Annotated in this window: 50 protein-coding genes and 5 pseudogenes (1 of these 55 cut by a window edge); 28 read left to right on the forward strand and 27 right to left on the reverse strand. The window is 66.5% G+C overall.

Annotation, left to right across the window (positions count from 1 at the left end):
• Positions 1-199 precede the first annotated feature (199 nt).
• From JOD31_RS12855 to JOD31_RS12890, 8 genes and pseudogenes are all read right to left on the reverse strand, one after another.
• A complete protein-coding gene (locus JOD31_RS12855; RefSeq protein ID WP_246482493.1) occupies positions 200-1051 on the reverse strand; it encodes a recombinase family protein in 852 nt (283 codons plus the stop codon).
• Between the two features lie 61 nt (positions 1052-1112).
• Positions 1113-2077, reverse strand: a pseudogene (locus tag JOD31_RS12860) (IS3 family transposase); the annotation flags it as partial.
• 50 nt (positions 2078-2127) lie between these two features.
• Positions 2128-2388 (reverse strand): hypothetical protein, encoded by a 261-nt coding sequence (locus JOD31_RS12865; protein WP_204950745.1) that lies wholly within the window; start codon positions 2386-2388, stop codon positions 2128-2130.
• Positions 2389-2481: 93 nt separating this feature from the next.
• Entirely contained in the window at positions 2482-3213 is a 732-nt protein-coding gene (locus tag JOD31_RS12870) for an anti-sigma factor family protein (RefSeq protein ID WP_309299051.1), read from the reverse strand.
• Positions 3214-3251: 38 nt separating this feature from the next.
• Complete coding sequence (locus JOD31_RS12875) at positions 3252-3776, reverse strand: RNA polymerase sigma factor (RefSeq protein ID WP_204950747.1); 525 nt, start codon at positions 3774-3776, stop codon at positions 3252-3254.
• 24 nt (positions 3777-3800) lie between these two features.
• A complete protein-coding gene (locus JOD31_RS12880) occupies positions 3801-5258 on the reverse strand; it encodes a YncE family protein (RefSeq protein ID WP_204950748.1) in 1458 nt (485 codons plus the stop codon).
• An 8-nt stretch (positions 5259-5266) separates the two neighbouring features.
• Positions 5267-5773 (reverse strand): DUF305 domain-containing protein, encoded by a 507-nt coding sequence (locus JOD31_RS12885; protein WP_204950749.1) that lies wholly within the window; start codon positions 5771-5773, stop codon positions 5267-5269.
• A gap of 67 nt (positions 5774-5840) precedes the next feature.
• A pseudogene (locus tag JOD31_RS12890) lies at positions 5841-6538 on the reverse strand (transposase); the annotation flags it as partial.
• Between the two features lie 229 nt (positions 6539-6767).
• Between JOD31_RS12890 and JOD31_RS12895 the strand changes: the two are divergent.
• From JOD31_RS12895 to JOD31_RS12905, 3 genes are all read left to right on the forward strand, one after another.
• Positions 6768-7358, forward strand: a complete 591-nt coding sequence (locus JOD31_RS12895) for a HupE/UreJ family protein (protein WP_204950750.1) — start codon at positions 6768-6770, stop codon at positions 7356-7358.
• Between the two features lie 117 nt (positions 7359-7475).
• Positions 7476-7787 (forward strand): urease subunit gamma, encoded by a 312-nt coding sequence (locus JOD31_RS12900; protein ID WP_020188327.1) that lies wholly within the window; start codon positions 7476-7478, stop codon positions 7785-7787.
• Positions 7788-7949: 162 nt separating this feature from the next.
• A complete protein-coding gene (locus JOD31_RS12905) occupies positions 7950-8705 on the forward strand; it encodes a helix-turn-helix transcriptional regulator (protein ID WP_204950751.1) in 756 nt (251 codons plus the stop codon).
• Positions 8706-8802: 97 nt separating this feature from the next.
• Here JOD31_RS12905 and JOD31_RS12910 read toward each other — a convergent pair whose 3' ends face one another.
• The 5 genes from JOD31_RS12910 to JOD31_RS12930 form a co-directional block, all read right to left on the reverse strand.
• Entirely contained in the window at positions 8803-9516 is a 714-nt protein-coding gene (locus JOD31_RS12910; protein ID WP_204950752.1) for an ABC transporter ATP-binding protein, read from the reverse strand.
• Positions 9516-10232, reverse strand: coding sequence for an ABC transporter ATP-binding protein (locus tag JOD31_RS12915; RefSeq protein ID WP_204950753.1), 717 nt, complete (start codon positions 10230-10232; stop codon positions 9516-9518). The genes JOD31_RS12910 and JOD31_RS12915 overlap by 1 nt, the downstream gene beginning before the upstream one ends.
• Positions 10229-11368: a branched-chain amino acid ABC transporter permease gene (locus JOD31_RS12920; RefSeq protein ID WP_204950754.1), complete on the reverse strand. Its 1140-nt coding sequence runs from the start codon at positions 11366-11368 to the stop codon at positions 10229-10231. The genes JOD31_RS12915 and JOD31_RS12920 overlap by 4 nt, the downstream gene beginning before the upstream one ends.
• Entirely contained in the window at positions 11365-12255 is an 891-nt protein-coding gene (locus tag JOD31_RS12925) for an ABC transporter permease subunit (RefSeq protein WP_204950755.1), read from the reverse strand. Before JOD31_RS12925 ends, JOD31_RS12920 begins: the two co-directional genes overlap by 4 nt.
• Positions 12256-12429: 174 nt before the next feature.
• Positions 12430-13635 carry an ABC transporter substrate-binding protein gene (locus tag JOD31_RS12930; protein ID WP_204950756.1) on the reverse strand — a complete coding sequence of 402 codons (1206 nt, stop codon included), beginning with the start codon at positions 13633-13635 and terminating at the stop codon, positions 12430-12432.
• Between the two features lie 262 nt (positions 13636-13897).
• Here JOD31_RS12930 and JOD31_RS12935 point away from each other — a divergent pair, with 262 nt between their 5' ends.
• Genes JOD31_RS12935 through JOD31_RS12960 form a run of 6 tightly spaced genes read left to right on the forward strand, consistent with a single transcriptional unit; the run spans position 13898 to position 18934 of the window.
• The gene (locus tag JOD31_RS12935) at positions 13898-14431 is read left to right on the forward strand and encodes an urease subunit beta (RefSeq protein ID WP_204950757.1); all 534 of its coding nucleotides are present in this window, start codon (positions 13898-13900) and stop codon (positions 14429-14431) included.
• Between the two features lie 34 nt (positions 14432-14465).
• Positions 14466-16178, forward strand: a complete 1713-nt coding sequence (gene ureC / locus JOD31_RS12940) for an urease subunit alpha (protein WP_204950758.1) — start codon at positions 14466-14468, stop codon at positions 16176-16178.
• Positions 16175-16696 carry an urease accessory protein UreE gene (locus tag JOD31_RS12945; protein ID WP_204950759.1) on the forward strand — a complete coding sequence of 174 codons (522 nt, stop codon included), beginning with the start codon at positions 16175-16177 and terminating at the stop codon, positions 16694-16696. Before ureC ends, JOD31_RS12945 begins: the two co-directional genes overlap by 4 nt.
• On the forward strand, positions 16689-17417 hold the full coding sequence (locus JOD31_RS12950) for an urease accessory protein UreF (protein ID WP_204950760.1): 729 nt from the start codon (positions 16689-16691) through the stop codon (positions 17415-17417). The genes JOD31_RS12945 and JOD31_RS12950 overlap by 8 nt, the downstream gene beginning before the upstream one ends.
• Positions 17418-17456: 39 nt before the next feature.
• Complete coding sequence (ureG, locus tag JOD31_RS12955) at positions 17457-18074, forward strand: urease accessory protein UreG (RefSeq protein ID WP_204950761.1); 618 nt, start codon at positions 17457-17459, stop codon at positions 18072-18074.
• Positions 18074-18934 carry an urease accessory protein UreD gene (locus JOD31_RS12960; RefSeq protein WP_204950762.1) on the forward strand — a complete coding sequence of 287 codons (861 nt, stop codon included), beginning with the start codon at positions 18074-18076 and terminating at the stop codon, positions 18932-18934. Before ureG ends, JOD31_RS12960 begins: the two co-directional genes overlap by 1 nt.
• Before the next feature lie 232 nt (positions 18935-19166).
• Here the strand turns inward: JOD31_RS12960 and JOD31_RS12965 are convergent, their stop codons facing one another.
• From JOD31_RS12965 to JOD31_RS12990, 6 genes are all read right to left on the reverse strand, one after another.
• Complete coding sequence (locus tag JOD31_RS12965) at positions 19167-20054, reverse strand: FecR family protein (RefSeq protein ID WP_271206182.1); 888 nt, start codon at positions 20052-20054, stop codon at positions 19167-19169.
• 113 nt (positions 20055-20167) lie between these two features.
• On the reverse strand, positions 20168-20845 hold the full coding sequence (locus JOD31_RS12970; protein ID WP_338100615.1) for an RNA polymerase sigma factor: 678 nt from the start codon (positions 20843-20845) through the stop codon (positions 20168-20170).
• A gap of 200 nt (positions 20846-21045) precedes the next feature.
• A complete protein-coding gene (locus tag JOD31_RS12975) occupies positions 21046-22032 on the reverse strand; it encodes a FecCD family ABC transporter permease (protein WP_204950764.1) in 987 nt (328 codons plus the stop codon).
• Positions 22029-23057, reverse strand: a complete 1029-nt coding sequence (locus JOD31_RS12980) for a FecCD family ABC transporter permease (protein WP_271206183.1) — start codon at positions 23055-23057, stop codon at positions 22029-22031. Before JOD31_RS12980 ends, JOD31_RS12975 begins: the two co-directional genes overlap by 4 nt.
• The gene (locus JOD31_RS12985; protein ID WP_204950765.1) at positions 23054-23977 is read right to left on the reverse strand and encodes an iron-siderophore ABC transporter substrate-binding protein; all 924 of its coding nucleotides are present in this window, start codon (positions 23975-23977) and stop codon (positions 23054-23056) included. Before JOD31_RS12985 ends, JOD31_RS12980 begins: the two co-directional genes overlap by 4 nt.
• The gene (locus JOD31_RS12990) at positions 23977-26352 is read right to left on the reverse strand and encodes a TonB-dependent receptor (RefSeq protein WP_246482494.1); all 2376 of its coding nucleotides are present in this window, start codon (positions 26350-26352) and stop codon (positions 23977-23979) included. The genes JOD31_RS12985 and JOD31_RS12990 overlap by 1 nt, the downstream gene beginning before the upstream one ends.
• Before the next feature lie 271 nt (positions 26353-26623).
• On the opposite strand from JOD31_RS12990, the gene fhuF reads away from it, so the two are divergent.
• The 7 genes from fhuF (at position 26624) to JOD31_RS13025 (ending at position 33493) form a co-directional block, all read left to right on the forward strand.
• Positions 26624-27325: a siderophore-iron reductase FhuF gene (gene fhuF, locus JOD31_RS12995; protein ID WP_204950767.1), complete on the forward strand. Its 702-nt coding sequence runs from the start codon at positions 26624-26626 to the stop codon at positions 27323-27325.
• 576 nt (positions 27326-27901) lie between these two features.
• The gene (locus JOD31_RS13000) at positions 27902-28609 is read left to right on the forward strand and encodes a GntR family transcriptional regulator (RefSeq protein ID WP_204950768.1); all 708 of its coding nucleotides are present in this window, start codon (positions 27902-27904) and stop codon (positions 28607-28609) included.
• A 337-nt stretch (positions 28610-28946) separates the two neighbouring features.
• A complete protein-coding gene (locus JOD31_RS13005; protein ID WP_204950769.1) occupies positions 28947-29822 on the forward strand; it encodes a transporter substrate-binding domain-containing protein in 876 nt (291 codons plus the stop codon).
• A gap of 88 nt (positions 29823-29910) precedes the next feature.
• The gene (locus tag JOD31_RS13010; RefSeq protein WP_204950770.1) at positions 29911-30564 is read left to right on the forward strand and encodes an amino acid ABC transporter permease; all 654 of its coding nucleotides are present in this window, start codon (positions 29911-29913) and stop codon (positions 30562-30564) included.
• A 5-nt stretch (positions 30565-30569) separates the two neighbouring features.
• Positions 30570-31385, forward strand: coding sequence for an amino acid ABC transporter ATP-binding protein (locus JOD31_RS13015; RefSeq protein WP_271206184.1), 816 nt, complete (start codon positions 30570-30572; stop codon positions 31383-31385).
• A 4-nt stretch (positions 31386-31389) separates the two neighbouring features.
• Entirely contained in the window at positions 31390-32739 is a 1350-nt protein-coding gene (locus JOD31_RS13020) for an amidohydrolase family protein (protein WP_204950771.1), read from the forward strand.
• Positions 32740-32743: 4 nt separating this feature from the next.
• Positions 32744-33493: an aspartate/glutamate racemase family protein gene (locus JOD31_RS13025; RefSeq protein ID WP_204950772.1), complete on the forward strand. Its 750-nt coding sequence runs from the start codon at positions 32744-32746 to the stop codon at positions 33491-33493.
• Here JOD31_RS13025 and JOD31_RS13030 read toward each other — a convergent pair.
• The 3 genes and pseudogenes from JOD31_RS13030 to JOD31_RS13035 all read right to left on the reverse strand — a co-directional run.
• Positions 33388-33913 (reverse strand): annotated as a pseudogene (locus JOD31_RS13030) (DDE-type integrase/transposase/recombinase); the annotation flags it as partial. The gene JOD31_RS13025 and the pseudogene JOD31_RS13030 sit on opposite strands and share 106 nt — an antisense overlap.
• A gap of 60 nt (positions 33914-33973) precedes the next feature.
• A pseudogene (locus tag JOD31_RS19830) lies at positions 33974-34033 on the reverse strand (hypothetical protein); the annotation flags it as partial.
• 390 nt (positions 34034-34423) lie between these two features.
• Complete coding sequence (locus tag JOD31_RS13035; protein WP_204950773.1) at positions 34424-35080, reverse strand: hydrolase; 657 nt, start codon at positions 35078-35080, stop codon at positions 34424-34426.
• Positions 35081-35233: 153 nt separating this feature from the next.
• On the opposite strand from JOD31_RS13035, the pseudogene JOD31_RS19525 reads away from it, so the two are divergent.
• A pseudogene (locus JOD31_RS19525) lies at positions 35234-35542 on the forward strand (LysR family transcriptional regulator); the annotation flags it as partial.
• A 97-nt stretch (positions 35543-35639) separates the two neighbouring features.
• On the opposite strand, the gene JOD31_RS13045 reads toward JOD31_RS19525, so the two are convergent.
• Complete coding sequence (locus JOD31_RS13045) at positions 35640-36080, reverse strand: hypothetical protein (RefSeq protein WP_204950775.1); 441 nt, start codon at positions 36078-36080, stop codon at positions 35640-35642.
• 645 nt (positions 36081-36725) lie between these two features.
• Here JOD31_RS13045 and JOD31_RS13050 point away from each other — a divergent pair.
• Complete coding sequence (locus tag JOD31_RS13050; protein WP_204950776.1) at positions 36726-37784, forward strand: Atu2307/SP_0267 family LLM class monooxygenase; 1059 nt, start codon at positions 36726-36728, stop codon at positions 37782-37784.
• The gene (locus JOD31_RS13055; protein ID WP_204950777.1) at positions 37781-38674 is read left to right on the forward strand and encodes a pirin family protein; all 894 of its coding nucleotides are present in this window, start codon (positions 37781-37783) and stop codon (positions 38672-38674) included. The genes JOD31_RS13050 and JOD31_RS13055 overlap by 4 nt, the downstream gene beginning before the upstream one ends.
• Positions 38675-38995: 321 nt before the next feature.
• Here JOD31_RS13055 and JOD31_RS13060 read toward each other — a convergent pair whose 3' ends face one another.
• Positions 38996-39877: a LysR family transcriptional regulator gene (locus JOD31_RS13060; protein WP_204950778.1), complete on the reverse strand. Its 882-nt coding sequence runs from the start codon at positions 39875-39877 to the stop codon at positions 38996-38998.
• Positions 39878-40131: 254 nt separating this feature from the next.
• Between JOD31_RS13060 and JOD31_RS13065 the strand changes: the two genes are divergently transcribed.
• On the forward strand, positions 40132-40560 hold the full coding sequence (locus JOD31_RS13065) for a YybH family protein (RefSeq protein ID WP_204950779.1): 429 nt from the start codon (positions 40132-40134) through the stop codon (positions 40558-40560).
• A 329-nt stretch (positions 40561-40889) separates the two neighbouring features.
• Here JOD31_RS13065 and JOD31_RS13070 read toward each other — a convergent pair whose 3' ends face one another.
• Entirely contained in the window at positions 40890-41801 is a 912-nt protein-coding gene (locus JOD31_RS13070) for a LysR family transcriptional regulator (RefSeq protein WP_204950780.1), read from the reverse strand.
• A gap of 129 nt (positions 41802-41930) precedes the next feature.
• On the opposite strand from JOD31_RS13070, the gene JOD31_RS13075 reads away from it, so the two are divergent.
• The gene (locus tag JOD31_RS13075) at positions 41931-43547 is read left to right on the forward strand and encodes a xanthine dehydrogenase family protein molybdopterin-binding subunit (protein ID WP_204950781.1); all 1617 of its coding nucleotides are present in this window, start codon (positions 41931-41933) and stop codon (positions 43545-43547) included.
• A gap of 292 nt (positions 43548-43839) precedes the next feature.
• Positions 43840-44229 (forward strand): hypothetical protein, encoded by a 390-nt coding sequence (locus JOD31_RS19770; protein WP_309299052.1) that lies wholly within the window; start codon positions 43840-43842, stop codon positions 44227-44229.
• 56 nt (positions 44230-44285) lie between these two features.
• On the opposite strand, the gene JOD31_RS13085 is transcribed toward JOD31_RS19770, so the two are convergent.
• Both JOD31_RS13085 and JOD31_RS13090 read right to left on the reverse strand, forming a co-directional pair.
• Complete coding sequence (locus tag JOD31_RS13085; RefSeq protein ID WP_204950783.1) at positions 44286-44933, reverse strand: SDR family NAD(P)-dependent oxidoreductase; 648 nt, start codon at positions 44931-44933, stop codon at positions 44286-44288.
• A complete protein-coding gene (locus tag JOD31_RS13090) occupies positions 44930-45391 on the reverse strand; it encodes a VOC family protein (RefSeq protein WP_204950784.1) in 462 nt (153 codons plus the stop codon). Before JOD31_RS13090 ends, JOD31_RS13085 begins: the two co-directional genes overlap by 4 nt.
• A gap of 124 nt (positions 45392-45515) precedes the next feature.
• On the opposite strand from JOD31_RS13090, the gene JOD31_RS13095 reads away from it, so the two are divergent.
• The 6 genes from JOD31_RS13095 to JOD31_RS13120 all read left to right on the forward strand — a co-directional run.
• Positions 45516-46400 carry a LysR family transcriptional regulator gene (locus tag JOD31_RS13095; protein WP_204950785.1) on the forward strand — a complete coding sequence of 295 codons (885 nt, stop codon included), beginning with the start codon at positions 45516-45518 and terminating at the stop codon, positions 46398-46400.
• A 431-nt stretch (positions 46401-46831) separates the two neighbouring features.
• Entirely contained in the window at positions 46832-47422 is a 591-nt protein-coding gene (locus JOD31_RS13100) for a hypothetical protein (protein WP_204950786.1), read from the forward strand.
• Positions 47423-47541: 119 nt separating this feature from the next.
• Positions 47542-48213 carry a LuxR C-terminal-related transcriptional regulator gene (locus JOD31_RS13105; RefSeq protein WP_204950787.1) on the forward strand — a complete coding sequence of 224 codons (672 nt, stop codon included), beginning with the start codon at positions 47542-47544 and terminating at the stop codon, positions 48211-48213.
• A gap of 290 nt (positions 48214-48503) precedes the next feature.
• Positions 48504-54605 carry a peroxidase family protein gene (locus JOD31_RS13110; RefSeq protein ID WP_428980913.1) on the forward strand — a complete coding sequence of 2034 codons (6102 nt, stop codon included), beginning with the start codon at positions 48504-48506 and terminating at the stop codon, positions 54603-54605.
• A 221-nt stretch (positions 54606-54826) separates the two neighbouring features.
• Complete coding sequence (locus tag JOD31_RS13115; protein WP_246482495.1) at positions 54827-56533, forward strand: type I secretion system permease/ATPase; 1707 nt, start codon at positions 54827-54829, stop codon at positions 56531-56533.
• Between the two features lie 4 nt (positions 56534-56537).
• Positions 56538-57671: the 5' portion of an HlyD family type I secretion periplasmic adaptor subunit gene (locus JOD31_RS13120; protein WP_204950790.1), read on the forward strand. 180 nt of this gene lie beyond the right edge of the window; only the first 1134 of its 1314 coding nucleotides appear in the window; it begins with the start codon at positions 56538-56540; its stop codon lies beyond the right edge, outside the window.

Genomic DNA, 57671 nt, shown 5'->3' on the forward strand with positions numbered 1-57671 from the left:
CCTGTGCGCGTCTCTGCCCCGTGTGATTCGCGCCTCTGGGCCCTTTCGGCGCCCCCGTCTCTGCCGCCGTCGCGCCATGTCGTACGGGACGGTTGATGGCGCCATCGCCAAAAGCTTCTCAGCGGACGAGCAGACGCAAAAAAACGCCGGGATCGTCGACCGGCGGTCATATCGATTCGGAGTGGAGGCGGCCGCTGTTCTATCGCTCTAGCGGCTCGAGCCCGATCGCCCGCCACTGCTCGGACCAGAGCATCGGCGCGTCCGCAAGCACGCTCGCTGTGACGCCCCGAGGTAACCGGCCTTCCGCGATGGCCGTGACGATGTCCGGCGCGAGGAAAGCGTAGCCGATTATCCGATCCACGTGCCGCCGGGTGCAGCCCTGGCTCTGCGCCAGCTGGTCGAGGTCGAGCGCGGAGGTGCGGGTGAGCTCCCCGATCCATTTCCGGCCAAGCGCGATCCACCGCAGCAGCACCGCGCGCGCTTCCGCCTTCATTGGTCGGGCGGTCGCATCGGAGGTCGCGAGGATCTGCCGGCCGCTCGTGCGGCGGGGCGACGGCAAGCGAATCACGTCGCCATCGGCGAGCGTGAGTTCGATCGCGTCGATGGAGATCGTCGCGCGGCTGAGATGCTCCGCGACCAGCGCTCTGTCCTCGAGGCCAACGATGTCCCTCAGCCGCAGGGCGGCAAGGATCGCCTGCTCGATCTGCGGCGCGGAGATACGCTTCGCAGATCCCGCCTCGGCTCCCCTGCCTTGGGCGATCACCGATGAGACGTAGTAGCGGTAGACGACCCCCTTCCGGTTCGTCGCGCTCGGCGTCATCGGATGCCCGCGATCGTCGAACAGCCTTCCAAGCAACAGCGCGCCCGAGGCCGCTCGGCTGGTTCTCTGACCGCTGCGGTTGGCGGCGATTCTCGCCTGCACCGCCTCGAACAGTTTTGGGACCACGATCGGAGGATGCTCGCCGGGATAGCTGCGGCCTTTGTGGTTGATCTCGCCGAGGTAGACCCGGTTTGCAAGCAGATGCGCGAGAGGTCCGTTGGTCAGCGGCACGCCGCCGGCCGTGGCGCCGGATGCAAGTGGCCGGCCCCCATCAGGTGGTCCGGTTCCAATGTTAGTTTATGAGCGTCGCTGACGCGACGGTTGGGGTGGCCGGCGGAGCTGGTCGGGGTTGCGCAGCCGGCCATAACGCGACCTCTGGCGCGGGTGGCCTGTAGCCGAGAGCCGAGTGTGGCCGGACGCGTTGTAGTGCCGCCGCCAGCCTTCGATCACGGCCTTGGCCTCTGCGAGCGAGTAGAAGATCTCGTCGTTGAGCAACTCGTCCCGCAGGCGAGCGTTGAAGCTCTCGCAGTAGCCGTTCTCCCAAGGGTTGCCTAGCTCGATGAATGCGGTTCGGGAGCCGACTGCGGCGATCCAGTCACGGACGGCCTTCGCTGCGAACTCGGATCCGTTGTCCGACCGGATGTGGCCGGGCGAGCCGCGCAGGATGAAGAGGTCGGACAGCACGTCAATGACGTCGGTGGAGCTGAGCCTCCGACCGATCTGGATCGCCAGGCATTCCCGCGTGAACTCATCGATCACGTCGGCGCAAACGCGCAGCGTTTGTCGCCAGGCATCCTGAACTTGCGGCCGTCGTGGGTCCGGTCCTCGACGAAGTCGTAGGACCAGACGTGGTTAGGACGTTCCGGCCGCAGCCGCACGCACGAGCCGTCATTGAACCACAGCCGGCCGCGCTTGGGCTGCTTCGCGGGGACCTTCAGCCCCTCCCGTCGCCAGATCCGCTCGACCCGCTTCAGGTTCACGACCCAGCCAGCGGAGCGCAGAAAGGCCGCAATCCGCCGGTAGCCGTAGCGGCCGTATCGGGTCGCGAGCGCGACGATGTCAGCGGTCAACGCCGCCTCATCGTCGGCCTCGTCGGGACCTTGCGTTGCGTCGAGCGATGCTGTCCGAGAACCAGGCAGGCTCGGCGCTCCGTCACCCCGAGCTCGCTCACTACGCGATCCACGCAGTCGCGGCGGCGGGCGGGGCTGATCAGTTTCCCCGCGCCGCCTCCGCCAGGATCATCTTATCGAGCGTCACACACGCGTTGGCCGCGTATTGCGGATCAGCTCGACAGGAACGACTGAAACTTAACCCTCGTTCTCGTTGCCGTCCCAATGCATCCAAGCGTCCGATCGCGGCGCGAACGGCAGGAGGCTTCGGGTGGCGTGGGTCATCGCAGCCGGGGCGGAATCGGCCGCGCGAACTGTGGCCGAAGACTGCTGGTGCGTGCGTTCGAACCGGGCTTTCGTCGCCGACGGGTGCGGCGTCGGGCAGGCGAACGCCGCTCCGGGCGCGAGCACCGCAAGCGCGGCGGCGGCGAAAATGCTACGAAACGTGAAGGTGGTCATTTCAGTCTCCATAGATCTTGTTTGATCTATTGGTGAGACGCGCTGGATTATTCAAAATTCCGCCGCGGCCGTCTTTTTTTGCGTTTCAGAGACTTAGATTTTAGCGGTCTGCGCGCGGATAACGTCTGCAAGCGGGTAGATGTCTTTCGGCGCAGCGTCGCCCACAAGGCTGTACCCCATGCCGGCCCGAGCCCAGGCCACCCCGCCGATGCGTCCCATTTCATGCTCCGACATCGGCGCGTCGCCCGAAGACGCCATCCGCCGCATCAGCATGACAAGCCTTTGGCCGTGGTCGTCGTCGTACATGAACATGCCGGCCGGGCCGTGCGCCGTCGGGACGATCCGGCCGCCCATGAAACGATAGCCCGAGGCTGTTAGGTCGGGCGCCGTCACCTTGACGTTCAGTCTCTTCGACATCCAGGCCACCAGTTCTGCGCTGTCTGCGGCGCGAAGTTCGACCGGGCGGCCATGGTCGGACGCGTACGTCGTAAAGCTTTGGGACGCCTCCTGCGCGAGAGCCAAAACTCCCGTCGCCGGGAACTGGTTGACGCCGCGGCCGATCCAGCCCGCCCCGCCGCCAAGCGCGAGCAGCGCGACAGCCGCCGCCATGGAACGCCATGACGCGAAGCTTGGCCGCCGGCTCGCCTCGACGATCCTGCCGAGGTTCAACTCCGGCGGAACAGGCTCGCGCAGAATGGGCGCATAGGCCGCGCGAAGCTGATCGCGTTGCTCGCAAAGGCGACGCACCCGGTCGGCGACGTCTGGATTGGCCGAGAGATAGGCTGAGACGTGCCTGCGGCCGTCGTCGGAGAGGGCGTCGTCCACATAAGCCTGAAGATCGTCCTCCGAGATTGGGCGGGCGGTCATTTCACGCTCCTGAGGTGAGTGACGGAGTGCGCCGGTTCGTCTGCGCTGATCGAACGTAAGAGTCGTTCGCGTCCGCGCGACAGCCGAGACATCACGGTGCCGACCGGAATGTCGAGCACGCGCGCGGCTTCCGCATAGGACAGACCTTCGATCGTCACCAACAGGATGACGTCGCGCTGGTCGTCGGGAAGAGCGTCGAGCCTCGCCACGAGTTCGCGGTGGCGCATTCCGTCTTCCTGCGACGGCGCGCGGGCGACAGCATCCTCGCTCGCGTCTTCGATCGCGACATGTCCGCCGCGGCGCTTCGCTAGCCGGAACTGGCTGACGGCGAGGTTATGAAGGATCGTGAAGAGCCACGACTTCACGTCGCCGTCCGCTCGGCGCTGGCTCCAGCGGGAGACCACGCGTTCGAGACAATCCTGCACCAGATCGTCCGCTGAGGAGACATCCCCGGTCAGCGCGCGCGCGTAGCGCCTCAGACCAGGGATCTGCGGTTCGACAGAAGCCATCATGTCCTGCATTACGGACATCTTACCCACGGCCATTCATTCAATCTGCGTCTGAACCGGCGCGCCGATTTTGTCTGCCGAGCCCGACACGATTACGAGATAGCGGCGTTGCTCCCTCGCGTTCGGCGCGACGATCTGGCGGATCGGCCCGACGGCGTTGACGATGGCGGACCCCGCGGGGTTCGTCATGAAGTTCGCGAGCGGCTCCAAGGCGCCGCGGCCATCGGCCTTATCGGACAGCGCGAGCAGGTAAGGCGACTTCGGATCGAGGCCGGCCACCGCCGCCTGCAGCACCTGCGTCAGGCCCTGTTCGAACAGAGATACGCTGGTCGACGCGGCGTCGCCGGTCTTACCGATCGGGCGCATCGCGAGATGGACCGCGTCGCCCGCCGTCGATAGCGGCGCGAGGCCCGAAGCGCCGTCGCCGTTCGGAACGGCGTTCGAAACATATGCGACCGCCTGGGGCGCTTGGCCGATCGGAACATGCGCAACGACCTTGCGGGTCGCAGTGTCGATCGCGATCATCTCGTTCGCGTTCTCCAACCCGACATACATGCGGGCGCCATCGCCGGAGGGCCAGATCCCATGCGGGAGCGCGCCGACCGGGATCGTCGCGACCGGAGAAAAGTCGTCGGTCCGGAACACTTTGACCTCATTCAGCCCGCCGACCGTGACGTAGGCGAAGGTCCCTTCCGGGGTCCTTGCGAAATTGACGTGGTTGGTGATCGGCCCGGTATCTAGCGACTTGAGCACGGAGAACGGCGGGCGCGCGTCGAACACCATCGTGCGCCCGACGTCCTTCAATGTCAGCCACACCTGCGATCCATCGGGCGTCGCGGCGATGTTCGGACAGAACGGCGATTCCTGCTTCACTCGTCCGACGATCGCATGGTCCGCGACCGAGATGACGGCCGTCTCCGCGGTGAAGGACGAGCACACGTAGCCGTACTCGCCGTCGGGCGAGAAGATCGTCATCCCCGGCCCGGGCGCGACCTTGATGCGCGACTTTTCCTGGTAGGTCGCGGGGTCGAGCACGGAGACGTAATCCTCGCCGCGCACCGTCGCCCAGACTTCACGACCGTCAGGCGTGAAAAACGCCTCGTGCGGCGAGCGTCCGACATACGTCGTCGCCTTCACGGTATTGGTGGCGGTGTCGATGAACGTCACCGAGTTCGATCCGATCGAGACGACGACGAGCGTCTTATGATCGGGCGAAAAGCCCATCCCGTGAACCAGAACCTGTCCCCGGTAGAGCGGGCTCAGATTGCCGGGTTGTCGATCGCCCAGGCGGATGACGCCGACAAGCTTGTTGTCGACGGGATCGGTCACCGAAACGGTGTTGGAGAACTGCTCCGCCGCGTACACGCGATCGCGATGGCTGATCGGCGTGTCGGCGACGCCGGCCCCGCCCGGCGCTTGCCCCGCCAGGGCTGCGGACAGGGCGGACAGGCTCGAACCTGTCAGAACGGAGAGCATAAGAAGCGTATGACGCATCGGAGGGCTCACTTCATGGACATGGAATGATCGTGCGCCATCGGCGCGGCGGCCACCGGCTCGGTGGGCATTGGGCTTGAGGCGAACGGCGGCTCTCCGATCGCGATCCGCATCGCCGCGATCTCCTGCTGCTGGGTGACGATGATCTCCTGCGCGAGGCGTTTGAGCGTCGCGTTGCCGCCGTGGCGCAGCAGCGCCTTCGCCATGTCGATCGCGCCCTGATGGTGGGGCGTCATCATCGCGACAAAGTCGCGGTCGACGTCGCCGGTCGGCGTCGCCGCCATGTCCGCCATCATCCGGTCCATCGCCACGGTGTTCTCAGCGAGGAACGCGCCTTCGACGTCGTTGCGAGGCGTGGCGGCGACCGAGGCGGCAGAAAGCTCGGCATCCGCCTGCGCCGGATCTTGCGCGAGGGCGTCGACAGTCGGCAGGATTAGGGCGGCCAGCACCACGACGAAGCGGCCGAAGCCATGAGGGCAAAACGCCCGCGCGCTTAAAGCGTCGATCCGGATCATGCCAGGTCCCCTTGAGACGTGTGCGGTCTTGAGGGTGGGACGCCAGACCGGCCGCGAAATTCCCGTGGCGCGGAAAAATCTGCGCCATGCGGCTCTGCCTGCCGCGGCGGCGATCAGAGAAAGTGTCGGACACGAAGCCCATCGACCAGAGATCGTTCGGCGCGCCGGCCGGCGTCCTGGCCTCCCGCGTGGCCGCCGTGACGTGCCGGCGCGGCCGTTTGAGCCGGAGGCTCAGGCCGTACTCGCGGTACAGCCGATGCCCCCCTGTTCACGACCCAACCCTCCCGTCGCAGCAGGATGTAGATCCGGAAATAGCCGTACCGCACCCGGACCCGCGCGAGATCGCGGATGGGCATCAGAAGAGGAGTCTGATCGGCTTTGACCGAGCGGTAGCGCACCATCCGTCTGTGGGCGTTCAGGACGGCGCGGCTTCGCCGTTCGCTGACCCCGTGGGCGGATTGCACGTACCGGACGATCTCGCGCCGCCGGGCAGGCCTCAGACCTTTTTTGCCAGCACATGCCTCACAGGATGTGCTTATCCAGACTGGAGGTCGGCCACGAGCTGCTTCAGCTTGCGGCTCTCGTCCTCGAGCTGCTTCAGCCGCATCAGTTCGCCGACGCCCAGGCTGCCGTACTTACTCTCCAGCGTTAGAACATCTGCTCCGAGCCCCCCATCCTCCGGGTCGCCTCGGCCACAGGCGTGCCCGTCTCGGCTTGCTTCAACGCGTACGAGATCTGCTCTTCCGTAAACTTGGACTTCTTCATCGCCAGCTCCTTCCACTTCAGGGTCAGAAAGCCGGAAAACTCTCATTCAAAATGGAGAAGAATCTCGGGGGGAGGTCAAAGCACGAGGGCTAGTTAACGGCGCGGTGGGCGGGAGCCTCCGTTCTACCCAAAAGGGGAGGATGCGAGGGGACCGGATTCGGATGCTTAAATTTCACTCGGAAGCCCGAGACCGCGCATTGGCGCGTGCGGGACCCAATGGAGTTTCGCCATGAAAAAAGCTCTCCTGGGCGCCGCCCTCGCGCTGGCCCCAACCGCGGCGCTCGCCCATCCGGCCGCGTTCAACCACGTGCACGGCTTCAGCGAGGGCTTGGCGCACCCGCTTGGCGGCGCGGACCACGTTCTGGCCATGGTCGCCGTCGGCTTGCTCGCGGCTCGCTTCAAGGGCCCGGCGGCCTGGGCGATCCCGCTGTCCTTCATGGGCGCGATGCTGGTCGGCGGCGTGGTCGGGGCCGCGGGCGTCGCCGTGCCGGCGACCGAGATCGGAATCGCGTTCTCGGTCCTCGCGCTCGGACTTGGCGTCGGCTTCGCAGACCGGCTTTCCGCGCCCGCGGCCATGGCCCTCGCCGGCGTCTTCGCCCTGTTTCACGGCGTCGCGCACGGCGCCGAAGCGCCTGAGACCGCCTCGGGCCTGCTCTACGGCCTCGGCTTCGTCGCCGCGACCGGCGCTCTTCACCTCGCGGGCTTCGGCCTCGGCCGGGCGATCGCCCACGTCGGTGCGACGGGCGGCGGAGCGGTCTTCCGCATCGCGGGCGCCGGCTTCGCCGCGGCCGGCGCGGCGCTACTTGCCGGCGTGGTCTGACGACGACCACCCCGGACACGTCGCTGCCCGGGGCGACGTCTCCGCGGCCCAATCTTCCGCGTTGGCCCTGACCGCGGTCAGGGCAGCCCGCACAGCCTCTGGCGCAGGACCTGACCCATGCATCTCACCGTTCGCGAAGAAGAACGCATCCAGCTCTGGGCCGCGGCCGAAATGGCGCGTCGCCGGCTCGAGAAGGGCGTGAAGCTCAACTACCCCGAGGCGATCGCCGTCATCAGCGACGAAATCCTCGAGCGGGCGCGCGAGGGCGTGATCCCGATGCTGACCGACATGATGGAGTACGGCGCCACGATCCTGAAGCGGGAGCACGTCATGGTCGGCGTGCCGGACATGCTCACGATCCTGCAGGTCGAGGCTCTGTTTCCCGACGGCACCAAGCTGGTGACGGTGATGAACCCGATCCGGGATTAGCGCCGTGTCGAAGCTTAGGCCGCCGATCGACGCCGCGCGCAAGCGCGGCGTTTCTTTGTGCCTCCAGCGCAACGTCTAGACTTTGGCACGGAAAGTGCATGCGTTTCGTCTAGAGACGCACTTTGGCAAAAGCGAAGGCGGGCTCCTTCAGGACGGACCGCCATGCGCGCCCCCTCTCCCGACAGCGTTCGAGACCATTTCGCCGGGCGCGCGCCGCTCATCCAGAATTTTGGGTCCGCGCTCGACGTGCTGTCGGAGATCACCAGCGATCTCGGCTTCACCCAGGTTCTGTACGGCTACCTCCCGACCTCGGCCCGCCTGCCGAACGGCGAGTGGCTGCCGCTGAAGCTCAACGTTCGCAATTTCCCCCACGACTGGGAAGACGAGTGGACGCAGTTCATGTCCGTCGACCCGTACTACCGGGCTTGTTTTGACGGCATCATGCCGCTGGAATGGGCGGAGGTTCAGGCGCGGCCGGACCTGACGGCGAAGCAGCGCGCGGCGTGCGACTATCTCGGCGATTTCGGGCTGTCGCACGGCATCACCGTGCCGGTGCACCTGCCGTTCGGACGCTTCGCCGTGGTGAGCGCGATCGCGGACCGCTCCTGCGCCAACTGGACCGGCGTGCGCGAGCGCGCCCGCGAGCCGCTGCACTGGCTAACCCACGATTTCACCCAGTTCGTGCTCGATCGCGGCTACGAGGATCAGATCGAGACCATCGGGCCCGTGCGGCTGACGCCGCGCGAGATCGAATGCCTGAAATGGGCCTCGGCCGGCAAGACCTCGTCGGAGACGGCGATCATCATCGGCCGCTCGGTCGAAACGGTGCGGCTCCACCTGAAGAACGCGATACGAAAGCTCGACGCCTGCAACCGCGCCCAGGCGGTCGCGGGCGCCGTGCAGATGGGGTTGATCTGAGGGTCATTTTTGAGGTCGGGCGCGGCGCGGTGCGATCATCGTGACGCAGGCGCCGGGGCTCAGACTGTACCGACCAGAAGCCGCGGAAGGCGGGAGCTCAGATCGACAGATACCGCGCGGCGGTCTCGGGATCGTCGAGCGCCTCCGGCGCGATCTCGCCGACGACGGCGCCCTTATCCATGATCACGCAGCGATCGGCGACGGCGCGGATCAGGGACAGGTTCTGCTCCACGATCAGCACGGTCAGCCGCTCCTCGTCGCGCAGGCGGCGGATGATGCGGCCGATCTCCTGCACGATGTTCGGCTGCACGCCCTCGGACGGCTCGTCGAGCAGGATGATGTCGGGCCGGCCGGCGAGGATGCGGCCGATGGCGAGTTGCTGCTGCTCGCCGCCGCTCATGGAGCCGGCAGGCTGCGCCAGCCGCTTCTCCAGAATGGGAAAGAAGCCGAACACCCGCTCGAGGTTCGCCGCCGGCGCGCCGCCCACGCGCCGGCCGAGCGCAAGGTTCTCGCCGACGGTCATGCGCGCGAAGACGTCGCGGCCCTGCGGCACGTAGCCGACGCCGAGCCGGGCGCGGCGGGCGGCGTCCAAGCGCGTCACGTCCAGCCCGCGAAAGCTCACGGCCCCGGACATCGGCGCGATCTCGCCGATGATCGTCTTCATCAGCGTCGACTTGCCCACGCCGTTGCGGCCGATCACGGCGACGATCTCGCCGGTCGCGACCTCGAGCGACACGTTCTGCACCACCTTCACCCGGCCGTAGCCGGACTGGACGGCGGCGAGCGAAAGCTGGGAGGCGGACGAGGCCATCACGCGGCTCCCAGATAGATGCGGCGCACGTCCTCGTTGGTGGCGATTTCGTCGAACCCGCCTTGGGCGAACAGCCGGCCGTAATGCAGCACGCTGGTGCGCGCTCGCAGGCTGCGGATGAAGCCCATGTCGTGCTCGATCACGACCACGGTCATGCCCGAGCGATTGAGCTCGCGGATCAGCTCGGCCGTGCGCGCCGTCTCCTCCGACGATAGGCCCGCGGCGGGTTCGTCGAGCAGGAGCAGATCGGGTTCGGCCGCAATCGACAGGCCGATCGAGAGCCACTGCTGCTGGCCGTGCGAAAGCTGGCGCACGGGCGTGTCTTCCACGCCGGCGAGGCCGACCCTGGCGAGCACGGCGGAAGCGCGCGCGGGAATGTCCGCCTTCCGGTGGTTGCGGCGGAGCGGCACGAACAGGTTCTGCAGCGCCGTCAGCTCGCCGAAGGCGCTGATGTTCTGGAACTTCACCGAAAGGCCGAGCCGAGCGCGGCGGAACGCGGGCAGCTTGGTCACCTCCTGGCCCTTGTAGAACACCTGCCCCGTGGTCGGCCGCTCGACGCCGATCAGCGTCTTGAAGAAGGTGCTCTTGCCGGCGCCGTTCGGGCCGACCACGCAATGGATCTCGCCAGCCGCGACCGAGAGCGAGAGGCCGTTCAGGGCGCGGACGCCGCCGTAGACCTTGTGGACGTCCCGGACCTCAAGGATGGGCGCGCTCATCGTGCGGCTCCGAGTTTCGCCGCCGCCGTCGGGGGCGGCGCGGGACGCCTGCGGCTCCGGACCATGAGCCGCCCGAACCAGGCGCCGAGGGTGGCGAACACGCCCTCCGGCGCGACCAGCATCGCGGCCACCAGGATGACGCCCAGCACCAGAAGCGAGATCTCACCCCAGGTCGCGAGTTCGATCGAGATCCAGCTCAGGCTGAGCGTCGCGACCACCACCGAGGTGAGGTCCTTCCGGCCGCCGACCGCGACCCAGATGACGACGAGGATGTTCGGCCCGACGCTGAAGCCGTCGGGGTGAATGTAAGTCCCCCATGCGGTGTAGAGCGCTCCCGCGAGCCCCGCGAGCGCCGCGGAAATGCAAAAGGCGCCGAGCTGGATGAGCCGCACGTCGTAGCCGAAGGTCTCCGTCCGGCGCTCGTCCTCGCGCACCGCGACCAGCAGGTAGCCGAAGCTCGAGTTCACCAGCCACCGCAGGCCGAGGTAGACCGCGACCAGCGCGCCGAGCGCGAGCCAGTAGAACGACCGTCCGCGGCCGTCGAACTCCGCGACGAGCTCGCCGAAGCCGAGCGTCAGGTTGGGGATCGACGGGTCGCTGGCGGTCGCCGGGCCGAGGCCGTTCATGCCGCCAAGATAGGCCCCGCCGATCGCGTAGGCCGGGTCGGCCGTCTGGCGCATGAAAAGGCCGAGCAGCAGCGACACCACCAGCATCAGGATCGCGACATAGACGCCCTTGAGCCGGCTGTAGAACATGAGCGCGCCGACCGCCGCCGCGAGCAGCGCGGGCGCGAGCGCGCCGACGACCAGCGCCGCGCCGCTCTCGCCGGTGGCCTCGATCAGGTTGATGCCGACGATCCCGTAGGCGTAGCCGCCGACGCCGAAGAAGGCGGCCTGCCCGAGGCTGAGGATCCCGGCGAAGCCCCAGATCAGGCACAGGCTGAGCGCGAGGATCGCCGAGATGAAGAAGTTGCTGGCGGTGAGCACCTGGTAGCGCGAGGCGACACACGGCAGCAGCGCGAAGGCCGCGACGCCTGCGAGCCACAGGACCCAGAAAAGTCGCGAGTTGCCGAGCGTCTGCGGCCCGTTCAAGCCGGCGAGCAGGGCGGGGATCCGGGAACGCGTCACGCCGGTCATCGCGCCATCCGGCGGGCGCGCCGCTTCTGCACGAAGTCCGAGATGCCGGACGGCATGACGAGCAGGCCGATGAACGCCGCCGCCATGATCGAGACGTAGCCGACGTACTGGTTGAACACGTTGGAGGCGATGGTCTGGACGCCGGCGAGGTAGAGCGCCGCGTAGACCAGCCCGAGGATGGCGCTGGCGCCGCCGCCCATGACGACGGTGATGAAGGCCATCGGGGTGTAGTTCTGGCCGAAGAACGGCGAGATCGCCGCCGTCTGCGCGAACAGCGCGCCGGCGATCCCGCCGAGCGCCGAACCGATGGCGAAGGTCGCGGTGTAGACGCGCTTGGTGTCGACGCCGAGCGCCGAAGCCATCCGCGGGTTCTCCATCGCGGCGCGCGCGGCGACGCCGAAGGACGAGAACCGGAACAGCGCCCAGACGCCCGCGATCAGCCCGATCGCGGTGGCGAACAGCACCATGCGGTAGACGCCGAAGGAAAAGCCGCCGACGCTGAAGCTGCCGAACGGCGTCGGCATGTTCATGGTCGACGGCCCGAGCGCCAGCAGCACCCCCTGGCTCAGGATCAGGCTGAGGCCCCAGGTGACGACGAGCGACGACAGCAGCTGGTTGTAGAAGTGGCGGATGACGAGGCGCTCCATGGCGATACCCACGAGACCCGCGACAAGGCCCGCGGCGACGATCGCGACCGGCGCCGGCGCTCCGACGTAGAACGCAGCCGACGCGACGTAGGCGCCGATCATCATCAGCTCGCCGTGCGCCATGTTGATCACGCCCATCATCCCGTAGATCAGGATGAGGCCGGATGCGGCGAGCAGCAGGAAGGCCATGTTGTCGAAGTACTGATAGATCCAGCTGAAGACCTGGCCTGACCATTCCATGATCGTCTCTCCGCGTTGAGCCGCCGGACCCAAGGGGCCGTCAGAGGCCGCGCCGCATCGCGCAGGAGCCGGGACCGCGTGACGTCGAAGCGCGCGCGGCGACCTGCGGCGAAAAAGTACGCCCTGCGCCGAGGGGGGCCCCAGCGCAGGACGCCGTCGTGGGTGTTCCGCAGCTTACGGCGCGAGATACTTTTTCCACTCCGGGTTGTCCGGCGGGAGGAACTGCCGGTTCGGGGCTTTCTTGGTCATGTCGACGCCAATGCTCGTGAGGAACTGCGGCTCGGTCATGCCGAGATCGGAGACCAACGCGAGCGTGTGGTCCTCCTTCACCTTGAACAGGTAGGTGTGCATGGCGGCGTGATGCTGCTTGCCGCGCATGATCCAGGGGCCGCCCGGCGCGTCGGGCAGCGAGATGTCGCTCTCGAGCGCGGCGATCGTCTTCTCGGTGTCGGTGCTTCCGGCCTTCTTCCAGGCCTCGCCCATCGCCTTCACGGCCACATAGCCGAAGGCGGCGTGTTCGTTCACGTAGGGCGTGCTCGGGAACATCGCCCGGATCTTGGCGACGAACGCCTTGCTCGCCTCGCCCGGCACGTCCTCGATGTACCCCGGCGGCACGTAGAGGTTCGCGAGCGACGGCGGCGCGAAGCGCTTGTGCTCGTAGCCGTCGGAGATCGTGACGTTCGACCACACCGGCGTCTTCAGGCCCGCGGCCTGGGCCTGCGGGTAGAACTGCACCTGATCGGCGCCCACAAGGCAATGCACCTGGAAGTCGGGCTTCGCGCCCTTGATCTTGTCGATCGTGGCCTGCCACTGCGAGACGCCGAAGGGGAAGTACTCCTCCATCTCGATCTTACCGCCGGCCAGGCCGGCCGCGACGCGCACCCACTGGCCGATGGCGCGGCAGAAGTTGTAGTCGGCGCCGATGAAGGTCATCCGCGGACCGATCTTCTCGACCATGTACTTGATCGCGGGCAGCACCTGCTGCTCCGGCGTCGGGCCGGCGAAGAACGAGTAGTGGTCGGCGATGCCGCCTTCCCCCTGGTTGTTGTGCCAGTAGATCGTCTTGTTGCGGACGACCTCCTTGCGCGCGGCCTCGCGCTCGGCGCCGGTATAGCCGGCCATGACGACGTCGGCCTCGTTCTCGAACACACAGCGCTGCGCCATCTCCTGGTAGCGCTTCACGTCCGACTGGCCGTCGTAGGAGATCAGGTCGATCAGCTTCTTCTTGCCGTCGACCTCGATGCCGCCGGCGTCGTTGATCTCCTTGACCGCGAGCTTGTAGCCGTAGGTTTTCGGCGTCGACATGATCGAGAAGTCGCCGGACAGATCGTCGATCGTGCAGACCGTGATCTTGTCCTTTGCAGAGGCGGGCGTCGCCACAGCAGCCCCGCCCACGACCGACAGCACAAACAAAGACGAAGCAAGACTGCTTCTAACGGGGGCTCTCACCGGTGGGGCTCCTTCTGCTCCGAAAGGCGCGATGACTTTCGCCGGGAGCCTAGGCGCGGCCCCTAGCCGCCGGCAGCTACCCGAAAAGGGAAGATGCGCGGCCGCAGGGGGCGACGCTTAATCGGCCGAGACGCGGGGCGGCGGCGGTTGGACCCCCCACCCCGAACCGACCCCTCGCTCCCGGAGATGACCCATGTCCGCCAAGTGGGCGCCGCCGCCGCTTCCGAAGTCCATCGTCCCGTCCGAAGCCTTCGACGTGGGCGAGCCGGAGAAGGTCGGCGCGATCGATTTCGCGGACGACGAGATCGAGATCAACGTCGGGCGGCCGACGATCGAGCTGGTGCTGGTCAACACCGGCGACCGGCCGATCCAGATCGGCGCGCACTATCACATCGCCGAGTGCAACAAGGCGATGGCCTTCGACCGCGAGGCCGCCTTCGGGATGCGGCTCGATATTCCGAGCGGAACGGCTGTTCGCTTCGAGCCGGGCCAGAGCCGCAAGGTGCAGCTCACTGGCTACGCCGGCCGGCAGGTCGCCTACGGCATGAACAACATGACGAACGGCACTCTGCGCTCAGAGATCATCAAGGATCTCACGATCCAGAAGCTCAAGGCGCACGGCTACTGCTTCGAGGGCGAGCGCTACAAGGTCCGCGAGCGGCCCGATGGGCGCTTCGCGCCGAAGAGCGCGGCCAAGGCCGGCGGCAAGACCTCGAAAACGTCCTGACCCATCTGCGGCCCCGCGAGCTGGATAGAGCCCCATGAGCATGAAGATCTCGCGCCCGGACTACGCGGCGCAATACGGGCCCACCACGGGCGACAAGATCCACCTCGCCGACACCGGCCTCGTGGCCGAGATCGAGCACGACTACACCACCTACGGCGACGAGATGGTGTTCGGCGGCGGCAAGACCATCCGCGACGGCATGGGCCAGGCGTCGAAGTGGAAGGCGAGCGACGGCGCGCTCGATCTCGTCGTCACCAACGCGGTGATCATCGACCCGATCCTCGGCGTGGTGAAGGGCGACATCGGCATCAAGGACGGCCTGATCGTCGGCGTCGGCAAGTCCGGCAATCCCGACACCATGAACGTGACGCCCGGCCTGATCGTCTCGCCCAACACCGACATCCTGTCGGTCGAGGGCATGATCGTGACCCCCGGCTTCGTCGACATCCATCCGCACTTCGACAGTGTGCAGCAGCTCTACGAGTACCAGAACTCCGGCTTCACCACGGTGATCGGCGGCGGCTCGGGCCCGAAGACCGTCGGCATCGAGTGCCCCGGCGTGTTCAACCTGCACCGCATGTTGGAGGCGATGGCGGACATCCCGCTCAACTTCGGCAACTTCGGCAAGGGCAACGCCTCGACCAAGGGCGCGCTCGAGGAGCAGATCGTCATCGGCGGCGCCACGGGCCTCAAGATCCACGAGGACTGGTCGTCGTCGCCGGCGTCGATCGAGACCTGCATGGACCTCGCCGACGAGCTCGACTTCCAGGTGCAGGTGCACGCCGACACTCTGAACGAGACCGGCTACTACGAGGACACCCTCGCCGCCATCAACGGCCGCGTCATGCACATCTACCACGCCGAGGGCGCCGGCGGCGGCAACGCACCGGACATCATGCGCTGTGTGATGGAGCCGAACTGCCTGCCGAGCTCGACGAACCCGACCAATCCGTTCTCGATCAACACCTACGACGAAGAAATCGACATGCTGATCACATGTCACAACCTCAACAAGAGCGTTCCGACCGACATGGCCTTCATCCAGGGCCGGGCGCGCGCCGAGACCATGCGCGCAGAGGACGTGCTGCACGACCTCGGCGCGATCAGCATGATCGGCTCGGACAGCCAGGGCGTCGGCCGCGCCGCGGAAAGCGCCCAGCGCGCGTTTCAGCTCGCCGCGGTCAACAAGGTGCGTTTCGGCCGCCTGCCGGAGGACGGCGCGGGCAACGACAACTTCCGCATCCGCCGCTACCTATCCAAGGTCACCATCAACCCGGCGATCACTTTCGGCGTCGACTCCTACGTCGGGTCGATCGCGCCGGGGAAGCTCGCGGATTTGGTGCTCTGGCGGCCGAAGATGTTCATCGCCAAGCCCGAGACCACCGTGAAGGGCGGCTTCATCACCCATGCGGTGATGGGCGATCCGGCCGGCTCGCTGATGACCTGCCAGCCGCTGAAATACCGGCCGCAGTACGGCTCGCTCGGCGCCAATCCGGCCCGCCTCAGCTACTCCTTCGTGACGCGGGCGGCGCTCGACGCCGGCCTCGACAAGCGGCTGCGCACGCACCAGACGCTGATGCCGGTCAAACGCACCCGCACGATCTCCAAGCGCGACATGCACCTCAACAACATGATGCCGAACATCGAGATCGATCCGGAGACCTACAACGTCTATGTGGACGGCCGACGCATCACAGTGAAGCCGGCGAAGACCCTGCCGCTCACTCAGCTCTATTACTTCCGATGAGCGCGGCCGTCGGGATCGTCACCACCATCCTCGGCCGCCTGGGCGAACTACCGCGCGCGACCGTGGTGGACCCGCTCGATCTCACCTCTGAGGACCGGGCGAGCGCGCATTTCAGCGCGGTGACCGAGGGCGGCCGCACGTTGCGCGTGTCGCTGCCGCGCGGGACCGAGCTGCAGGACGGCGACGTGCTGCTGCGCGAGGGCGACCTAGCCGTCGCGGTGCGCGCGGCGCCCGAGGATCTGCTCTGGCTGCGGCCGGCCGGCAGCGCGCTGGTGTGGTGGGCCGCCTGCTACCAGCTCGGCAACCTGCACCGGCCGGCCCGCTTCCTGCGCGACGGCGTGCTGACCCCGCGCGACCCGATGGTCCGCCAGATCCTCGCCGGCATGGACGTCCGGATCGAGGAGGTGACGCAGCCCTTCGTCGGCCGCCGCTTCGGGGCCGCCGGCGCGCATCACCATCACGACCACGACGATCACAGTTATAGCCATGAGAACGGCCACGATCATTCCCATGGCTGAGCGCCGGAGCGCCGACTTCCGCCCGCAGGGCAACGGCGGCGACCGGCTGCTGGCGCTGCTGCAGCTCGCCAACGCCTCGTTTCCGACCGGGGCCTTCACCCACTCCTACGGCTTCGAGACCTGGATCTCGGAAGACGCGGTGGCCAACGCCGCCGAGGCCGAGCGCCGCTGCCGGGACTGGCTGCGCTTCGGCGTCGCGACCGGCGACGCGATCGCGGTCGTCCAGGCCTACCGGGCGGCGCTCGACGGCGACGCCGAAAAGCTCGCGGAACTCGACGGCCTGTGCGGCGCGCTGAAGCTTGGCCGCGAGACCAAGGCCGCCTCCACCATGACCGGGCGCGCGCTGCTCGCCGCCTGCCGCGACGTGTTCGAGCTGGAGGGCATGCGCCGCTACGGCGCTATGATGGCGGAGGGCTCCTGCGAGGGCCACCACGCGGTCGTCTACGGAATTGCGGGGGCGGGTCTCGCGCTGGGCGAAGCCGAGACCGTCACGAGCTATCTCTGGAGCGCGCTGTCGAACCTCGTCGCCGTCAACCAGCGCCTCGTGCCGCTCGGCCAGGTGGACGCCCAGCGGATCGTGGCGGGCGCAGGACCGCTGATAGACGCCTGCGCCGAGATCGCCCGTTCCCGCCCGCTCGAGGCGATGTGCTCGACCTACGCCGCGCTCGACGTCGCCGCGATGCGCCACGAACGGCTGCCGTCGCGGCTCTGCATCTCCTGATCCCAAGATCTCCTGATCCCACGCCGAAGGAGCGCCTCCATGAGAAAACCCGTCCGGATCGGCATCGGAGGCCCCGTGGGGTCCGGCAAGACCGCGCTGCTGGTGCAGCTCTGTCGCGCCATGGGCCCTAAGCGCTCGATCGCCGTCATCACCAACGACATCTTCACCCGCGAGGACGCGGAGTTCGTCGTCCGCTCGGGCGCGATCGACCCTGCGCGCGTGGTCGGCGTCGAGACCGGCGGCTGCCCGCACACCGCGATCCGCGAGGACGTCTCCATGAACATGGTGGCGGTCGAGGACCTCACCCGGCGCTTCCGCGACCTCGAGATCATCTTCATCGAAAGCGGCGGCGACAACCTCGCCGCGACCTTCAGCCCGGAGCTCGCCGACAGCCACATCTATGTGATCGACGTCGGCGAGGGCGAGAAGATCCCGCGCAAGGGCGGCCCCGGCGTCACCCGTTCGCCGCTGCTGATCATCAACAAGATCGACATCGCGCAATATGTCGACGCCGACCTCGGCGTGATGGAGCGCGACGCGAAGAAGCAGCGCGGGGCCAAGCCCTTCCTCTTCACGGACATGAAGCGCGGAAAGGGCCTCGACGAGGTCGTCGCCTGGATCGAGACCGACGTGCTGTTCGAAGAGGAGGCCGCCTGATGGCCGCCGTCGTCCTTCCGCACGAGGACTGGATCGTCGGCAAGCATGCGCTCATGAACCTGCGCGCCGTGCGACGCCGCGGCCGCACCGAGATCGACCCGCGTTCCTGGCGCATTCCCTACCAGTGGCAGGGCTGCCACTACCAGGACCACGACGACCAGCCGTTCCTGCTGCTCATCAACGCCGGCGGCGGCTTCGTCGAAGGCGACGTGGCGGAGCTCCACGGCACGCTCGAGCCCGAGACGCGGGCGCTGATCACCACGACCGCCGCGAGCAAGTTCTACAAATGCCCGGACGGCGCGACCTCGCGCGAGCTGGTCGCGATCGAGGTCGGCGACGGCGCGACGCTGGAATACTGCCCCGACGAGTCGATCCCCTTCGCGCGGTCGCGCGTCCAGCGCCGGACGCACATCGCGCTCGCCCCGGACGCGCGGCTGTTCGCGACGGACATGATCGCGGCGGGCCGCATCCATCACGGCGCCGGCGAGGCCTTCGCCTTCGACGCGCTCGACTCCGAATTCAAGGTCACCGTGGACGACCGGACGCTGCTGCTCGATCGCCTGATCGCGGATGGGCCGGACGAGGTGGGAGCCCTGCGCCGGCTGTGGGGCGGCGCGAGCCACGCCGCGACGGTCGTGGCCTATGCGCAGGACCTGCCCGCGGGGCTGGAGGAGGACATCGAGGCCCGCCTCGCAACGACCGCGGCGACCGCAGCCGGGGCGAGCCGGGCCGGAAACTTCATCGTGTGTCGCATTCTCGCGGACGAGGCCTGGGCGTACCACGAGGCAGTGTTCGCGTGCTGGACGGCGCTCCGTCCGGCGATCGCCGGCAAGCCCGCCCGTCCGATCCGGAAGTGCTGATCCCTGGCTTTGCGACCCGTTCGGCGGCGTCCCCCCCCCCCCCCGGAGGGACAGCCTGATGTCCGGCGTCTCAGTCCCAAACGTGGGCTGGCTCTTCCCGAGCCGAAGAGCTCTGGGCCAGCACATTGGTACACGCCAATATGCTCGGCTGATCGACAAATGGGGCCGGATGATCAACCTCGAGCCGTCTGCTTGCGGCACGCACAGTTTGCGTCGCACGGAGGAGGCGCCTTCAAAGCAGTACGGTGATTGGTCCGATTGTCACAACCCTCAGCCCCAATGACTTCGCGACGAAGGACAGCGCAGCGCTCTTGTCGGACATTCTGATCACTCCGCTCACCTTTCGCGCCTGAAGCGATAGGCGCGCGATCAAGATCCGGCCGGAGAACTTGCGGTTCAGCTCCTCGATTACGAAGGACAGCGTCTTGTTGTCGACCACCAACTGGCCGTCTCTCCACGAGGCCGCGAGCTTGCCGTCGGCTCCCTTCGCCAGTTCGCCCGAAGAAGCCTCGTACGCGATCTGCTCTCCTTCCTCGAGACGGACAGCCGGGCGATCGTGCGTGAACTCGACCAAAACGGAGTGCTGGGTGACCGAGACGTCGGTTTCGTCTCCCAGCCGCACATCAAAGGCGGTACCGAGCGCCGTGACCCGTGTTTCGCCAGCCTCGACAATGAACGGCCTGTCCGGGTCAGCCTTCACCTCGAAGTAGGCTTGCCCCCGAAGCAGACGAAGGGTACGACGATCCGCGGAATACTCTTCGGTGACGGCCGTCGAGGCGTTGAGCTGCACGGTCGAGCCGTCTGGCAGGATGAAGACCGGCGTTTCTTCTTTGCCAGAGATCATGTCCGCCTTCATCCGCATCGGACCGTCGAAGACCACAAACAGGGTCGCAGCCGCCACGAGCGTAGCAGCCACGACGGGTTTGCCCACGCCGCCGGTTTGGGCCGGCGTCGCGCGAAGGGTTGGGTCATCTGCGATCGCGGTCCGGGCGTCGCCCATAAGACGTTCCGCAGCCGCATAGGCCTTCGCGTTCTCCGGCGCTGCGGCGCGCCAGGTCTCGAAAGTTTCGCGTTCGCGCTCGGTTAGCTCGCCGTCCTGGTTCCGTAGGAGCCAGTCCACGGCCTCCTCGTGACGCCGTCGCTGCGCGTTGGCCGTTCGCCTGTCCGTCAATGGAAGCTCCCAGGCTTCGACTGTTCCATTCCTTGACGAATGAAGAGCCATGCTCCGGACTTCTAGTCGAACTCCGCGAGCCGATCGAGGCAATGCGTGAAGGAGCGCCTCAGGTGGCGGTCGACCATGTTGCGGGTGAGGTTCAGCCGATCAGCGATTTCGCTTGTTGACAGCCCGTGCAGCCGATGCAGCACGAAGACCGCGCGGCGACGCGGCGGAAGTTCCGCGATCGCGCGCTGCAAGAGGGCGACCCGTCGCTCCGCATCGAGCGCGTGCTCGAGAGCGGGAGAAGCGGCCGCGACGCCCGCCGCCTCGTCGTCGGCGCCCGAAAACAGCCGGCTCTCGAAGCGCTCCCGGCGGAGCCTGTCGACGCCGAGATTGGCGGCCGCGCGACGCAGAAAGGCTCCGAGCGACCGCTTGTCGGCCAGGAGCTCCGGTCGAGCCGCGAGCTTCAGGTAAACGTCGTGGACGACATCGAGCGCCGCCGAACGGGTCCTGCCGCCCCTGCGCGCCGCGGCGATCATCTCTTCGTAATGCGCTTCTATGGCCCGGTTCAGCAGATCCCTGCCGTCGCCGGCTTCGAAGCTTGTCGGTGCGCCAGTCAGCGTCGTCATCGCCTTGAGCCGTCCTGCGCCCATCGTCCGAGGCGCGACCGCTAACGCAGGTCGGCAAGCTGCCGGCCTAGTGGCGGATCGCACACGGATTACCTGCCGGCATCCTTGGCGACCGTAGAAAACCACGCAATATCAATGTTTTAGAATGACTCCAACTGATCAGGACGAACACCGCAGCGGTCGCCGTCAGAATGTGGCGAAGCGCCTGATTTCGTTCAGGCCGGACGAGCGCGATCGATCGGCCGGACGATTTCGGCGACGCGCAGATCTCCATACGCTTGTGGCGCCGTCACAACAGGTTCGGCGGGCGGCTCGCGCCGATGACGTCATCCCAGCGACGCTCGAGCGCGCCAGAGGGCGAACCCGAAGACTGGGGCTCCAATCAGCGCTGTCAGGACTCCTGCGGGAATCTGGATCGGAGCGAAGGCGACGCGGCCGATCAGGTCTGCGGTCATGACGATCGCGGCGCCGATCAAGGCCGCGGCCGGGACGATCCGGGAATGCCTCCAACCGACCAGCCGCCGCGCGGCGTGCGGCGCAATCAGACCCACGAAGGCGATGAGCCCCGAGACCGCGACCGCGGCGCCGGAGACCATGGCGCACAGAAGGATGATGAAGCCCTGGAAGCGGATGACGTCCTGACCCACGCTCCGCGCCGCGGCGGCGCCGAGCGACGCGACGTCGAGCGCGCGCGAAGCCAGCAAGCAGAGCGCGAGCGTCGGCGCGAGCCAGAGGCCAAGCGCCGAGACCTGAGCCCAGTTGGCGTCGTAGACGCTGCCCGAAAGCCAGACGAAGGCGCGGTGGACGTCGCGGGCGTCGCCGAGCGCAGTAAGTAGCGTGATGCCGGCGCCGGCGAGCGAGCTCAGACCGACGCCGATCAGGATGATGCGCAGCGACGTGGCGCCCGAGCGCCAGGACAGGGCCCAGACCGCGGCCGTCATGGCGCCGGCGCCCACGAAGCCCGCCCAGGGCGTGAGGAACGGCGACGACGCGGGATAGGCGACCGTCAGGACCGTCACGGCGAGCGCCGCCCCAGCGTTGACGCCGAGCGTGCCCGGCTCGGCCAGTGGGTTGCGCAGCAGCGCCTGCGTGATCGCGCCCGCGACGCCGAGCGCCATGCCGACGAGCCCTGCCGACAGGACGCGGGGCAGGCGAAGGTCGAACACGATCATCGCGACATCGGGCGGCGCCGCGGCGGGGTCCGCCAGGGCGGCGAAGATGTCGGCCCACGCGATCGACACGTCGCCCAGCCTCAGCCCGGCGAGCGCCAGCAGAACGACGAGAGCGCTCGCGCCCGCAACCGTCCACGTCATGGCGTGGCCCCCAGCCGGCGGCGGGCGAGCCAGATGAAGAACGGCGCGCCGATGAAGGCCATGGTGACGCCGGCCGGAAAGCTCTGGCCGAACAGCGTGCGGCTCGCAGTGTCGGCCGCGGTGAGCAACAGCGCGCCGCCGAGCGCGCAGAACGGCATGATCCAGCGCTGGTCGGCGCCGACGACCATCCGGGCGATATGAGGCACCACCAATCCGACAAAGCCGATCGGTCCGACGAGCGCGACCGCGCCGCCGGCGAGAAGCACGACCGTGACGACCGACGCCCCGCGCCCGAGGGTCACGTTCTGGCCAAGCGATCGCGCGACGCCCCCGCCGAGACTGAGCGTGTTCAGCGACCGGCCAAGGACGAGCGCCGCGGCGAGGCCGGACAGGATGTAGGGACCGACGGCGACGATCTGCGGCATGGTGCGCCCCGCAAGCGCACCGGCGGTCCACAGGCGCACCGTGTCCATCGCGCCTTTGTCGAGCACCAGCACGGCGGCGGTGAGCGAACTGAGGAAGCCCGACACGACCGCGCCCGCGAGCACGATCTTGAGCGGCGTCGTGCCCGTCCGGCCGGCTGAGCCGAGCCCATAGGCGACGGCGGTCGCGGCCGCCGCGCCCGCGAACGCCGGCCAGACGAAGGGGTCGCCGGTCGTCGCGCCCGCAATGGACGTGGCGAGCACCACCGCGAAGGCGGCTCCGGCGTTGAGGCCGAGCAGGCCGGGCGACGCCAGCGGATTGCCGGTGACGGCCTGCATGATCGCGCCCGCGACCGCGAGCGCCGCCCCCGCGCAGAGCCCAGCCAACACGCGCGGGGCGCGAACGCCTGCGATGACGAGATGGTCGCGCGAGCCGTCATTGGCGAAGAGCGCGTCCAGCACCGTCGTGACGGAGTGGTGCGTCGTTCCCGCCGACAGCGACCAGACGGCGACGGCCGCGAGCAGAAGCCCGAGCGCGACCAGGGCGGCCGGACGCCAGCTTCCGCGCGGCTTCCGGACGTTGACGCCGGCCACGCCGCTCACGGCGCCTTCAGGACGTACCGCTCGATGTCGTCGAGGACGCGGTTTGCGGAGGCGAGCCCGCTGAACTCCATCCAGGTGGCGGCGTCGACACGATGGACCCGGCCCGCCTTCACGGCCGGCAGCATGCTCCACAGCGGATTGGACACGACCGCTTCGTGCCGCCCGCTGCGGTCCGAGTCGTTGGAGCCGCCCACGATGTAGAGCAGCACGTCGCCATCGAGCGCCGCGAGGTCCTCGAAGTCGGGCCGCTTCACGCTCGGCCCGCCCGTCGACGTCTCATACGCGCTCCGCCTGACGCCTGCGTCCCGCATCACCGCGAAGGGCGCGTAAGCGCCGGGCCCGTCGAGATAGACCTGAAAATCCCAAGGGGTGATGCGTATCACCGAGACTTTGACATCGGGCATGCGGGCGCGGATCTCCGCAATCCGCCGCTGGTAGTCGTCGAACACGCCGTTCATGACCGCCTCGCGTCCGGTGACCTTCGCGAGATTGAGATAGAACGCCTTCCAGTCGTCATCGGTGATGAGCGCCGTCGGCGCGATGCGGGCGGCCATCTCGCGGGCCTTGGCGCCGAGGAAGCCGCTGCCCACGATGAGATCCGGCTTCAGCGCGATGATCCGTTCGATACTTGGCTGCTCGAAGGTTCCGATGTCCGCGACCCCGGCCTGCTCGGCGCGCAGCTTCAGCGCCTTGTCGCTCATGCCCGACATCGGCGCCGCGACGACCGGCGCGCCGAGTTCGAGCGCCATGCCCAGGCTGTAGGTCGGCTCGAGCGCGACGATCCGCTTCGGCGCAACCGGAAGGCACAGCGGAGCGCCCATGACGTTCGGGCTGTCGATCAGCCGTCCCTCGCAGGCCAGCGCCTGCGAGGCCAGGCCAAGCGCCAGCAGTGCGGCGAGACCGCTGCGCGCGACGGCCATCAAAACCTCGCCGTCCCCCGTACGCCCACCACGCGGCCGTCGCCGATGGCCGCCGAGAGCCCCGTCGAGTCGATGCCGGTCAGATACTGCTTGTCGAACAGGTTGCGGGCGAACAGCGCAATCGTGGCGTGCTTCGTCTCGTAGCCGAGCGTCGCGTTGACCAGCGTAAAGGATTTCACGTAGCGGCTTCGGCTGTTCGCCAGATCGCCGGAGCTGAAGAACCCGTCCGTGTAGGACACGTCGGCGCCGGCGAACACGCCCGTGTGGTGCTTCCAGTTGGCGCCGACCGCGAGGGTGACCGCGGGAGACTCGGGGAATTCCTTGCCCTTCAGGTTTCCGGCGGTAGTGAGCCCTTCGTCGAATTCGGTCTTCAAAAGGCCGAGGTTCGAAAACAGCGTCACCTCGTCGACCGGACGCCAGCGCATCTCGAGCTCTGCGCCATAGGCGTGCGATCCGCCGCTGTTCTGGGTGATCGTCTGACCGGGAAAGGCAGGGTTGAACGAGATGACCTGCTGGTTCTTGTAATCGTAGTAGAACACGTTGGCGTCGACCTGCAGGCGGTCGTCGAACCACTTGGATCGGTAGGCGAGCTCGTAGGACCACAGATATTCCGGCGCGATCCGGCGCAGCGTCGTGGTCCCGGCGACCACCTCTGCAAAGCCCGACCGATAGCCTTTCGCCGCCGTCGCGGCGATCGTCTGGTTGCTCGTCAGATCGAAGGCGAGGCCGATCTTCGGCAGGAACACCGTTTTGCTTACCGAGCTCTGTTCATTGAGCGAGCCGTAGACCGGGAAAGGACAGCCGAGGAAGATGCATCCAAGGGTGGAGTCGATGTCGATCGCCTGGCCTTCGTACCGGCCGCCGACTTTCTCACGCAACACCCGGCCGCCGGCGATCAGCGTCCAGCGGTCAAGGAATTTGTAGCGGAGGTCCGCATAGGCGGCGATCGAGGTCGTCTTGAGGTTGGCCTTGAGGTCCTGGACGATCGCGCTCGGGACGCCGAAGGGCGCGAGCTGGCTGGTGGTGATGTCGGACGCGACGTCGCTTGTGTAGCGCCCGGCGAAGACACCGACGACGCCCGAGAGGTTCGATCCTTCCGGATCGAAATTAAGCCGGATGTCTTGGGAGAGATCCTTGCCGTCGCGGGTGTCGTACCGAGTAAGCTCCGCGCCGGGCGGCGTCTCGATCTCGAGATTGGACTCCGAAAGTGTCGTCAACGACGTCAACTTCCAGCCAGGCGCGAACTCGTAGGACAGTTCCGCGCCGTAGCGATTGACCTTGGTGTCGCGGAACTCCGCCGCGAAGCCGACGGTGGGGTCGAACTTGCGGTCGAAAAAGTCCGGACCGGAGACGAAGCTCCAGCCCGGCTTGTCATGCGTGCGGCTCACCGAGAACAGCGCGGAGAAGCCCGGCACGGCGTCGGGCGTGACCAGCACTTTGGCGCGCAGTTGCTCGAACTCGTCCCGGAGCTGGTCCTTGAAGCCAGGCGCGGTGTAGCCGACGTCCTTGTCCTCACGCGCGATCTGGCCCGCGATGCGCACCGCCACCTGATCCTTGACCAGCGGTCCTGACAGCGCGAACGCGGCGGACTTCGACCGCTCCGTGCCGAGAGAACCGTCGAATATCACCTCCGGTTCGAAGGTCGGGTCCTTGGTCTTGATCAGAACGCTGCCGCCGAGCGAGTTCCGACCCTGCAGAGTGGATTGCGGTCCGCGGAGCACCTCGATCTGCTCCACGTCCCAAATTCCGCGGCTGCCGCGGCGGATGGACTCGATGTTCTGGGGCGCGCCGTCCACGAGCACGGAGATCACCGGCGCGGCGCGGCTCGGCTGGGTCACGCCCTCGGCGTTGAGGCCGCGGATCCCAATGCTCGCATTGCCCGAAGCCGACTGAAACGAGCGCACGTTGGCCAGGCGATTGTACGCTTGAGACGCGTCGCGGGCGCTGGAGTTCCGAAGGTCCTCTTCGGTCACCACCCCGACGCTGGTGTAGGTCCGGGACGAGTCTCTTGCGGCCTTCTCGCCGTAGACCGTGATGGGCTCAAGCGCCGTCACGTCGTCGTCGACCTGCCCGGTGACCAACGCCACGTCGGCGGTCGGCTCCGTCACGAGTTCGACCCGGCCCCCTTCGACAATCCGCCCGCTCACGCCGGTTCCGGCAAGCACCGAGGCCAGCGCCTGAGCGGGCGCCAGCCCGGCGCGCGCGCCCTGCGAGCGCTTTCCCTGCGTGACGCCGGCGTCGATGAGAACCTCCAGGCCCGTTTGCGCCGTGAAAGCATTGAGCACCGAGGACAGCGGTCCAGCTGGGATCGCGGCCGCCGTTATGCCTCCACGCTCGGCCGCCGTCTGCGCCGCCGCCGCGCGAGCGCCGGTCATCACAATCAACGCGCCCGCAAGCACGGCGGCACGACTGCCGAGCCTGCTCGCATTCCCCTGCGTTCCCCGCGCCATACTCATCGACCCCCGTCAGTCTCACGACACCTGCGGCCGCCACCCCCTGGATCGCAGCGGCCGTCCGACTCATGAGACCTGACGATTGACGCCAGGCGCTAAGGACTCCCGGCGGGTGATTTTTTTGAACCGCCATTTTTAACGTTGCCGTGTCTGATCGCCCGACGTTATTTCGCCCCATGGTATTGACGAGCAGATGATCATCCCGACACTCGCTCCCCTGTTCAGGGGGCCACTCGAGCCCTTCGCCAACAGCTTGACGCTGGCTGCCGCCGAGAACGTCCAGCCGGCTTCGGACTTGCTGAACCATGCGATACTGCGCAATCGTATCGAACGCCTCGCATCGTTTTATGATGACGGCGACCGTCGCGCCGTCGCGTCGATCTGGTCGAAGAGCCATTTCTCCACGCTTATCCCCGCCGCGCTAGCGGCCAATCTGCTCCTCGAGCTCGATCTTCCGGTCGCGATCAACCAAGTCGGCGTCGTCAGCGACGAACGGGGATGCACGAAACAGATCGTTCTCCCGCATGCCGGCGCGCCGGTGTCGCTCGATCGGGCGGCCCAGCGTTTCGACGCTATTTTCGAGGCTCACGTCACTCCGTTGATCGCGGCGCTCGCCTCGGTCAGCGGAGCGTCTCCCAAGGCGTTCTGGAGCAACGCCGGTTACGCCTTCGACGCTGTGGTACGGCAGGCCCGCGATTTTGGCGCGCACGCAGATGCGATCAACGCCGGTCTCGCCCTCATGTCGGCGCGTAGCTGGGCCGGCCGATCGAACCCACTCTATCGACCCCTGGTCGATCATTCTGGAGGAAGGCGGCTCCGCCGCGTCTGTTGTCTTCGATATCGAGCCCCGAATGTCGACTACTGCAAAACCTGCCCACTCGTTCCGCTAAGTTGACGCCATGGGCCTAACGTCCGGGCCATGTTGAACGCGCCCCGATCAAGATACTTGATGGGCGCCGGCGAAAGATAAGGCGGTGATGGTTGCCGCCCGCGCGGCTTTGGAAGGTCGAGAACGCCGACGCGATCTTAGTGGTCGATCAGGAGCGCTTTGTGGACGTGGGAGTTCACACCGAGCTGCTCGCGAGATGAGGCCGCTAGAAGGCTCTTGTCGACCGCAAGTCGGGCGCTCATGACCGGACACGGCCCCCCCCCGAAATGAGCTCGCACGACTCAGCTCGGCGGTGCCGATCATGTCAGGTCTAAGCCGAGAGTTAGTGACCGCTTCTGGGTTTGAGAACAATGTCCGCAGCTGGCGCCGAGCCGCGGCTACGCTGGGGTCGCGCACTGCTTCGCGCGGCGATCGACCGTTCCCTCTCGCCTATCAGCGTCTCTCGTTTTGCCCGTCGGGTTCGTGGGGGTTATGGGTAGCGACCGTCAGCTGCTCGTTGTGGCTCACGTCTCGTTCAACAGGTGACCGACATTGCCATCGAGGCCTAGCGATGAAACGCGACGGACGACGCCATCCTCAAGCATGACAAAGCTGTCGCGGCGCGAACCCTTCGCACATCAGATCGCAAACACGCTGCGCGATCGGATCATTCGCGGAGACTTGCCCGCGGGCGGGCGCATCGTCGAACGCAGCTTGTGCGAAACGCTGGCGGTGTCCCGGACTCCCCTCCGCGAAGCCCTCAAGCTTCTGGAGCTCGAGGGACTGATTGAGCTGTCGCAGAACCGGGGCGCCCGGATCATGTCGTTCACCGCGGAGGAGGCCTCGGATTTGTTCGAGGTCATCGCCGGGCTGGAGAGCCTCGCGGCCGAGATCGCGGCCCTGCGGCTGGAGCCGGCCGATCTCGACGAGCTCGACGAGATGCACTCCCGCATGATGGCGCACTATCATCGCCGGGAGAAAGACCCGTATTTCGAGCTCAACAGCGCCATCCACGACAGGCTCGTGCGCCTGTCCCGCAATCCGGTTCTGGTCGCCACCCATGCCAACCTGATGCTGCGCGCGCGGCGCGGTCGCTACATGGCGATCGTCGATCCGCGGCGGTGGGAGGAGTCGGTGAACGAACACGAGGCGCTGATGACCGCGTTGCACGCCCGCGACGCGGACGCCGCGCGCCGCGTCTGGAAGCGTCATCTGCTCCGCACCGGCGAAACCGTCTGCGCAGTCCTCACCGCAGCCGTTCGCGAGGCGACGCCGCTCGACGCCGTCGTCGACCAGGCGGCGGTCATCTGACGCGCAGCGCGCATCGGAGTTCTGCTTTCTCCGGCTGAAATAATAGGCAGGCGCTGCGGGTCTCCAGCAGCCTCGGCGGCGTGCGTCCCGCATCCACGCGCCGCCAAGGTGCGCGTTGCAAACAGGAAACGGCCGCGCGTTCGCCACGGCCCACGCCGGATTTTCGCAGACCACGCCGTGGCGGCGCGCAAATGGGCGGGGTCCTGCTCAACTTATAAGCGGGCATGGGCTCGATTTTTCCATCTAAGCTTATGTACATGCTTATATAAATCAAATGGAATGCAATCTGACTGCTGGTTGGCTCCACCGCAACGCGTTGAGATAGAAAGCGAAAGCCATGTCCTCCCGCCTTTCGTCCATCGGCGCCGCGTGGCGCCGCTTCCTCGGTCTGTCCACCCTGCTCTTCGCGGCGACGGCCCTCCTTCCGCTGACTGGCGCGCCGGTTCGGGCCGAGCCGCTGACGTTGGACGCCATCAAAGCCGCCGGCGTGGTGAAAGTCGGCGTCGAGGCGGCCTACCGACCCTTCACGTTCCGCGATAAGGGCGAAATCGTCGGCTACGACGTCGACCTCGCCAAGCAGCTCTTCGCCCCGCTGGGCGTCAAGGTGGAGTTCATCGACACGGCCTGGGCCGGCGTCATACCCGCGCTCTATGCCGGCAACTTCGATGTGATCATGACCTCGCTCACCTACTCCAAGGAGCGGGTGGCGAAGGTCGGCTATTCCATCCCCTACACTGAAGCGACGCAGGAGATGCTGATCCGCTCCTCCGACGTGGACACGATCAAGAGCATCGACGGCATGTCCGGAAAGGTGCTCGCCGTGAAGCTCGGCTCGGCGGGCGACACCATGAAAGCCGCGCTCGACGCGAAACTGAAGGCGAGCGCCGGCAAGGGCTTCTCCGAGGTGAAGGCCTACGACGACCATCCGGCCGCCTATCTCGCGCTCGCGCAAGGATCCGTCGACGGCGTCATCAACTCGCTCGCGACGCTCACCCAGGTGCTGAAGGACGCCCCGGGCCGGTACGCCATCGTCCGCGACATCGGTCCGCGCAACTGGGCCGGCATCGGCGCCCGGAAGGAAGACACGGCGCTGATCGGCTTCCTCAACGAGCGCATCGAGGCTCTGAAGGCCAACGGCGAGATCTACAAGCTGCAGGAAAAGTGGTTCGGCACGCAGATGAAGCTGGCCGACAAGGTGCCCGACTTCTCCTGACCGCCCGACGGGACGGCGGTGGCGAGCCGCCTGTCCCGCCTCGCCCGCCGACGGGCGCCCCCGCCAGCCGATCGCGGATCGCGATGCCATGACCATAGATTGGGCCGTCGTCGAGATGGCCATCCCCCTTCTTGCCGAAGGCACGGTGACGACGCTGAGAATCGCGTCGCTCGCGGCGCTGCTCGGCCTTACCGGAGGCGTAGCGCTCGGTCTCGTCTCGCTCGGCGGATGGCCGTGGGCGCGCTGGCTGGTGCGCGCCTATGTGGATTTCATCCGTGGCACGCCTCTACTTATCCAGATCTTCATCGTGTTCTTCGGGCTGCCGCTCATGGGCTGGCGTCCTGGCGAGTTCTGGTCGGGCGTGATCGCGCTGTCGCTCAACTGCGCCGCCTATGTCGCCGAGGTCGTGCGCGGCACGGTCGGGGCGGTCGAGAAGGGCCAGACCGAAGCTGCCAAGTCGATCGGCATGACGCAGGGCCGCATCTTGCTCTACGTCCTGCTGCCGCAGTCGATCCGGCCCATGATGCCGGCGTTGACGAACGACGTGATCACCCTCCTGAAGAACACGTCGTTGCTCTCGGTCATCTCGGTCTACGAGCTGACGCGCTCGGGGCAGGCGATCATCGCCACGCACTTTGCTCCGCTCGAGATCTTCGCCCTTCTCGCCATCTACTATTACGCCATCATCTCCGTGCTTTCGTGGATTTCGCGGGTGATCGAGCGGCGGCTCCCAGCCTGGTGATCGCCATGCCCCTCGAAACGCGAACCGATCCCTCAAGGCTGGCTGGCGAACGGCCGTTGCTCTCGGTGCGGGGACTGCGCAAGCGTTACGGCGAACGAGAGATCCTGAAGGGCATCTCGTTCGACGTCATGGCGGGACAGACGATGGTGCTGATCGGGCCTTCCGGCTCCGGCAAGACCACGGTGCTGCGCTGCCTCAACCATCTGGAGACGCCGGACGCCGGGACGATCGAGCTCACGGGCGAACCGATCGGCGGCGCCTATGTGGGCGAAGCGGCGCGCTGGACGCCCCTGACCGAGTCCCAGCTCGCCCTTCAGCGGCGCAAGTTCGGCTTCGTGTTCCAGCGCTTCAACCTGTTCCCGCACCTCACCGCGGCGCAGAACGTGGCGATCGGTCCGCGAAAGGTGCTCGGCTTGTCCCGCGAGGCGGCCGAAGCGCGCGCGGCGGAGCAGCTCGCCCGGGTGAGCCTCGCCGAGCACATGCACAAGCGCCCCTCGCAGCTGTCGGGCGGCCAGCAGCAGCGTGTCGCCATCGCCCGCGCGCTGGCCATGGACCCGCGCCTGATCCTGTTTGACGAGCCGACCTCCGCGCTCGATCCCGAGCTGGTCCACGAGGTCCTGGACGTTATGGGCGCTCTGGCGCGCGAAGGCATGACCATGATCGTGGTCACCCACGAGATGAGTTTCGCGCGGCGCGTCGCCGACACGCTCATCTTTATGGCCGACGGCCATATCGTCGAGCAGGGCTCGCCCGAGGCCGTGTTCTCCGCTCCGCGAGAAGAGAAGACGCAGCGCTTCCTCTCCCACATTCTGAATCGATAGCGCCATGTCCGAGCCGCTCTACGATCTGGTCATCACCGGCGCCACGGTCCTCACGGGGGCGCCGGCGTCGCACGCCATCGACGACGCCGTGATCGCGATCTCGGACGGCCGCTTCGCGCGGATCGAAGCCGCATCCAGGGACGCCGCGCCGCTCCGCGCCCACCGCAGCCTTCATCTTCCCGGCCGCGTCGTCACGCCGGGCCTGATCAACGTGCACACGCACGCCAACCTCAGCATGGTGCGCGGCGTCGCCGAGGACCTTGGGTTCGCGCCGGCCTACACGCCCGGCATTCCGCAGGGCCACATGGTCACGCCGGACGAGGCCTACGCCATCGCACGGCTGGGCGCGCTGGAGGCGCTGCTGTTCGGCTCCACGCTGATCAACGACACCTTCGTGCACGCCGACGTCGTCACGCCCGCCATGGCGGACGTCGGCCTTCGGGTGTGGTCATGCGGCCGCATTCACGACGTCGATTTCTCCGGCGTCTCGGTGGGGCGCTGGGATCATGTCGACGCCATCGGCGACAAGACGCTGGGCGAGGCGATCGCGCTGGCGGAGCGTTACGACGGCAAGAGCGGCGGCCGCATCGGTGTGCAACTCGCCGCGCATGCGCCCGACACGTGCTCGACGCCCTTCCTGCGGCGCATCGCGCGGGCCGCGGAAGACACTGGGCTTCGGGTGACGACCCATCTCTCGCAGAGCAAGGTCGAGCTCGCCCGGATCCGCGAGCGCGACGGCATGAGCCCGCCCGAACTGCTGGATGAGCTCGGCCTGCTGAACGACCGGCTCACTGCGGCGCATTGCATCCACGTCAGCGACGGCGACATCGCGCGCATCGGGAATGCCGGCGTCCATGTCGCGCACATCGCCAAGGGCAACGCGACGGGGGCGACGATCGCGCCGACGCACAGGCTGCGCGCCGCAGGAGCCAAGCTCACGCTCGGCACCGACAACATGCACGCCGACATGGTGGAGGTGATGCGCTGGGCGCTCGCGGTCGGTCGCATCCAGCTCGGCGCGGTCACGCCCGACTGGCAGCCCGAGACCGTGTTCGAGATGGCGACCCTCGCGGGCGCGCGCGCCATGGGGCTCGAGGACGAGATCGGCAGCATCGAGATCGGCAAGCGCGCGGATTTCGTCGCCTTCGATTTCCGTCGCCCGCATCTCACGCCGATGACCAACGCCCTCGGCAACCTCGTCCACGTCGCCCAGGGTCGGGACGCCGAGGTCGTCGCCGTGGACGGCGAGTTGATGGTTGTGGATGGAAAGCCGACCCGGGTGGACGCCGACGCGGTCCGCCGTGACGCCGCCCTCGCCATCGAGGCCCTGTGGGTCCGGGCGCGTGGGAGCTGAGCGGATGCGCATCCTCCTGATCAATCCCAACACCTCCGTCGCGATGACGGAACGCATGGTGGCGAGCGCCTCCCGCTCTCTGGCGCCGGACGTCGAGCTCGTCGCCCTGACGGCGCCGCATGGCATGCCCTACATCGCCAGCCGCGCGGAATCCGTGATCGCCGGCGCGGCGACGCTGGAGATGATCGCCACGCATCAAGGCGGCGTGGACGCCGTGGTGATCGGCGCCTTCGGCGACCCGGGGCTGATTGCGGCGCGAGAGCTGTTCGACCTCCCCGTGACCGCCATGGCGGAAGCCGCGATGCTTACGGCGTGCATGCTCGCGCAGCGGTTCTCGATCGTGACCTTTTCCCCCACGCTCACCGCTTGGTACGAGGACGCCGTGGCGCTCAGCGGCCTCCAGGGCCGCTGCGCCGGCATCCGCGTGCCGGACGTTCCGTTCGCGTCGATCAACGACGTCCAGAGCGAACTGGAGTCGCAACTGGTCGAGCTGTGTCTGCGCTCGATCGAGACCGACAAGGCGGACGCCGTCATCCTTGCCGGCGCGCCGTTGACCGGCTTCGCCGCCAAAGTGGCGGCGCGGGTTCCGGTTCCGCTGATTGATCCTCTGGACGCCGCGATCGGCCAGGCGACGTTGCTCGCTCGCCTTCAGACGATCCCGGCGCGCGCGGGGCGTTTCGCTCGTCCCCCCGCGAAGCCCGGAACGGGATTGACCCGGGCGCTCGGGGCCTGGATCGAACATCGCCCCATGTGAGCTTGGCGCTCACGTGCCGCCCGTGACGTCGGGAGCACAGCGCGGGCGTGAGGCAACGTACCGGAACAGCGTCTCGTTGAGGAGTTCGTCGCGCAGCCGGCCGTTGAAGCTCTCAATGAAGCCATTCTGCTGCGGCTTGCCTGGCGCGATGTAACGCCAGCCGACGCCGGTCTCGTCCGCCCAGCCGAGGATCGCGTTCGAGGTGAACTCCGTGCCGGTGTCGCTGACGATCGTCGTCGGCCGGCCACGCCGGCGCACGATGTCGTTGAGCTCGCGGGCGACCCGCAGGCCGGACAGCGAGGTGTCGGCGGCGAGCACCAGGCATTCCCGCGTGCAGCCGTCGATCACGGCGAGGATCCGGAAGCGGCGCCCGTCCGTGAGTTGGTCCGACAGGAAGTCCAGGCTCCACCGTTGGTTCGCTGCAACCGACGTCTCCGAGCTGACGCCGTGCTTCCGGCAGACCTCCACGGTCGCAACGCCCGCCTCCTGCTCACGCAGGATCGCGATGATCTGCTCGTCCGTGAACCGTGACTTCTTCATCCGTCCCTCGTGCTGGGGCGGACTCTAGCTATCCGTGGAGGAGTTTCAGGGGGTCACGTCACGGTCCATGGCTCGATCTTCTTCAGCTCCGGATTGTCGAAATTCAACGACACGTAGATGGCATCTGGAGCGACAAGGCGTTGGGCTGCAGCTTAAGTTTTGTCGGGCGCGGTGTTCGACAAAATTCTAGGACCACAGCAAGTGATGATGCCGACAGGTCGTCGGACTTGGTGATCTTCATGGAAAAGCGTCCTTCCGGCTCTCAGAGTTCGGAAGCGGTCGGAGACGACTGACCGTCCATCGATCTTCCGAGTGCTGTAGGAAGACGGGGCTCTACACCCGACAGGCGCGGTCGCGACGCCGCTGAAGAGCACCGTCAGCTCGCTTCGATCAGCGCACGGCTTTCGTCGGAACCGGCGTGTTGAGCAGTTGCTGCTCCCACAGGAAGGCGATGCCGGTCGCGCCGGCGTGCTGTTTCAACACCTCCGCCAGCGCCGGGACCGTCTCGGTTCGGGCCCAGTCGCGCTGCCATTCGGCCGCCACCGCCAGCCAGGTCATCATGTTTACGCCGGCTGCGATCATGCGCTGGATCGCCACCTGATGAGACTCGACCGAGACGCCGCCCGAGGCGTCGGTGACCACCGTCGTGTCCCAGCCTTCGCCGATAGCCTGAATCGCAGGCATTGCGACGCAAACTTCGGTCCAGAGACCCGCAATGATGAGTTGCTTGCGGCCCGTGGCCTTGACGACGTCCACCACCGCCGGGTCCTCCCAAGTGTTTATGAGCGTCCGGTCGATGACCTCCTGATCGGGGAACACGTCGGTGATCTGGGGGAAGATGAAGCCGCCTTGGGCGGCGATCACGCTTGTCAGGATGACGGGGACGTCAAACGCCTTGGCGGCCTTAGCCAGAGCCGCCGTATTGTTGATCACCATCTGCGGATCGTGGCTGTTGAGGTTCGCGAGCTGGAATGGCTGGTGGTCAATCAGCACGACGACGGAATCGTCAGGACGAAGAAGCGACGCAAGGCCGTTACGAAAGGTCATGAAGACATCCCCTGCCGCCGATGTGAGCGAGTTCTGTTGACGGCGAGACATGCGCCGTCTGCGACGCTGCCTGATTGAGGGAATGTCATTTCAGAACGTGATGCGGTAGCGCCGTTTTCTGCCAAGCTGTGTCGCGCAATCAGGAACGCCGAATTGGACATCGAAGAGTTGCGGACCTTCGTGGAGGTCGCCCACGCCGGCGGCGTATCGCCCGCCGCGCGCCGGCTCGAGGCGGATCTCGGGGTCCAGCTGCTGGCGTGAACAATCCACGGTGCGGCCCTCACGGAAGCCGGCCTCACGTTTCGCGACCATGCGGTGAGAGCCTGTGCTGAGGTCGACGAGGCGATGGAGACGATCCTGCCCGCTGGCGACCTCCGCAGCCGCCTGCGGATCGCCGCGCCGCTCAGCTTCGGCCAATACCACTTCGCTCCCGCGATCGCGGAAATGGCGAGACGGCGCCCTGGCGCGCGGACAAGCGCGGCGTGCCGGGCCCGGCGATCAGGGGCATCGGCAGGTCAACCGATATTTTCAGCAACTGATGGAGGCGGCTATTGAAGGCTCATCGTCTGGCGATCGCGAGTTCAGCTCGACAAGCGCTCGAGAAGTCGCGAAGCGGGTCGAGGTCGTTTGCGTGGCTGATGTCCGCGAAGGCCGAGAGATCCTTGTTCGGCGAAAAATAGGTCTCGCCGATGCGCCATATAACGCGTTCGGCCTCCTTCAGCGTTTCCGGCTCTCCGAACAGTCGGATCTTGCTCACCAGAGCATAGAGGTTCACGAGCTTGGCCGGATCGTCGAGTTCATGCCGGAAAGCGTCGCCGAACAAGGTCGAGGCCTCCCGGATGAATTCGCCGTAAAGCGCCTCCCGGCGCGCGCGGTCCTGAACCAGCAGGGTCGCGCGCTCTTGAGAATGCTGCGTCAGCCAGGTGGTGGCGAAGGACGCGAGCGCGCCGATGGCCGACCCCGCAAGGGCTGCAAGCGCGGAGATATAGGCCGCGTCCATCGGCTTCGCCTTTCTCGGGCCGCGTCCCTGGGATGACCTGCGAGCCAGCCGCCGAACCGCTTGTCCGGCATGCGCGCGCTTTCGTCCGTCGTCAGCGAGCGTTCGCCCACGAAGCGTCGACGCCGACGCCGCCGTGGGTTGCGGAGAGTGACCCGCCCGAACGCACAGCGGTAGCGCCAATTCGGGATACGCTGTGTAGCGGTTTGCGGAACGAAATGCGGCGGTTAGCTCGTGCGGCCCCCGTACAAGCTCTGACTCAAGAGATACGCAAGCGACTTATTCCTCGAGGGCTGACCATCGACTTTGAGACGCCAGTCCGTCGAGCGTGGTCGTCGCTCCCTGGCTTGGCGACTTACGCGACGGTCCGTAGCTCTTTGATGTCCATCTTGCGTTCCTCGTTACGCGACACGGCTTGTCGTGGAATGGCGCTACCGCGCATCAGCTACAAGACGCATATCGCGAACAACGGCTCGACCGAGCTGTCGGAGGCTGAACCTATCGGCGTCATTCGGCGTCTTCGCGCGCGGACTTTTCGGTCGGGGTACGGGTCCGTCGCAGGCCATCCAGATGACCGGCGCCGTGGCGAACTTCCACGTCTGACCGACGGGTTCGCGGCCGGCCAAATTCGCAGTTCAAGGACAACGCATGGACATCGGCATCGACAGCTTCGCCGCGATCCTTCCCGATCCGGTTACCGGTCGGCTTCCCTCGGCGACCGACCGGATGGCCGATCTTCTCGATGAGATCGAGGTCGCCGACCGGGTTGGGCTCGACGTGTTCGGCGTCGGCGAGCATCACCGCTCCGAGTTTCTGGATTCCGCGCCTGCGATCATCCTGGCCGCGGCGGCGGCCCGCACCAGCCGTATCCGGTTGACGAGCGCAGTGACGGTGCTGAGCGCCGCCGACCCCGTCCGGGTCTTCCAGCAGTTCTCGACGCTTGATCTGATCTCCAAGGGTCGTGCAGAACTCGTGGTCGGTCGAGGATCGTTCGGCGAGGCGTATCCGCTGTTCGGCCTCGACCCTCGCGCCTATGACGCGCTCTTCGTGGAGAAGCTCGACCTGCTCCTGCAGCTTGGGCGAATGACCAGTCCCGTCTGGGAAGGCCGCTTTCGTCCGTCTCTGACTGGCCAGGGCGTCTACCCGCGCCCGCATCAGAAGCAGCTGCCGATCTGGGTCGGCGTCGGCGGCACCCCACAGTCCTTCGCTCGCGCCGGCGAACTCGGGCTTCCGCTGATGGTCGCGATCATCGGGGGCGGCTTCGAACGCTTCCGCCTGCTCGTCGATCTCTATCGCGAGACTGGCCTGCAGGCCGGGCACAGTCCCGAGACGCTCAAGGTGGGGGTCCACGCCATGGGCTTCGTCGGCGAGACCGACTTGGCGGCAAGGGAAGCCTTCTTTCCCGGATGGGCGCATCTGACGGCCACGATCGGCCGGGAGCGCGGCTGGCCGCCGCCGACCCGCCAGCAGTTCGACGCCCTGGCGAGCCCCGAGGGCGCCTTCCTGGTCGGCGCTCCCGAAACGGTTGCAGCCAAGATGCTCCAGGCCAGCGAGACGCTCGGCGGTCTGTCGCGGATCACCTTCCAGATGAGCACGGCCTCGCTCGAAACGGCGGCGATGAAGCGCTCGATCGACCTTTTGGGCGCCGAAGTCGCGCCGATCGTCCGGGCGGCCCAAAAGCCGGAAGCAAGCAAGGAGACGGCATGATCGAACTGGTCATCGAACAGCGGCGCCGCAGTCTTGGCGGCGGCGTCGAGGTCGGCCGCGTGCTGCCCTTTGCGAAGCGGCGCATGGTCGGCCCGTTCATCTTCTTCGACCACCTGGGGCCGCTCGATCTCGCGGCGGGCGTCGACCGCAGCGTCGACGTACGCCCGCACCCGCATATCGGCCTGTCGACCGTCACCTACCTGTTTTCGGGCGAGATCATGCATCGCGACAGCCTCGGCTACGAGCAGGCGATCCGGCCGCAGGAGGTCAACTGGATGACCGCCGGACGCGGCATCACCCACAGCGAGCGGCTCGAACGCGCGCGCGCCGTTGGCGACCGCCTGCACGGCGTCCAGGCGTGGGTGGCGCTGCCGACGGGCTTGGAAGAGATCGCGCCGTCGTTTTCGCATCACGCGGGAAACGACCTGCCGCAGTGGAGCGACGCCGGCGTCCATGGGCAGCTCATCGCCGGAAGCGCCTATGGACTGACCGCCGGCGCCAAGACGCATTCGCCGCTGTTCTACGCCCATCTCGACATGGAGCCGGGCGCGACCGCCGAGATCCCGTTCGGTCACAAGGAGCGCGCGCTCTATATCGCGACCGGCGGGGTGGAGTTCGACGGCGCCTGCTACGAGGCCGGGAAGATGCTGGTGCTCGGCCCGGCGGCTTCGCGCGTTCGGGCCCTGGAGCGTTCGGCGGTGATGGTGCTCGGCGGCGAGCCAGTCGGCGAGCGGTTCCTCTACTGGAACTTCGTGTCCTCGTCGAAGGATCGGCTCGCGCAGGCGGCGGCGGACTGGAAGGCCGGACGGATGAAGCTGCCGGACGCCGACGACGAGGAGTTCATCCCGTTGCCGAACGAGCCGGAACCGCCCGCGCCGGCCATGTCCTGAGCCTTCGGCCTGCATCTCAGATCATCGGCCAGCGGGAAACGGCGCCCTATGATGACGGTCCAAGCTTCCCAAGGCATCTATGCCTTGGCCTGGTCGCGCTCCTCGCGATCGGGCTCGGCGCCTGCGCCCAGCGTCCCTCAGGTCGCCCCCGGCGTCTACGCCCTCGATGACGCGTTCGGGGTACGCCGGATTGATGCTCGCCCCGTGCAAACTGCCTCGCGATGACAATAACGACCGCTATTCCCGCGCGGCGTCATAGCGCCATGTTTCGACGCGAGGCGCCGCAGCATCGGCAGTGTGGCTTTATTTGGCGTGTCTTCATCAGGCCACAGCCTCATGAACCCCAAAACATTCGATTAGCATCTCGGTGAGCACCCGGATCTTGCGTTGCGGGTGCTGCCCTGGAGGCCGCACAACAAAGACGCCGAGCTCTGGAACGGGATAGCGCCGCATCACTGGAACCAGCGCGCCTGTATCCAGATGCTCTTGGATGAGAGCAACGGGGAGCACGGCGACGCCGATCCCCGCCAATGCGGCGGCCACGAGGGCGACGCCGTTGTCAGCCTTGAACCGCCCGTTCGGCCGCATCGAGATGACCTTGTCGCCGTCCATGGCGGGCCACGTTTCCGTACCCTGCATCACCGCTTGATGGGTCACGAGCTGCTCAGGCGTTTCGGGTGACCCATGCTTCTCCAGATAGCTCGGGGCCGCCACATACTTTGCGTAGATCGGGCCGACCCTTCTCGCGAGGAGGTTTGAGTCAGGCAGATTACCGACGCGGATCGCGCAGTCGAACCCCTCCGCAATGAGGTCGACAATTCGGTCCGTATAGCTTGCGTGGACATGGAGCTGCGGATGCCGCGTCGCGAGGTCTGCAAGCACCGGCGCAAAGTGGGTCGGGCCGAACGAGAGCGGAGCGGTTATGCGCAGCCGGCCGCGCAGCTCGCCGGCGGGCATGACCGCGTCTTTCGCGAGGTCAATCTCGGCGGCGACCTTGGCGGCATGGTCCCTGAACGTGACGCCCGCTTCCGTAAGCGCGGCTCCGCGCGTCGTTCGGGACAGAAGCTGCACGCCGAGCTCCGCCTCTAGCCGGACCAGCCGACGGCTGACAATCGACTTGGATATTCCAAGCCGCCTAGCGGCAGGGGTAACTCCGCGCGCGTCGGCGACTTCGACGAATGTCCGCAGGTCTTCAATATCCATCACGCGTTCCCCAATGCGCAACACAGCGCACCCCAAACCGATGCTACCGCGCTGGAACGGGGAATGGCAGTATTTTGAGGTGGTGCTCCGCGGCGGGCATCGTCTTCCTTCCGCGCAAGCAAAAGTCGAACTGCGTTGGCCGTCGGCCGTCATCGATCAACGAGGCAGTCGGATGAGACTGAATTGATCAGTACAACAATTGTTGCATCCGTGGCGATTTATTAAATTAAACTAAGCAGAGGACCTATGAAAGTATGAAAAAGCTCGTGAAATCCGCCGGTGAAGCTACCGTCCAGACTGACATCCAAGGCGTATTGCAAACCTACGAGACGGCGCTGAACGCCTCGGACGCGGACAAGGTGCTGACCGTATTCGCGCCCGACGGCGTCTTCATGGCCCCGAACAGCCCTTCGTTGGTTGGCGCCGACGCAATCCGGGCCGCCTACGGCGGCATCTTCCAGACGATCACCTTCGACACCGAGTTGACGGTCGAGGAGGTCGTACAGGTCGCTCCGAACTGGGCGTTCGTCCGGACGAGCTCGAACGGGCACGTGACCGTGAATGCGATCAAACAGCGCGTCCCCGACGCAAACCATGAACTGTTCATCTTCCAAAAGGGCGATGACGACGTGTGGAAGATCGCGCGCTACTCGTTCGCGACGACAAACCCGCTGCCCGACTAACCGCAGCCCGCGCTACACCTGTAGGCCGCATCGAGGCGAGTGGAGCGGCCTGGACGTTGATCTAAGAGGTCGGCGACATCGCCGGTTACCAGCTTCCGATCCATGTCGACTTTCCGCATCTCGACGCCTTGCTCGTCGACCCGTTGGACCCGACCATCTCGTGCGTGCAGTCAAAGGGCGTCGGCGAGTTCGGCTTGACCGGTGCGCGTCGCCTACAACGCTCGCGGCGAGGCGGCCGATCCTGCCCAAGCCGGATCGGCCGCCTGATCCAATTTCCGCTTAGGGGAAGCCGTCTGATGTCCGCTCCTGGCGCGATTTGGGAATTGCGCTCAGTCGGCTGACGAACCGCGATCGCGCCATGCAGCCATGTCCACGAAGGCCCGAAGCGCGGAAGACGTCGCCCTCTGACGCGGGTAGTAGAGCATGAAGCCAGGGAACGCGTGACACCAGTCTGCGAGCACGCGTTCAAGTCGCCCCGTCGCCAGATGCTCTTCGACGAACTCATCGAAGATGAAGGCGATCCCGGCCCCGTCCAACGCGGCCTTGATCATCAGACTCTGGTCGCCGAGCGTCAGACGGCCCTTCACATCGATGTCGAACCGCTCGCCGGCTTTCTCGAACTCCCAGTGGAACAGCCTTCCGTTAGGGAACCGAAACCGGACGCAGTCATGGGGGAGAAGATCTAGCGGCGTCTCGGGCCGACTCCGGCTGGCGAAATAGCCGGGGGCGGCGACTGCGGCCCAGCGTTTAGGAGAACTGATGCGCACGCCGACCATGTCCTGCGGGATGCTCGACATGAAGCGGACGCCCGCGTCGAAGCCGGCGGCCACGACGTCCCCAAGACTGTCTTCGTCGACGATCTCGACATGAACCCCCGAATGCTGGTCGAGGAAGCGCGTAACAAGCGGCGCGAGAACAAGATGAGCTGCCGCCCGCGACGTGTTGATCCGTAGCATGCCGGTCGGGCTCGCGTGGAAATCGTTCATCTCCTCGACGGCCCCACCAAGCAACGCGAGAGCCGGCTGGACCCGCTCCAGCAGGCGGGCGCCCGCGTCCGTCAGCGAGACGCTGCGGGTGGTGCGGTTCAGCAGGGTGACGCCAAGCCGCTCCTCAAGCGCACGGATCGCATGACTGACCGCGGAGACCGATACCGCGTGCTCAACGGCGGCAAGCCGGAAGCTCCCCAGGCGCGCGACCGCAGCGAAGATCGAGAGATGACCAAGATTGGGTCGAGCGAGCATTGAGTAGTTTTCTTCAATAGGTCAGTCACGCCGGACGAGTGCGAGACGCGCGGGGGCGCGATCACGCATCGCCCGACTGGACGCAGGCTCGGCTACGGCGAGCTGACGGCTGACGCCGCCCGCCTTCCCGTGCCGGAAAAGCCGGAGCCCAAGGCGCGCGCCGCCTATCGCGTGCTCGGCAAGCCGACCCGGCGCGTCGACACCGCGGCCAAGACCGACGGCTCAGCGCTCTTCGGCATCGACGCCCACCCGCCCGGGCTGCGCTACGCGATGGTTCAGGCCAGTCCGGTTCTCGGTGGCGCGCTGAAGAACGTCGGTGACGCGAAGGCGCTCCAGGTTTCGGGCGTCCGCCAGGTTGTCTCGATCGGAAATGCGGTTGTCGTGGTGGCGGACACCACGTGGGCCGCGAAGAAGGGTCTCGCGGCGCTTCAGATCGCCTGGGACGATGGCGCGATCGCAGCGCTCGCCACCGCCGACATGGTGGCCGGCGCCGACGCCGCGCTTGAGAAGACCGGACTCATCGCGGCCAAGGCCGGCGACGTCGTCGCCGCCGAAACGGGCGCGGCCGCGATCCACGAGATGACGTTCCGGCTACCCATGATGGCTCATGCGGCGATGGAGCCGCTCAACTGCACGGCGCATGTGACCGCGGATCGCTGCGAGGTCTGGGTGGGCTGCCAGTCGCTCACCCGCGCAAAGGCGATCGCGGCGGAAGTATCCGGTCTGCCGGCCGACAGAGTCGCTGTCCATAACCACCTGCTCGGCGGGGGCTTTGGGCGAAGGCTTGAGGTCGACTATGTGGCGCAGGCGGTGCGCATCGCGAAGCAGGTCGACGGTCCCGTCAAGGTGGTCTGGAGCCGCGAGGAGGACACGCGACAGGACTACTATCGCTTCCACAATCACAGTCGGGTCACGGTCGCGCTCGACGCCGCCGGCGCGCCGACGAGTTGGCGGCACCGCATCGTCGGGCCGAACATCATGGCGCGCTTCCTTCCCGTGTTTCAGAAGGACGGCGTCGACCTCGACATCGTTGGCGGCGCGAACGGACCGTACGACTTTCCGAACCTTCTCATCGAGTTCGTACGCAACGAGGCGCCGGCCGGCCTCAACACCGGGAACTGGCGCGGGGTCGGCGCGACGCGCAACGTCTTCATCGTCGAAAGCGTGATCGACGCGCTCGCGCGGCGGGCCGGGCAGGATCCGATCGCCTATCGGCGTCCGCTCCTCAGGAGCCAGCCACGCATGCTGGCGGCGCTCGATCTCGTGGCGGAGAAATCGGGCTGGGGGACGCCGCTGCCGCCTCGCACCGCGCGGGGCGTCGCGCTTTGCGCCGACTTTGCGAGCTACGTCGCGATGGTGGCCGAGGCGCATGTCGATGAGGCCAACGAGGTCACGGTGAAACGGATCGTCGCCACGGTCGACACAGGCTTTGCGATCAACCCGGACATCGTGAAGGCGCAGATCGAGGGCGGCGCGATCTTCGGCGTGTCGAGCGCGCTGTTTGACAACGTCACGGTCGCGAAGGGCCGCGTCGAGCAGGGCAACTTCGACACCAACCGCGTGCTCCGAATGAACGAGGCGCCGCCGGTCGAGGTCTACATCATCGAGAGCGGGGAAGATCCCGGCGGCGTCGGCGAGCCGGGGACGGCGGCGGCGATCGCAGCCGTCGCGAACGCGGTCAGCGCGGTGCTCGGCCGGCAGGTCGCAGCGCTTCCGCTCGACGCCGAGCGGCTCAAGGAGGCGTGAGATGGCGTTTCATCATTATCGTCTCGCCACCGCAGTCGCCGCTTTGTCGCTGGCGACGGCGCTCATCGGCTTGGCCGGGCGAGCGTCGTCGTCCACGGACGCCCCGACCGTCTCCCCAACGCCGTCGGCAATCGGGAGCGTACGATCTCTGAAAGAGCCCGGAGACTTCGCCTCGATTCAAGACCGGGCCGAACGCTCCGCCGCTCTGTTCACCGAGGCCGCGCGCGTCATCCAGAGCCCGCGCTGTCTCAACTGCCACCCGGCGAGGCGCACGCCGACTCAAGGAGCGGACATGCATGCGCACCGGCCGCTGGTTCTCGGCGGAACCGCCGGCCACGGCGTCGCTGGTCTGCACTGCAAGGCCTGCCACCAGTCGGAGAACTTCGACACGCAAGGTGCCTCTCCCGCGACAGTGCCCGGCCATCCGCTCTGGCATCTGGCTCCGGCCTCGATGGCCTGGCAGGGCAAGTCGGTCACGGAGATCTGCCGCCAGCTTAAGGATCCGGCGCTCAACGGCGGCCGGACGCTCGCGATGATCCACGAGCACATGATGCATGACGGGTTGGTCGGCTGGGCGTGGAGGCCGGGCGAAGGGCGAGCGCCGGCCCCGGGCACGCAGCACGGCTTCGGAGAGCTGATCGGAGCCTGGATCGAGACGGGCGCAGCCTGTCCGGCGGGCTGAGCCACGCTTCTCTCGCGGGGGCGCGCCTGCCGCCAAGCGGCGGCGGGCGCCGTCCTTCAAGCGGCGGGGTACGCGATCTCCCAGCCTGCGTCGGCGTCGGCCGCGAGCCTCCACAGCGCGTCGGCGACGCCGCGGGCTTCGGTCGAATGCGGGTCGACCAGCGTCGAGACCGTCACGGCGCCGATCCTGGTCCCCCGCGCGGCAAGCTCCGGTACAAGTCCCTGGACGAGGTTGCGCAACGCCGCCTTGCCCGCCCCGAGGCTGGCGTAGGAGGCGTGCGGCTCCACCGTGAGCCCGCCGCCGGTGACGAGGATCGAACCGCCCCGGTCGCCGAAGGTCTCCGCCGCGGCCCTGATCGCGTGGAAGCCGCCCGTGATGTTGACCGCCACGTCGCTCTCGACCTCGGCGTCCGTCATGCTGAACAGGTCCTGCTGACGGACGAAGGCGGCGTTGTAGAGCACCGCAGTGAGGCCGCCGGAAATCCGGTCGGCCGTGCGCATCGCGACACGCAGGCTGGCGGCGCTGGTGGCGTCGAGTACAACACCGTGCGCCTCTATGCCCTTGCCCGTCAGCCGAGCGACCATCGGATCCAGGTTCTTCGGGCTGCGGCTTGAAACAACGGCCTTCCAGCCCTCGCGCCCGAACCGCTCGGCCGCGGCCTCGCCGATTCCGGGGCCGGCTCCGATGATGAAGATCGCGCTCACGGCAGCACCTCGGCGAGTTCGACCAGGTTGCCGAAGGGGTCGGCGAAGAAGGCGAGCTTTCGGCTGATCGCCGGCAGCACGAAGGGCTCGGTGACGATCGTCACGCCGCGGCCGCGCAGCTTCTCGACCGTCTCGTTGACGCTGCCGACGTTGAAGCAGAAGTGGTGATAACCGCGGTACTTCAGGCTGTCACCGAGATCCGTGTAGGGGCGCGCCTCACGAGGCTCGGGATCGCCGCCGCCCAGCACCTCGACGTAGAAGTGATCGTCAGCCGCAGGAGCCAGATAGGCGAGTTGCTCGTCTGCGTAAGACCATTCGGCGATGACGCGGAAGTCGAGCTTGTCGACGTAAAATGCCTTCGCCTCGGCGAGGTTCGGCGTGCGGACCGCGACGTGATGGCCGCGCATGTCGGCGAAGATCGAGGCGGCGTTCTTCGCGGGAGGGGTGAAGTCAGGCATCGGTCGTCTCCAAGGTTGCGCCGAGCCCGCGTCAGTGCGGTTCGGCGAATGACCGAGATTTGCCCATCGCGATTGCCCTGATTAGATTTCAAAAAAACGAGACACTGCTGAGTGGAGATCAGCAATGCGGACCACGGACCTCTCGGAGCTCGCCGCCTTCGACGCTGTCGCCCGCCATCGCAGTTTTCGCCGCGCCGGTGAGGAGAGAGGGGTGACCGCTTCGGCCGTCAGTCATGCGGTCAGCAATCTCGAGGCCCGAATGGGCATCCGCCTGCTGAACCGCACGACCCGGAGCGTCTCGCTGACGGACGCCGGAGCGATGCTCCTGTCCCGGCTCTCGCCCGCGTTCGACGACATCGGCGCGGCGGTCGACGGCGTGAATCAGTTCCGCGACAGCCCCTTCGGCAAGGTCCGCATCAACATCCCGAACTCGATCGCGCCTTTCGTGATCGGCCCTGTCATAGGACCGCTGCTCGCCGCTAACCCGAACCTCGAACTCGAGATCGTCGCGACGGACCGGCTGGTCGACATCGTGGACGAGGGGTTCGACGCGGGCGTCCGGCTCGGCGAGAGCCTCAGCGACGGCATGACGGCTGTGAAGATCAGGCCGCGCCTGCGGCTCGTTGTGGTGGGCGCGCCGGTCTATCTCGCGGAGCGAGGCACGCCGCGGACGCCGGCGGACCTCGAGCGCCATTCGTGTCTGCAGAACCTCTACCCCAGCGGCCGCCGCTACGCCTGGTCGTTCGAGAAGGACGGCAAGCAGATCGAGTTTCAGCCCTCCGGGCCGCTGTCCTCCGACGACCATGAGGTGCTGGTCGAAGCCGCGATCGGCGGGCTTGGGCTGGCGTATGTCTGGGAAGACCGGGCCGCCCGCGCGATCCGCGACGGAACGCTGGTCCCCTGCCTGGACGGCTGGCGCCAACCCGAGGACTGGCTTCACCTCTACTACCCGACGCGCAAGTACATGTCGGCGGGCCTCAGGGCGCTGATCCAGGCCATGCGGGTCTGAGGCGCAAGTGGTTTACTGAGCTTCATTCAGAAGTATCTCAAAAATAAGAGCGCTTATCAGAATGATGGGCGCGACCCTAACTCCAGACTGCGGCCCGGATCTACCGGGCCCTCTCCCCGTTGATATCCTACATCATCGTGACCTACCCCTTCAGGCTTACAGGTCTTCGCGGTCGCGCTATCTCCAAGAATCAAAAATTCCAGCTTTGGGACGACCCAGTCATAGAAGACAGGCCGCTCGAATTATCATATCTGGGCCACGATACTTCTTTATTCATACTGCCGGATGCTGACGTAATCAGCCATCCGCTGACGTACCCATTATTAAGTAGATAGAATTACGTATTCCTAATCGTAGGAAAAGCGCTATATTTTGGTCCAAATACATGGATAAAATGTGCTATGATCCGCTCTGTGGCGTCATATCGAAGTATGAGCCCTTTCTTGCGCTCGGTGGTATTTGCCACGGCGCTAGTTGTTTCCTTGATCGATGTCGCCGTTATCGCGTCCACCTATTCTACGCAATCGGAACGCAAGCAGCTTGAAGCCGTGTTCGACCGTGCGAACAGCGGCGTCACACGGGCTTATGCGCTCGCCATCTCGCCGTTTCTGGCGGGCGACGCGCTCAATTATCGGGCCGCGGCGGGAGCAAGCCGGGCGATTGTCCTAAGATTCGCCCTTTCCCCGCCGGAGGGGCACGAGCCGCTTCCAGTCCCCAGCCAGGCGTCGCACGCGGCCGAGGGGATGCGGCAGGTCGCGACGCTTCTGGGCGCCGAACGCGCGAGCGAAGCGATTAAGCGTTTCAACATAGAACTCAAAGCTCTGGCGATCGACACGACAAACCATGCCGAAGAGTTCGATAGACTGGCGCAGGGCTCGCGTCCTGATCTCGACCGCCAGCCTGTTCGGTCTCGCGGACCTGGCGGATCAAAGCCGGGAGATCGAATTGGCCTGCACGGATCCAAAGACCACAGCCAAGTGCTTTCACACGGTAAGGGCGGACCTCGACGCGGCTCTGCGTGAAGCCTCGCGCCAGGGCTTGAGGTCCTTTGCTAATATTCGGTCATTGTAAGACATCCATCCACAATCTCGATAATGGATTAGCGAAAAGAAGCGTCGACGCACCCAAGTAGGACACTAAAATGACGGGTCATAAAGTTGCGCTTATCGCGGACGGACACGAAATTTTCAGGGCCGGACTGGCTGCGATGCTGCGGTCCCGTCTAGGATTTTCGCACGTTATCGAAGCGGGAAATCTTGACAAAGCTATCGAGCACCTGGGGATTGAAAAAGACATCACGTTCGCGTCGTTCGACCTGAACATGGCAGGCGTCGAAAGCGTCGTCAGCCTGCAGGCTGTCCGGGATGCGTTCCCGGAGCTTCGCTTTGCGATCATCGCGGGGTCGACGCGGCAAGAGGACATCCTGATGGCGCTGAAGATTGGCGCTCACGGTTATGTGCCCAAGACCCTGACGATCGAGGGCATCGTCAACGCTCTTCGCCTTGTTCTGGACGGCCAGATCTTCGTTCCGCCGTGTATTTCCGATCCGCCGCGCGTCGAGATTTCCGCGACGCAGAGCGAGTTGTCCCTGATCACGCCGGCTGACGGCCTGAAGCTGACCCGCCGGCAACGCGACGTGCTGGCCTGTATCGCGCAGGGCAAGTCCAACAAGGAAATCGCGCGTATTCTAGATCTCGCCGATGGCACCGTGAAAGTTCACGTCAACGCGCTGTTTCGCGCGCTCGGCGTCCATAACCGCGTGTCGGCGGCGTCCGCCCTGATGCAGATGGGCGCAAATAATCGATACAAGTAGTTTCACGTAAGTAAATTACCATATCCCTCATCTTATTCGCCTCATTCTCATCTAAATAGTAAATAAAACTATCTATGTCGACAGCCGGAAATCTAGTGACTCTGCCGCAATAGCCCTCCGTCTGAAGTTGTGGCCAGATCGTTCCGGACTTGGAGGAAGGCGCAGCGTCGCCGTCGCCACCAAGCGCAAAAATTAACAATCAGCAGTTCGGCGACGAAGGCGGCGCGGGCGATGCGCGTCCGTCCCGCGCGCAAACTCGACCTGCGCAATACATTGAGGGGGCCAATGACATGCCTAGCAATTTTACGGTCAACACCGAAGATCTCGCCTATATTCTTCAGCAGATCATCATCTCGGAACGCGAAACCGCGGGCGAGACGCTCCAGGACATCATCGGACCCGACGCCTCGTTGCTTCCCTATGGCCTCCGCAAGGTCGACGGATCGGACAACAACCTGCTTCCAGGCGGCGAGCAGTTGGGCGCCGCCGACACGGTGCTGCCGCGTCTTTTGGACCCGGTGTTCGGCGACGACGGCGACGGCGACTCCATTGCCTTTGGCCCTCCGGGCCAGCCCGGCCCTCCCCCGCTGACGAACACGGACTACGGCTCGACGGGCAGCGTCGTCGATGCGGACCCGCGCACGATCAGCAACCTGATCGTGGACCAGTCGAACGCCAATCCCGCCGCCGTCGCGGCGTGGCACGCCAACCCGATCGCGGTCGCGAACTGGGAGGAGGCCCACCCCGGCGAGACGCTGTCGCCGACCTACATCCCGACCAACGAAGAGCTTTCGATCATCCAGAATCAGTCGCCGGACGTTGGCCTCTCACCGTCGTTCAACGGCTGGATGACCTTTTTCGGCCAGTTCTTCGATCACGGCCTCGACCTGATCACCAAGGGCGGCAACGGCACGGTCTACATCCCGCTGATGCCGGACGATCCGCTCTATGTGGAGGGCGGCCCTAACTTCATGCCGCTGACCCGCAGCACCCAGGTCGTCGCGCCTGGCGCCGACGGCGTGCTCGGCACGGCCGACGACCTCACGCACGAGACCATCAACACCACCACCTCGTGGATCGATCAGAACCAGACCTACACGTCGCACGCCTCCCACCAGGTGTTCCTGCGCGAATACGCGTTCTCGGTCGACACCACGGGCGACGGCGTGCCGGATTCGAACGCCGTCTCCACCGGCAACCTTCTGAACGGCGCGCATGGCGGCCCCGCGAACTGGGGCGAGACCAAAGCTCAGGCCTTGGAGATGCTTGGCATCCGACTGACGGACGCCGACGTTCTCGACGTGCCTCTGCTCGCCACGGACGAATACGGCAAGTTCATTCCCGGGCCGAACGGCTACGCCCTGATCGCGACCCCGGACGGCTTCGTCGAGGGGACCGCCGAGGGCACGCTCATACCCGCCAATGCGTTTCGCACCGGCCACGCGTTCCTGAACGACATCGCCCACACCGCGGCGCCCGTCATCGTCGGCGGCGCGCTGCAACCCGACGCCGACGTCGAGGCGGGAAACCCGGTGCCGGTCGATCCGCAGGGGCAGAACACGCAGTACGACAACGAACTACTGGACCAGCACTTCATCACCGGCGACGGGCGCGGCAACGAGAACATCGGCCTCACCGCCGTCCACACGATCTTCCATTCCGAGCACAACCGTCTGGTCGAGGCCAACAAGGCCACCATCCTGGAATCCGGCGATCTGACCTTCATCAACCAGTGGCTGAAAGACGACATCACCCAGATCCCGACCGACACGAGCACCCTGGTGTGGGACGGCGAGCGGTTGTTCCAGGCCGCACGCTTTGTTACCGAGATGGAGTACCAACATCTCGTCTTCGAAGAGTTTGCTCGCAAAGTGCAGCCGAACGTCGATCCGTTCGTTTTTACCAACACGGCTGATATAGACCCTTCGATTACGGCTGAATTCGCCCATGTCGTCTACCGATTTGGGCACTCTATGCTGACAGATACAGTATCTCGCATGGACGACGACATGAATTCGACAGACATCAGTCTGTTCGACGCCTTCCTCAATCCGCAGGCGTTCGTCGATAGCGGCGTCACCGCGGACGAAGCGGCAGGCGCCATCGTCCGCGGCATGGTTCGGCAAGCGGGCAACGAGATCGACGAGTTTGTCGTCGAGGCGCTGCGCAACCAACTCGTCGGCTTGCCGCTGGACCTCGCAGCTCTGAACATCGCCCGCGGCCGGGAAACCGGCGTGCCGGCGTTCAACGTGGCGCGAGCGCAGTTCTTCGCCGAAACAGGCGACGCCCAGGTCAAACCTTACGAAAGCTGGTTCGACTTTACGCAAAATCTTAAGAACCCGCTCTCGATCGTAAATTTCATCGCCGCGTATGGCACCCATGAATCGATCGCGGCCGAGACGACGATCGAAGGCAAGCGGGCGGCCGCGACCGCGCTCGTGCTCGGGACAACGGAAGTCGTCGGCGGCGATACCTTCGCTCCACCGGCGGACCGGCTCGAATTTCTGTCGCACACCGGGGCGTGGGCTTCGACCGAGACCGGCCTGAACTTGGTCGACTTCTGGATCGGCGGCCTGGCGGAGCAGAAGATGGAGTTCGGCGGCATGCTGGGCTCCACCTTCAACTTTGTCTTCGAAAATCAGATGGAGAATTTGCAGAACGGCGACCGCTTCTACTATCTCAGCCGCCTGCAGGGAACGAACCTGCTCAACCAGCTCGAGCCGAACACGTTCGCCGAACTGGTCATGCGAAACACCGATCTCGGCCAGCCCGGCCAGGCCCATCTGCCCGGCACGCTGTTCGACACGCCGGACCTGATCCTGGAGCTCAATCAGGCTGTCCAGATCGGCGCCGATCCGACCTATGACAATCCGATCACGCAGGCTCTGACCCCCAAGGTGGTTCGGCATGCGCCGGGCGCCGACGTCGATGGCGACGGCCACGCGGACGGCGGCTATCTCAAGTACTTCGGACCGGAGCATGTGGTCCTCGGCGGCACCGAGGGCAACGATACGTTGATCGGCGACAAGGGCATCGACGCGCTCTGGGGCGACGGCGGCAACGACTACCTGAACGCCGGCATGGAGTCAGACCAGGTCTTCGGCGGCGACGGCGACGACATCATCATCGACCCGTTCGGAGACGACTTCCTCCGCGGCGAGGACGGCAACGACGTCATCAGCGGCGGTCACGGCTTCGATTTGCTGTTCGGCGGTCGCGGGAATGACTTCATCGTCGCCGGCGACGACGTCACCGAAGTGTTCGCCGGCGAGGGCAATGACTTCGTGCTTGGCGGCGGCGACTCCGACGCGCTGCTCGGCAACGAGGGCGACGACTGGATCGAGGGCGGCGAAGGCTTCGATGCGCTTTCTGGCGAGAATTCGCAGCTGTTCTTCAACAGCCCCATCATCGGCCACGACATCCTGAACGGCCAAGGCAACGATACCGACTATGACGGCGAGTCCGGCGACGACATCATGTTTCAGGGCGCGGGGATCCAGCGCAACAACGGCATGTTGGGGTTCGACTGGGCGATCCACAAGGGCGACCCCAACGCGGCGCACTCCGACCTTGGTATCCCGATCTTCGTCACCCAGCCCGCGCTGATCCTCCGCGATCGCTTTGACTCCGTGGAGGGCCTGTCCGGCTGGAAATTCGACGACGTCCTGACCGGTACGAATGCCCCGATAGGCGGCGCAGGCGACGGCGGCGGCGGGATCATCGACGCTCCGCTAACCGACAGCATGCTGCTGCAGCAGGGCGTCGATCGCATCGCCGGACTTCAAACCTACTTCGGGCCGCGCCTGGTGGATCCGAACGGCGTGGTGTTCAACCCGCAGGCCGGCGGAGACATTCTGCTCGGCGGCGACGGCAGCGATCTCATCACGGGCCAAGCCGGCGACGACATCATCGACGGCGACCGGTGGCTGAACGTTCGCGTCAGCGTCCGCAATTTCACCGACCACAGCCAGGAGCTGTTCTCGGTCGACAGCCTGAGCGAGATCCAAGCGCGGCTCCTGAGCGGACAAATCAATCCGGGTCAGCTGGAGATGGTTCGCGAACTGATCATGGCGGACGGGTCGGACGACGTCGATACGGCGGTGTTCAGCGGAGTCGCGTCGAACTACACGTTCGGCGGCGTCGGCCCGAACGGCGGCTTGCGCGTGACCGACGACACGGGCGTCGAAGGCACCGACACTCTTTGGGGCATCGAACGCCTGCAGTTCGCCGACCAGACGATCACGATCAGCGGCGACAACTTCGCGGCGTTCGGAACGGTCACGATCAGCAACGCGGCGCCGTCCGAGCATGAGCTCCTGACCGCCACCGCGGACGTCTTCGACGTCGACGGCATCGCGCCGGGAACGCTGAGCTTCATCTGGCAGACCCAGGTGACACAAGGCGGAGAGACCACCTGGGTGGACATCCCCGGGGCGGTCGGCGCCACGTTTACTCCCACCGCCGACCAGATCGGCCTCCCGCTGCGCGCGGTGGCCACCTTCCTAGATCTCCTCGGGGTGACGGAAAGGGTGACGTCGGACGCGACCGCCGCCGTCATCAACGTCAACGATCCGACGACGGACATCGTGCTGGCGACGGCGGCGCTCGCGATCAACGAGAACAGCGCCGACGGGCTGGTGGTCGGTTCGGTTCTCGCGATCGACGCCGACGGCCCGGCGGGCCTGGTCTACTCGCTTTCCGACGACGCCGGCGGGCGGTTTGCGATCAATGACAGCGGCCAGATCACCGCCGCTCATCGCACGCTCCTCGACTTCGAACAGAACGCGACCCACGCGATCACCGTGCGGGTCACCGACGGCGGCGCCACGTTCGACAAGAGCTTCACCGTCGCCGTCGGCGACGTCGCCCCCGAGATCGTCTCGGGCGACGCGGACGACAACGTGATCCTGGCCGGCCTCGGAAACGACCGGCTGGACGGACTCGGCGGGGCGGACACCCTGGCCGCAGGCGTCGGCGCCGACAATTACTGGGTGGACGATCTTGGCGACGTGGTCACGGAAGTCGCAGGCGAAGGAGCCGACATCGTCTTCGCCAGCTCGAGCTGGACGCTCGGCGCCGGCTCATCGGTCGAAACGCTGCGTGCGAGCTACGGCGCGAGCCCGATCGGGATCACGCTGACCGGCAACGAACTGGCGAACAACATGAGGGGCGGCGGCGCGGCCGACGGCCTCGTCGGCGGCGGCGGCGATGACAGGCTCGATGGTCTGGCCGGCGCGGACGTCGCGGACGGCGGTCTCGGCTCCGACGTCATCTTCGTTGACGACGCCGGCGACGTCGTGGACGAGTTGATCGGTGAGGGAACCGACACGGTCTACGCCAGCACAAGCTGGACTCTGGGCGCCGGATCTTCGGTCGAGACCGTGCGCGCGAACTACGGCGCCAGCGCCCTTGGGATCACGCTAGGCGGCAACGAACTGGCGAACAGCTTGCTCGGCGGCGGCGCGAACGACACTCTGGTCGGCGGCGGCGGCAATGATCGGCTTGACGGTCTGGCCGGCGCGGACGTCGCGGACGGCGGTCTTGGGAACGACAACTACCTCGTCAATGACGTCGGCGACGTGGTGAATGAGGGCGTCGGCGAGGGAGCCGACACGGTCTACGCCAGCCAAAGCTGGACTCTCGGCGCCGGATCCTCGGTCGAGACGCTGCGGACGAATTATGGCGCGAGCACAACCGGCATCACGCTCACCGGCAACGAAGTTGCGAACAGCCTGATCGGCGGCGGCGCGGTCGACACCTTTGTCGGGGGCGGCGGGAACGACAGCCTGGACGGCAAGGCGGGCGCCGATGTGGCGTCCGGCGGAACCGGCGATGACATTTACTATGTCGACAACGCTGGCGACGTCGTGAACGAGGCCGGCGGCGAAGGCTCCGACATCCTCTATGCCAGCAGGAGCTGGGTCCTCGGCGTCGGGTCTTCGGTGGAGACGCTACGATCGAACTACGGTCAGAGCGCAACCGGCATTACGCTTACCGGCAATGAACTGGCGAACAACATGAGGGGCGGCGGCGCGGCCGACACGTTGGTCGGCGACGGCGGCAATGACCGCCTGACCGGTGGTTCCGCAGCGGATCTGCTTATCGGCGGATCGGGGAACGACACCCTGTTCGGTGGCGTCGGCGACGACACGCTGGTCTTCCAAAGCAGCGGGTTCGGCGCCGACCGCGTGGCGGATTTCGACAGCGGCGCCGCCGGCGCGCAAGACCTTCTCGACATCTCGGGACTCGGGATCACCGCCGTGAACTTCGCCGCCCAGGTGCACATTTCGCAGTCGGGCGCGAGCACGCTGGTCGAGATCGGCGGCGACAGCATTGTCCTTGTCGGGATCAATGTTGCGACGATCGATCAAACGGACTTCGCGCTGGCTTAACGCCCCCAAGAAGCGCGAAGGGGGAGGCCGAACGTCCCGGGGACGCTCCGGCCTCCCCACCTCGGGGAGAACTCGAGGATCGCTCAGGACCGACCATCTTCCCGGCAACCACTTCCAGAACGGCATCCGACAGGTCATCGCGCAAGCCGCCGCTCGGATCCGATGGGCAAACGTGACAGGGCGATCTCGTGAACAGGCCTGGCGCAAAACCTCTGAGCCTTTTGACGATCGGCGGAGGAGCCTTCCTCGCGGTCGCGGCGGCCAGCGGGGTGATCAACATCCTCACTCTATCCGGCGCGATCTTCATGATGGAGGTCTACGATCGCGTTCTGCCGAGCCACAGTCTGCCGACGCTGCTCGGTCTGACGGGCATCGTGCTCTTGCTCTACGTCTTCCTCGGATTTTTCGATCTGGTGCGCGCTCGTATCCTGGTGCGGGTCGGCCTCCGGGTCGACGAGCAGCTCGGGCAGCGCGTGTTCCGGACCACTCTGCGCACCGCTCTGCGCTCCCACAGCGACGGCGACGGCCAGCAACTGCAGCGCGACCTTGACCAAGTCCGGGCGTTCCTGTCGGGGAGCGGCCCGACGGCGCTGTTCGATCTGCCGTGGATGCCGATCTACCTCGCCGTTTGCTTCATGTTCCATCCCTGGTTGGGGCTGACGACCCTCGGCGGCGCGCTGCTGCTTGTCTGCCTCACCTTCCTTACCGAGAAGCTGACCCAGAGCGCGTCGAGGATGGCTCTCGCCGCCGGGATGACGCGCGGCGGGGTGGCGGATGCGGGGCGCCGTAACGCCGAAGTGGTGCAGGCGCTCGGCATGAGCGGGAGGCTCGGGCAAATCTGGGGCGATGCGAACACCCGTTTCATGACGCAGCAACGCCGCACGTCCGACGTGTCCGGCGGCTTCGGCGCGGTCTCAAAAGTGTTCCGCATGGCGCTGCAGTCCGCCGTCCTGGGTGTTGGCGCCTATCTCGTGATCGACGGCCAAGCGACCGGCGGCATCATGATCGCGAGCTCCATTCTGACCTCGCGGGCGCTGGCGCCCGTCGATCTCGCAATCGGCAACTGGAAGGGGTTCGTCGCCGCACGGCAGGGCTGGCGGCGTCTCAAGGAGGCGCTCGGTGGACAAGCCGGCGACGAGGACCCGCGGATGAAGCTTCCCGCACCCCGGCAGCGACTGAGCGTCGAGGCCGCGGGCTCGGCGCCGCCGAACACGCCGGCGCTGCTGGTGGACGAGATCTCGTTCTTCCTGGACGCCGGCAGCGGCGTCGGCGTGATCGGACCGAGCGGTTCCGGAAAGTCGTCGCTCGCCCGCATGCTTGTCGGGGTCTGGCCGGCGCGCCGCGGCAAGGTGCGGCTCGACGGGGCTTCGCTCGACCAGTGGGATCCCGAGGACCTTGGCGGCCACATCGGTTATCTGCCGCAGGATGTCGAGCTGTTCGCCGGCACGATCGAGCAGAACATCGCGCGGTTCCATGCGTCCCCCGAGTCGGGAACGGTGATCTCGGCGGCCCAGGCGGCCGGCGTCCACGACATGATCCTGCGGCTCCCGGATGGTTACAAATGCCAGATCGGAGCCGGCGGCGCGGCGCTCTCCGCAGGCCAACGGCAGCGCGTCGCGCTCGCCAGAGCTCTGTACGGCGCGCCGTTCCTCGTCGTTCTCGACGAGCCCAATTCGAACCTCGACCGCGAGGGCGAACTGGCGCTGACCCAGGCGATCCTTGGAGTCCGCGCGCGCGGCGGAATCGTCGTCGTAATCGCTCACCGTTCGAGCGCGCTGGCGGGCGTCGATCTCGTGCTCGCGATGAAGGACGGCCGACTTCAGTCTTTCGGACCGAAAGACGAGGTGCTGTCCAAGGTGCTCCAGCCCGCGGCCATGCCGCGTGTCTCGGCCGGGCCGGCGCTCACCATCGTTCCCGTCGGAGGCTGACGTCATGATCGCCAGAGCGAAATGCACCGCGACAGATAGCGCGATCCGCCGCCACGTCGGGCTCGCAGTCGCAGGGCTCGCCGCACTGATCGGCGGCGTCGGCGGCGTCGCGGTCGCCGTCGAGCTGTCCGGGGCAGTCGTCGCGCCAGGCGCCGTCGTCGTCGACAGCCATGTAAAGAAGGTCCAGCACCCGACGGGCGGCGTCGTGGGCGAAATCCGGGTTCGCGACGGCGCCAAGGTGAAGGCCGGCGACCTCTTGCTCCGGCTCGACGAAACCGTCGCCCGCGCCAATCTCGCGATCGTCAACAAGAGCCTCGACGAACTCGCCGCCCGCGAGGCCCGGCTCCTGGCCGAGCGCGACGACGCGCCCGAGATGGCCATTTCCCGCAGCCTTGCCGCCCGCGAGGGTGAGGAGGACATCACGGGTCTTCTGCAGGGAGAACGCCGTCTGTTCGGCGCGCGACTGGAGGCGCGCCAGGGGCAGGAAGGGCAGTTGCGCGAGCGCGCCGGCCAGACGCGCGAGCAGATCAAGGGCCTCGAGCTGCAGGCTGCGGCCAAGGCCGACGAAATAGCGCTGATCCGCGAAGAGCTCGTCGGAGTCGAGCAGCTTTTCAAGAACCGTCTCGTGCCGATCACACGCGTTACGCAGCTGCGGCGCGAGGAGACCCGCCTGCGCGGCGAGCGGGGACAGCTGATTTCCGAGATCGCACAATCGCGCGGGCGGATCAGCGAGACCGCTATGCAGATCATCCAGCTTGGCCAGGATCTCCGCAGCGAGGTCAGCGGTGATCTCCGCGAGATCCAGGCGAAGCGTGCGGAGCTCGTCGAGCGCAAGATCGCCGCTCAGGACCAGCTGACGCGCACGGACATACGCGCGCCTCAAGACGGCGTAGTCCACCAGCTGGCCGTCTTTACCGTCGGCGGCGTCATTGGCGCCGCTGAGACCGTGATGCTAGTGGTGCCAGCCTCGGACAACCTGTTGGTCGAAGCGAAGATCTCGCCGCAGGACATCGACCAGATCCAGCTCGGCCAACCGGCGTTCATTCGGCTGTCATCCTTCGACCAGCGCACCACCCCCGAGCTCAATGGGGTGGTCAGTCTGGTGCCGGCGGATCTCGTCGCCGAACAGCGTACCGGC

The organism is Methylopila capsulata (assembly GCF_016907975.1).
Lineage (GTDB): Bacteria > Pseudomonadota > Alphaproteobacteria > Rhizobiales > Methylopilaceae > Methylopila > Methylopila capsulata.

Bases quoted from the DNA above. Each gene is read 5' to 3' on its own strand.
- JOD31_RS12865 (WP_204950745.1), bottom strand. From the start codon at position 2,388: ATGACCACCTTCACGTTTCGTAGCATTTTCGCCGCCGCCGCGCTTGCG.
- JOD31_RS12875 (WP_204950747.1), bottom strand. From the start codon at position 3,776: ATGCAGGACATGATGGCTTCTGTCGAACCGCAGATCCCTGGTCTGAGG.
- JOD31_RS12880 (WP_204950748.1), bottom strand. From the start codon at position 5,258: ATGCGTCATACGCTTCTTATGCTCTCCGTTCTGACAGGTTCGAGCCTG.
- JOD31_RS12885 (WP_204950749.1), bottom strand. From the start codon at position 5,773: ATGATCCGGATCGACGCTTTAAGCGCGCGGGCGTTTTGCCCTCATGGC.
- JOD31_RS12895 (WP_204950750.1), top strand. From the start codon at position 6,768: ATGAAAAAAGCTCTCCTGGGCGCCGCCCTCGCGCTGGCCCCAACCGCG.
- JOD31_RS12900 (WP_020188327.1), top strand. From the start codon at position 7,476: ATGCATCTCACCGTTCGCGAAGAAGAACGCATCCAGCTCTGGGCCGCG.
- JOD31_RS12905 (WP_204950751.1), top strand. From the start codon at position 7,950: ATGCGCGCCCCCTCTCCCGACAGCGTTCGAGACCATTTCGCCGGGCGC.
- JOD31_RS12910 (WP_204950752.1), bottom strand. From the start codon at position 9,516: ATGGCCTCGTCCGCCTCCCAGCTTTCGCTCGCCGCCGTCCAGTCCGGC.
- JOD31_RS12915 (WP_204950753.1), bottom strand. From the start codon at position 10,232: ATGAGCGCGCCCATCCTTGAGGTCCGGGACGTCCACAAGGTCTACGGC.
- JOD31_RS12920 (WP_204950754.1), bottom strand. From the start codon at position 11,368: ATGACCGGCGTGACGCGTTCCCGGATCCCCGCCCTGCTCGCCGGCTTG.
- JOD31_RS12925 (WP_204950755.1), bottom strand. From the start codon at position 12,255: ATGGAATGGTCAGGCCAGGTCTTCAGCTGGATCTATCAGTACTTCGAC.
- JOD31_RS12935 (WP_204950757.1), top strand. From the start codon at position 13,898: ATGTCCGCCAAGTGGGCGCCGCCGCCGCTTCCGAAGTCCATCGTCCCG.
- ureC (WP_204950758.1), top strand. From the start codon at position 14,466: ATGAGCATGAAGATCTCGCGCCCGGACTACGCGGCGCAATACGGGCCC.
- JOD31_RS12945 (WP_204950759.1), top strand. From the start codon at position 16,175: ATGAGCGCGGCCGTCGGGATCGTCACCACCATCCTCGGCCGCCTGGGC.
- JOD31_RS12950 (WP_204950760.1), top strand. From the start codon at position 16,689: ATGGCTGAGCGCCGGAGCGCCGACTTCCGCCCGCAGGGCAACGGCGGC.
- ureG (WP_204950761.1), top strand. From the start codon at position 17,457: ATGAGAAAACCCGTCCGGATCGGCATCGGAGGCCCCGTGGGGTCCGGC.
- JOD31_RS12960 (WP_204950762.1), top strand. From the start codon at position 18,074: ATGGCCGCCGTCGTCCTTCCGCACGAGGACTGGATCGTCGGCAAGCAT.
- JOD31_RS12975 (WP_204950764.1), bottom strand. From the start codon at position 22,032: ATGACGTGGACGGTTGCGGGCGCGAGCGCTCTCGTCGTTCTGCTGGCG.
- JOD31_RS12985 (WP_204950765.1), bottom strand. From the start codon at position 23,977: ATGGCCGTCGCGCGCAGCGGTCTCGCCGCACTGCTGGCGCTTGGCCTG.
- JOD31_RS12990 (WP_246482494.1), bottom strand. From the start codon at position 26,352: ATGACCGGCGCTCGCGCGGCGGCGGCGCAGACGGCGGCCGAGCGTGGA.
- fhuF (WP_204950767.1), top strand. From the start codon at position 26,624: ATGATCATCCCGACACTCGCTCCCCTGTTCAGGGGGCCACTCGAGCCC.
- JOD31_RS13000 (WP_204950768.1), top strand. From the start codon at position 27,902: ATGACAAAGCTGTCGCGGCGCGAACCCTTCGCACATCAGATCGCAAAC.
- JOD31_RS13005 (WP_204950769.1), top strand. From the start codon at position 28,947: ATGTCCTCCCGCCTTTCGTCCATCGGCGCCGCGTGGCGCCGCTTCCTC.
- JOD31_RS13010 (WP_204950770.1), top strand. From the start codon at position 29,911: ATGACCATAGATTGGGCCGTCGTCGAGATGGCCATCCCCCTTCTTGCC.
- JOD31_RS13015 (WP_271206184.1), top strand. From the start codon at position 30,570: ATGCCCCTCGAAACGCGAACCGATCCCTCAAGGCTGGCTGGCGAACGG.
- JOD31_RS13020 (WP_204950771.1), top strand. From the start codon at position 31,390: ATGTCCGAGCCGCTCTACGATCTGGTCATCACCGGCGCCACGGTCCTC.
- JOD31_RS13025 (WP_204950772.1), top strand. From the start codon at position 32,744: ATGCGCATCCTCCTGATCAATCCCAACACCTCCGTCGCGATGACGGAA.
- JOD31_RS13035 (WP_204950773.1), bottom strand. From the start codon at position 35,080: ATGACCTTTCGTAACGGCCTTGCGTCGCTTCTTCGTCCTGACGATTCC.
- JOD31_RS13045 (WP_204950775.1), bottom strand. From the start codon at position 36,080: ATGGACGCGGCCTATATCTCCGCGCTTGCAGCCCTTGCGGGGTCGGCC.
- JOD31_RS13050 (WP_204950776.1), top strand. From the start codon at position 36,726: ATGGACATCGGCATCGACAGCTTCGCCGCGATCCTTCCCGATCCGGTT.
- JOD31_RS13055 (WP_204950777.1), top strand. From the start codon at position 37,781: ATGATCGAACTGGTCATCGAACAGCGGCGCCGCAGTCTTGGCGGCGGC.
- JOD31_RS13060 (WP_204950778.1), bottom strand. From the start codon at position 39,877: ATGGATATTGAAGACCTGCGGACATTCGTCGAAGTCGCCGACGCGCGC.
- JOD31_RS13065 (WP_204950779.1), top strand. From the start codon at position 40,132: ATGAAAAAGCTCGTGAAATCCGCCGGTGAAGCTACCGTCCAGACTGAC.
- JOD31_RS13070 (WP_204950780.1), bottom strand. From the start codon at position 41,801: ATGCTCGCTCGACCCAATCTTGGTCATCTCTCGATCTTCGCTGCGGTC.
- JOD31_RS19770 (WP_309299052.1), top strand. From the start codon at position 43,840: ATGCATGCGCACCGGCCGCTGGTTCTCGGCGGAACCGCCGGCCACGGC.
- JOD31_RS13090 (WP_204950784.1), bottom strand. From the start codon at position 45,391: ATGCCTGACTTCACCCCTCCCGCGAAGAACGCCGCCTCGATCTTCGCC.
- JOD31_RS13095 (WP_204950785.1), top strand. From the start codon at position 45,516: ATGCGGACCACGGACCTCTCGGAGCTCGCCGCCTTCGACGCTGTCGCC.
- JOD31_RS13100 (WP_204950786.1), top strand. From the start codon at position 46,832: ATGAGCCCTTTCTTGCGCTCGGTGGTATTTGCCACGGCGCTAGTTGTT.
- JOD31_RS13105 (WP_204950787.1), top strand. From the start codon at position 47,542: ATGACGGGTCATAAAGTTGCGCTTATCGCGGACGGACACGAAATTTTC.
- JOD31_RS13110 (WP_428980913.1), top strand. From the start codon at position 48,504: ATGCCTAGCAATTTTACGGTCAACACCGAAGATCTCGCCTATATTCTT.